This is a genomic window from Catellatospora sp. TT07R-123 (assembly GCF_018327705.1).
In the GTDB taxonomy this organism is placed as follows: Bacteria; Actinomycetota; Actinomycetes; order Mycobacteriales; family Micromonosporaceae; genus Catellatospora.
Genome location: NZ_BNEM01000001.1, coordinates 2,977,095 through 3,033,738, shown reverse-complemented (window position 1 = coordinate 3,033,738; position 56,644 = coordinate 2,977,095). Strand labels below are relative to the sequence as shown.

Annotated in this window: 51 protein-coding genes, 2 tRNA genes and 1 pseudogene (2 of these 54 only partly in view); 28 read left to right on the top strand and 26 right to left on the bottom strand. The window is 71.5% G+C overall.

Annotated features, from left to right (window positions below; translation table 11 throughout):
- The 7 genes from Cs7R123_RS12910 to Cs7R123_RS12880 all read left to right on the top strand — a co-directional run.
- A protein-coding gene (locus Cs7R123_RS12910) for a deoxyguanosinetriphosphate triphosphohydrolase (protein ID WP_212826384.1) crosses the window boundary here: on the top strand, positions 1-197 show its 3' portion. The gene continues 1,021 nt to the left of window position 1, outside the view; 197 of the gene's 1,218 nt are visible here — the last part of the coding sequence; its start codon lies beyond the left edge, outside the window; the stop codon is at positions 195-197.
- A gap of 78 nt (positions 198-275) precedes the next feature.
- The gene (gene dnaG / locus Cs7R123_RS12905; RefSeq protein WP_212826382.1) at positions 276-2,123 is read left to right on the top strand and encodes a DNA primase; all 1,848 of its coding nucleotides are present in this window, start codon (positions 276-278) and stop codon (positions 2,121-2,123) included.
- On the top strand, positions 2,123-2,632 hold the full coding sequence (locus Cs7R123_RS12900) for a hypothetical protein (RefSeq protein ID WP_212826379.1): 510 nt from the start codon (positions 2,123-2,125) through the stop codon (positions 2,630-2,632). Before dnaG ends, Cs7R123_RS12900 begins: the two co-directional genes overlap by 1 nt.
- 78 nt (positions 2,633-2,710) lie before the next feature.
- The gene (locus Cs7R123_RS12895) at positions 2,711-3,625 is read left to right on the top strand and encodes an ABC transporter ATP-binding protein (protein ID WP_212829124.1); all 915 of its coding nucleotides are present in this window, start codon (positions 2,711-2,713) and stop codon (positions 3,623-3,625) included.
- On the top strand, positions 3,625-4,380 hold the full coding sequence (locus Cs7R123_RS12890; RefSeq protein WP_212826377.1) for an ABC transporter permease: 756 nt from the start codon (positions 3,625-3,627) through the stop codon (positions 4,378-4,380). Before Cs7R123_RS12895 ends, Cs7R123_RS12890 begins: the two co-directional genes overlap by 1 nt.
- Positions 4,381-4,389: 9 nt before the next feature.
- On the top strand, positions 4,390-5,211 hold the full coding sequence (locus Cs7R123_RS12885) for an ABC transporter permease (protein WP_212826375.1): 822 nt from the start codon (positions 4,390-4,392) through the stop codon (positions 5,209-5,211).
- A 167-nt stretch (positions 5,212-5,378) separates the two neighbouring features.
- Complete coding sequence (locus Cs7R123_RS12880) at positions 5,379-6,275, top strand: hypothetical protein (RefSeq protein ID WP_212826373.1); 897 nt, start codon at positions 5,379-5,381, stop codon at positions 6,273-6,275.
- Here the strand turns inward: Cs7R123_RS12880 and Cs7R123_RS41085 are convergent.
- Positions 6,158-6,558 (bottom strand): annotated as a pseudogene (locus tag Cs7R123_RS41085) (hypothetical protein). The gene Cs7R123_RS12880 and the pseudogene Cs7R123_RS41085 overlap by 118 nt on opposite strands.
- Before the next feature lie 167 nt (positions 6,559-6,725).
- On the opposite strand from Cs7R123_RS41085, the gene Cs7R123_RS12870 reads away from it, so the two are divergent.
- A tRNA-Asn gene (locus Cs7R123_RS12870) sits at positions 6,726-6,801 on the top strand.
- A 288-nt stretch (positions 6,802-7,089) separates the two neighbouring features.
- Positions 7,090-7,163: transfer RNA gene (locus Cs7R123_RS12865), tRNA-Ile, on the top strand.
- Between the two features lie 485 nt (positions 7,164-7,648).
- Here Cs7R123_RS12865 and Cs7R123_RS40150 read toward each other — a convergent pair.
- Positions 7,649-7,933 (bottom strand): hypothetical protein, encoded by a 285-nt coding sequence (locus Cs7R123_RS40150; RefSeq protein WP_244871791.1) that lies wholly within the window; start codon positions 7,931-7,933, stop codon positions 7,649-7,651.
- 12 nt (positions 7,934-7,945) lie between these two features.
- On the opposite strand from Cs7R123_RS40150, the gene Cs7R123_RS40145 reads away from it, so the two are divergent.
- The 5 genes from Cs7R123_RS40145 to Cs7R123_RS12840 all read left to right on the top strand — a co-directional run bounded on the left by Cs7R123_RS40145 (position 7,946) and on the right by Cs7R123_RS12840 (position 17,647).
- On the top strand, positions 7,946-8,155 hold the full coding sequence (locus tag Cs7R123_RS40145) for a hypothetical protein (protein ID WP_244871790.1): 210 nt from the start codon (positions 7,946-7,948) through the stop codon (positions 8,153-8,155).
- A 249-nt stretch (positions 8,156-8,404) separates the two neighbouring features.
- On the top strand, positions 8,405-9,943 hold the full coding sequence (locus Cs7R123_RS12855) for a class I SAM-dependent DNA methyltransferase (RefSeq protein WP_212826369.1): 1,539 nt from the start codon (positions 8,405-8,407) through the stop codon (positions 9,941-9,943).
- Positions 9,940-11,103 (top strand): restriction endonuclease subunit S, encoded by a 1,164-nt coding sequence (locus Cs7R123_RS12850; RefSeq protein ID WP_212826367.1) that lies wholly within the window; start codon positions 9,940-9,942, stop codon positions 11,101-11,103. The genes Cs7R123_RS12855 and Cs7R123_RS12850 overlap by 4 nt, the downstream gene beginning before the upstream one ends.
- A gap of 43 nt (positions 11,104-11,146) precedes the next feature.
- The gene (locus Cs7R123_RS12845) at positions 11,147-14,560 is read left to right on the top strand and encodes a DEAD/DEAH box helicase family protein (protein ID WP_212826365.1); all 3,414 of its coding nucleotides are present in this window, start codon (positions 11,147-11,149) and stop codon (positions 14,558-14,560) included.
- A 930-nt stretch (positions 14,561-15,490) separates the two neighbouring features.
- Entirely contained in the window at positions 15,491-17,647 is a 2,157-nt protein-coding gene (locus tag Cs7R123_RS12840; protein WP_244871789.1) for a ricin-type beta-trefoil lectin domain protein, read from the top strand.
- Between the two features lie 167 nt (positions 17,648-17,814).
- Here Cs7R123_RS12840 and Cs7R123_RS12835 read toward each other — a convergent pair whose 3' ends face one another.
- From Cs7R123_RS12835 to Cs7R123_RS12775, 13 genes are read right to left on the bottom strand one after another with little or no spacing between them, the layout of a single operon-like run.
- Entirely contained in the window at positions 17,815-18,903 is a 1,089-nt protein-coding gene (locus Cs7R123_RS12835) for a discoidin domain-containing protein (protein WP_212826362.1), read from the bottom strand.
- A gap of 2 nt (positions 18,904-18,905) precedes the next feature.
- A complete protein-coding gene (locus tag Cs7R123_RS12830; protein WP_212826360.1) occupies positions 18,906-19,457 on the bottom strand; it encodes a phage tail protein in 552 nt (183 codons plus the stop codon).
- Positions 19,458-19,460: 3 nt separating this feature from the next.
- Positions 19,461-21,413: a putative baseplate assembly protein gene (locus Cs7R123_RS12825; RefSeq protein ID WP_212826358.1), complete on the bottom strand. Its 1,953-nt coding sequence runs from the start codon at positions 21,411-21,413 to the stop codon at positions 19,461-19,463.
- A 3-nt stretch (positions 21,414-21,416) separates the two neighbouring features.
- On the bottom strand, positions 21,417-21,818 hold the full coding sequence (locus Cs7R123_RS12820) for a GPW/gp25 family protein (protein ID WP_212826356.1): 402 nt from the start codon (positions 21,816-21,818) through the stop codon (positions 21,417-21,419).
- Positions 21,818-22,210, bottom strand: a complete 393-nt coding sequence (locus tag Cs7R123_RS12815; protein WP_212826354.1) for a PAAR domain-containing protein — start codon at positions 22,208-22,210, stop codon at positions 21,818-21,820. Before Cs7R123_RS12815 ends, Cs7R123_RS12820 begins: the two co-directional genes overlap by 1 nt.
- 9 nt (positions 22,211-22,219) lie before the next feature.
- Entirely contained in the window at positions 22,220-23,935 is a 1,716-nt protein-coding gene (locus tag Cs7R123_RS12810) for a VgrG-related protein (RefSeq protein WP_212826352.1), read from the bottom strand.
- Positions 23,936-23,938: 3 nt separating this feature from the next.
- A complete protein-coding gene (locus Cs7R123_RS12805) occupies positions 23,939-24,625 on the bottom strand; it encodes a LysM peptidoglycan-binding domain-containing protein (RefSeq protein ID WP_212826350.1) in 687 nt (228 codons plus the stop codon).
- Complete coding sequence (locus Cs7R123_RS12800; protein WP_212826348.1) at positions 24,622-25,074, bottom strand: phage tail protein; 453 nt, start codon at positions 25,072-25,074, stop codon at positions 24,622-24,624. The genes Cs7R123_RS12805 and Cs7R123_RS12800 overlap by 4 nt, the downstream gene beginning before the upstream one ends.
- An 8-nt stretch (positions 25,075-25,082) precedes the next feature.
- Complete coding sequence (locus Cs7R123_RS12795) at positions 25,083-28,061, bottom strand: hypothetical protein (protein ID WP_212826346.1); 2,979 nt, start codon at positions 28,059-28,061, stop codon at positions 25,083-25,085.
- 3 nt (positions 28,062-28,064) lie between these two features.
- Entirely contained in the window at positions 28,065-28,211 is a 147-nt protein-coding gene (locus Cs7R123_RS12790) for a DUF6760 family protein (RefSeq protein ID WP_212826344.1), read from the bottom strand.
- Positions 28,208-28,633, bottom strand: coding sequence for a hypothetical protein (locus tag Cs7R123_RS12785; RefSeq protein ID WP_212826342.1), 426 nt, complete (start codon positions 28,631-28,633; stop codon positions 28,208-28,210). Before Cs7R123_RS12785 ends, Cs7R123_RS12790 begins: the two co-directional genes overlap by 4 nt.
- A complete protein-coding gene (locus tag Cs7R123_RS12780; protein WP_212826341.1) occupies positions 28,633-29,076 on the bottom strand; it encodes a phage tail protein in 444 nt (147 codons plus the stop codon). Before Cs7R123_RS12780 ends, Cs7R123_RS12785 begins: the two co-directional genes overlap by 1 nt.
- A gap of 13 nt (positions 29,077-29,089) precedes the next feature.
- Positions 29,090-30,748, bottom strand: a complete 1,659-nt coding sequence (locus Cs7R123_RS12775; protein ID WP_212826339.1) for a phage tail sheath subtilisin-like domain-containing protein — start codon at positions 30,746-30,748, stop codon at positions 29,090-29,092.
- A 172-nt stretch (positions 30,749-30,920) separates the two neighbouring features.
- On the opposite strand from Cs7R123_RS12775, the gene Cs7R123_RS12770 reads away from it, so the two are divergent.
- Complete coding sequence (locus Cs7R123_RS12770; RefSeq protein WP_212826337.1) at positions 30,921-31,559, top strand: DUF4157 domain-containing protein; 639 nt, start codon at positions 30,921-30,923, stop codon at positions 31,557-31,559.
- A gap of 14 nt (positions 31,560-31,573) precedes the next feature.
- On the opposite strand, the gene Cs7R123_RS12765 is transcribed toward Cs7R123_RS12770, so the two are convergent.
- Complete coding sequence (locus tag Cs7R123_RS12765) at positions 31,574-33,550, bottom strand: ATP-binding protein (RefSeq protein ID WP_212826335.1); 1,977 nt, start codon at positions 33,548-33,550, stop codon at positions 31,574-31,576.
- Positions 33,547-34,119 carry a DUF4255 domain-containing protein gene (locus tag Cs7R123_RS12760; protein WP_212826333.1) on the bottom strand — a complete coding sequence of 191 codons (573 nt, stop codon included), beginning with the start codon at positions 34,117-34,119 and terminating at the stop codon, positions 33,547-33,549. Before Cs7R123_RS12760 ends, Cs7R123_RS12765 begins: the two co-directional genes overlap by 4 nt.
- 152 nt (positions 34,120-34,271) lie before the next feature.
- Between Cs7R123_RS12760 and Cs7R123_RS12755 the strand changes: the two genes are divergently transcribed.
- The gene (locus Cs7R123_RS12755; RefSeq protein ID WP_212826331.1) at positions 34,272-35,717 is read left to right on the top strand and encodes a hypothetical protein; all 1,446 of its coding nucleotides are present in this window, start codon (positions 34,272-34,274) and stop codon (positions 35,715-35,717) included.
- 11 nt (positions 35,718-35,728) lie between these two features.
- On the opposite strand, the gene Cs7R123_RS12750 is transcribed toward Cs7R123_RS12755, so the two are convergent.
- The 3 genes from Cs7R123_RS12750 to Cs7R123_RS12740 all read right to left on the bottom strand — a co-directional run bounded on the left by Cs7R123_RS12750 (position 35,729) and on the right by Cs7R123_RS12740 (position 38,168).
- The gene (locus Cs7R123_RS12750) at positions 35,729-36,586 is read right to left on the bottom strand and encodes a hypothetical protein (protein ID WP_212826329.1); all 858 of its coding nucleotides are present in this window, start codon (positions 36,584-36,586) and stop codon (positions 35,729-35,731) included.
- A gap of 175 nt (positions 36,587-36,761) precedes the next feature.
- Entirely contained in the window at positions 36,762-37,412 is a 651-nt protein-coding gene (locus Cs7R123_RS12745) for a hemerythrin domain-containing protein (protein WP_212826327.1), read from the bottom strand.
- An 81-nt stretch (positions 37,413-37,493) separates the two neighbouring features.
- A complete protein-coding gene (locus Cs7R123_RS12740) occupies positions 37,494-38,168 on the bottom strand; it encodes a macro domain-containing protein (RefSeq protein ID WP_212826325.1) in 675 nt (224 codons plus the stop codon).
- Between the two features lie 182 nt (positions 38,169-38,350).
- Between Cs7R123_RS12740 and Cs7R123_RS12735 the strand changes: the two genes are divergently transcribed.
- Positions 38,351-39,964, top strand: a complete 1,614-nt coding sequence (locus tag Cs7R123_RS12735) for an ADP-ribosyltransferase domain-containing protein (protein WP_212826323.1) — start codon at positions 38,351-38,353, stop codon at positions 39,962-39,964.
- Positions 39,965-40,027: 63 nt separating this feature from the next.
- Here the strand turns inward: Cs7R123_RS12735 and Cs7R123_RS12730 are convergent, their stop codons facing one another.
- The 3 genes from Cs7R123_RS12730 to Cs7R123_RS12720 form a co-directional block, all read right to left on the bottom strand.
- Positions 40,028-40,642 (bottom strand): tetratricopeptide repeat protein, encoded by a 615-nt coding sequence (locus tag Cs7R123_RS12730; RefSeq protein ID WP_212826321.1) that lies wholly within the window; start codon positions 40,640-40,642, stop codon positions 40,028-40,030.
- Positions 40,643-40,790: 148 nt separating this feature from the next.
- Entirely contained in the window at positions 40,791-41,444 is a 654-nt protein-coding gene (locus Cs7R123_RS12725; protein WP_212826319.1) for a hypothetical protein, read from the bottom strand.
- The gene (locus tag Cs7R123_RS12720; RefSeq protein WP_212826317.1) at positions 41,441-42,004 is read right to left on the bottom strand and encodes an RNA polymerase sigma factor; all 564 of its coding nucleotides are present in this window, start codon (positions 42,002-42,004) and stop codon (positions 41,441-41,443) included. The genes Cs7R123_RS12725 and Cs7R123_RS12720 overlap by 4 nt, the downstream gene beginning before the upstream one ends.
- Before the next feature lie 201 nt (positions 42,005-42,205).
- Here Cs7R123_RS12720 and Cs7R123_RS12715 point away from each other — a divergent pair, with 201 nt between their 5' ends.
- The 5 genes from Cs7R123_RS12715 (at position 42,206) to Cs7R123_RS12700 (ending at position 47,494) form a co-directional block, all read left to right on the top strand.
- Complete coding sequence (locus Cs7R123_RS12715) at positions 42,206-42,931, top strand: dihydrofolate reductase family protein (protein WP_212826315.1); 726 nt, start codon at positions 42,206-42,208, stop codon at positions 42,929-42,931.
- Positions 42,928-43,377 (top strand): deaminase, encoded by a 450-nt coding sequence (locus tag Cs7R123_RS12710; protein WP_212826313.1) that lies wholly within the window; start codon positions 42,928-42,930, stop codon positions 43,375-43,377. The genes Cs7R123_RS12715 and Cs7R123_RS12710 overlap by 4 nt, the downstream gene beginning before the upstream one ends.
- Before the next feature lie 98 nt (positions 43,378-43,475).
- Entirely contained in the window at positions 43,476-44,735 is a 1,260-nt protein-coding gene (locus Cs7R123_RS40140) for a phosphodiester glycosidase family protein (RefSeq protein WP_244871788.1), read from the top strand.
- Between the two features lie 107 nt (positions 44,736-44,842).
- On the top strand, positions 44,843-46,762 hold the full coding sequence (locus Cs7R123_RS40135; RefSeq protein WP_244871787.1) for a metallophosphoesterase: 1,920 nt from the start codon (positions 44,843-44,845) through the stop codon (positions 46,760-46,762).
- A gap of 102 nt (positions 46,763-46,864) precedes the next feature.
- Positions 46,865-47,494, top strand: coding sequence for a DUF899 family protein (locus tag Cs7R123_RS12700; protein ID WP_212826311.1), 630 nt, complete (start codon positions 46,865-46,867; stop codon positions 47,492-47,494).
- Positions 47,495-47,536: 42 nt separating this feature from the next.
- Here Cs7R123_RS12700 and Cs7R123_RS12695 read toward each other — a convergent pair whose 3' ends face one another.
- Positions 47,537-48,739 carry a glycoside hydrolase family 3 N-terminal domain-containing protein gene (locus tag Cs7R123_RS12695; protein WP_244871786.1) on the bottom strand — a complete coding sequence of 401 codons (1,203 nt, stop codon included), beginning with the start codon at positions 48,737-48,739 and terminating at the stop codon, positions 47,537-47,539.
- 683 nt (positions 48,740-49,422) lie between these two features.
- Between Cs7R123_RS12695 and Cs7R123_RS12690 the strand changes: the two genes are divergently transcribed.
- From Cs7R123_RS12690 to Cs7R123_RS12670, 5 genes are all read left to right on the top strand, one after another.
- On the top strand, positions 49,423-51,864 hold the full coding sequence (locus tag Cs7R123_RS12690; protein WP_212826309.1) for a glycosyl hydrolase family 28-related protein: 2,442 nt from the start codon (positions 49,423-49,425) through the stop codon (positions 51,862-51,864).
- A 288-nt stretch (positions 51,865-52,152) separates the two neighbouring features.
- Entirely contained in the window at positions 52,153-52,530 is a 378-nt protein-coding gene (locus Cs7R123_RS12685) for a hypothetical protein (RefSeq protein WP_212826307.1), read from the top strand.
- Complete coding sequence (locus tag Cs7R123_RS12680; protein WP_212826305.1) at positions 52,530-53,564, top strand: hypothetical protein; 1,035 nt, start codon at positions 52,530-52,532, stop codon at positions 53,562-53,564. The genes Cs7R123_RS12685 and Cs7R123_RS12680 overlap by 1 nt, the downstream gene beginning before the upstream one ends.
- The gene (locus Cs7R123_RS12675; protein ID WP_244871785.1) at positions 53,561-54,082 is read left to right on the top strand and encodes a roadblock/LC7 domain-containing protein; all 522 of its coding nucleotides are present in this window, start codon (positions 53,561-53,563) and stop codon (positions 54,080-54,082) included. Before Cs7R123_RS12680 ends, Cs7R123_RS12675 begins: the two co-directional genes overlap by 4 nt.
- Before the next feature lie 55 nt (positions 54,083-54,137).
- Positions 54,138-54,509 (top strand): hypothetical protein, encoded by a 372-nt coding sequence (locus tag Cs7R123_RS12670; RefSeq protein WP_212826303.1) that lies wholly within the window; start codon positions 54,138-54,140, stop codon positions 54,507-54,509.
- 25 nt (positions 54,510-54,534) lie between these two features.
- Here Cs7R123_RS12670 and Cs7R123_RS12665 read toward each other — a convergent pair whose 3' ends face one another.
- Positions 54,535-55,179, bottom strand: coding sequence for a CGNR zinc finger domain-containing protein (locus Cs7R123_RS12665; protein WP_212826301.1), 645 nt, complete (start codon positions 55,177-55,179; stop codon positions 54,535-54,537).
- 39 nt (positions 55,180-55,218) lie between these two features.
- Between Cs7R123_RS12665 and Cs7R123_RS12660 the strand changes: the two genes are divergently transcribed.
- A complete protein-coding gene (locus Cs7R123_RS12660) occupies positions 55,219-55,635 on the top strand; it encodes a hypothetical protein (protein WP_212826299.1) in 417 nt (138 codons plus the stop codon).
- A gap of 108 nt (positions 55,636-55,743) precedes the next feature.
- Here the strand turns inward: Cs7R123_RS12660 and Cs7R123_RS12655 are convergent, their stop codons facing one another.
- Positions 55,744-56,644, bottom strand: partial view of a multicopper oxidase family protein gene (locus Cs7R123_RS12655; protein ID WP_212826297.1) — the 3' portion only. Its footprint extends 1,031 nt past the window's final position; 901 of the gene's 1,932 nt are visible here — the last part of the coding sequence; its start codon lies beyond the right edge, outside the window; it ends in the stop codon at positions 55,744-55,746.

The window sequence follows — 56,644 nt, the reverse complement described above, 5'->3', positions numbered from 1 at the left end:
AGCGGGAGATCCTGACCGAGCTGGTGGCGGTGCTGGCGGACCGGGCGCCGGACGAGCTGGACCCGGTGTTCGCGCCGCTGTGGCACGAGGCGCCCGACGACGCCGCCCGCTGGCGCGTGATCATCGACCAGGTCGCCTCCCTCACCGACCCCGCCGCCCAGTCCTGGCACGCGCGCCTGGCCGGCGGCGGTTCCTGACGCGCTGAGGTGGGATGGGCCACGTCTGGGCGGGATCGGTCGTGCGGGGCGTCGGCGGGGGCTGGCAGGATGTAGCGCATGGCTGGGGGACGCATCCGCGACGAGGACATCGCGCTCGTACGCGAGCGCAGCTCGATCGTGGACGTCGCCGGTGAACAGGTCACCCTCAAGAACGCCGGGGGCGGCAACCTGAAGGGCCTGTGCCCGTTCCACGACGAGAAGACGCCGTCGTTCACCGTGTCCCAGGGCCGCAACGTGTGGTTCTGCCACGGCTGCGGCGAAGGCGGCGACGTGATCAACTTCATCCAGAAGATCGATCACCTGACCTTCATCGAGGCGGTCGAGCGGCTGGCCGACCGCGCGGGCATCCAGCTGCGCCGGATCGAGGGCGGCCCGGCCGCGCCGCGCCCGCAGCAGGGGCAGCGCCAGCGCCTGGTCGCCGCGCACGCCGCCGCCGCCGAGTTCTACGCCGAACAGCTGCTCACCCCCGGTGCGCGGGCGGCGCGGGAGTTTTTGGCCCAGCGCGGCTTCGACCGCGACGCGGCGCAGCGCTACGGCTGCGGGTTCGCCCCGGCCGACTGGGACCTGCTCACGAAGCACCTGCGCGGGCGTGGTTTCAGCAATGCGGAGATGGAGACGGCCGGGCTGGCCCGGCTGGCTCGCTCGGGCAGCATGGTGGACCGGTTCCGGCGGCGGCTGCTGTGGCCGATCCGGGACGTATCGGGCGACGTGATCGGGTTCGGCGCGCGCAAGCTGTTCGACGACGACGACGGCCCGAAATACCTGAACACCCCCGAGACGCCGCTGTACAAGAAGTCGCACGTGCTCTACGGCATCGACCAGGCCAAGCGGGAGATCGCGCGGCAGGGCCGGGCGGTGATCGTCGAGGGGTACACCGATGTGATGGCCTGCCACCTCGCGGGCGTGACCACCGCCGTGGCCACCTGCGGCACCTCGTTCGGCTCCGACCACATCGGGGTGCTGCGGCGGCTGCTGCTGGACACCGACACCTTCGCCGGGGAGATCATCTTCACCTTCGACGGCGACGCCGCCGGGCAGAAGGCGGCGCTGCGGGCGTTCGGCGACGACCAGCGGTTCGTCGGGCAGACGTTCATCGCGGTCAGCCCGGACGGCATGGACCCGTGCGAGCTGCGCCTGGCAAAGGGTGAGCTGGCGGTGCGCGACCTGGTCGCCCGGCGCGAGCCGCTGATCGCGTTCGCGCTGCGCTCGACGCTGGCCCGGTTCGACCTGGACACGGTCGAGGGCCGGGTCGGGGCGCTGCGGGCCACCGCCCCGATGGTCGCCAAGATCAAAGACAGATCACTGCTCACCGGGTATGCCCAGAAGCTCGCCGGGGACATCGGCGTCGACGTCGACCAGGTCCGTACGGCCGTGCGCAACGCGAGCAGCGACACCCCCGCGCCCGCCCAGCGCCCGGCCGCCACCGCCCCGGACAACCCGCGGCTGGTGGTCGAGCGGGAGGCGCTCAAGCTCGCCGTGCAGAGCCCGGTGCTGGCCGGTCCGGTCTTCGACGCCGTGGACGAGACGTTCTACTCCCACCCGCCGCACCAGGCCGTGCGGGCCGCGATCGCGGCGGCGGGCGGGGCCAGCGTGGGCGTGGCCGGGGCGGGCTGGGTCAACGCCGTCCGCGATGCCTGTGCCGATCTCGCCGCGCAGATGCTGGTGCTGGAGCTGGCGGTGGAGCCGGTGCGCTACGACGGCGAGCCCGACTCGGCGTACCTGCACGTGGTGCTGGCCCGGTTGCAGCTGGCGATGCTCAACCAGCGCATCGGCGAGGTCAAGTCGAAGTTGCAGCGGATCAACCCGGTGACCGAGGCTGAGGCCTACCGCGCCCGGTTCACCGAGCTCGTCGCCCTGGAACAGCATTCCCGGGCTCTGAAGGAGAAGGCCGCAGGAGGGCTGTGATGGCGTTTCAACTGTTCAAGGGCCGCCGGGTGCTGCCCCCGGCGCTGCGGCCGCAGTTCGACCGCAGCGAGCGCGTGCTGGCCTGGGCGCCGTGCGGCGACGGCGTCGTCGTGGCCACGAACCTCGGCCTGTGGTGGGACGGGGCGCGCACCGGCTGGCACCGCATCGACAAGGCGGCCTGGGACGGCACCGTAATGGTGATCACCACGGCCGCGGTGGCGGCCGAGCGCGCCGGGTACGAGGTCGTCGCCGACGCCGCGCCCGTACGCCTGCCGCTGACCGACCCCGACCACCTGCCGCACCAGGTCCACCTGCGGGTGACGAGCTCGGTGCGCCATCCGGTGCACCACGAGGTGCCCGGCGGCGGCCTGTGGGTCTTCGCGCGGCGGGTCCCCGGCATGGACGGCCTGGCCTGGACGGTCCGCTACGACGAGGGCACCGACCCCGACAGCCCGGCGGTCGCCGCCGCCACCGACCAGCTGGTCGCGGCCGCTCAGAACGATCTATGAACTGGTAAAACGGTTGCGGTTCTGTCGGCGGGTGCGGATAGGGTCGCCGACGTGACCACGCAAGCCGGCAGGCCCCCCATGATCTACGCCCGCAACCTGGTGAAACGCTTCGGCGACTTCACCGCCGTCGACGGCATCGACCTGGAGGTGGCGCCGGGGGAGGCGTTCGGCTTCCTCGGCCCCAACGGGGCGGGCAAGTCGTCGACCATGCGCATGATCGGCTGCGTCTCGCACCCGACCGGCGGTGAGCTGCGCATCCTCGGCATGGACCCGGTCGGGGAGGGTTCGAAGGTCCGGGCGCGCCTGGGCGTGTGCCCGCAGACCGACAACCTCGACCCGGACCTCACCGTCTTCGAGAACCTGACGACGTACGCGCGCTATTTCGGCATCCCGCGCACGGAGGGCCGCCGCCGCGCCGCCGAACTGCTGGAGTTCGTGCAGCTCACGGAGAAGGCGGCCAGCACCGTCGAGCCGCTGTCGGGCGGCATGAAGCGCCGCCTGTCCATCGCCCGCGCGATGATCAACGAGCCCGACCTGGTGCTGCTCGACGAGCCCACCACCGGGCTGGACCCGCAGGCGCGGCACCTGCTGTGGGAGCGGCTGTTCCGGCTCAAGCAGCGCGGCGTCACCCTCGTGCTGACCACGCACTACATGGACGAGGCCGAGCAGCTGTGCGACCGGCTCGTCGTCATGGACGGCGGGAAGATCGTCGCCGAGGGCTCGCCCCGGCACCTGATCGAGACCCACTCCACCCGCGAGGTCGTCGAGCTGCGCTTCGGCGACGAGACCCCCGCGTCATACGTCGAGAAGCTCGCCGGGATCGGCGACCGGCTCGATCCGCTGCCCGACCGGCTGCTGCTCTACAGCACCGACGGCGACGCCGCGGTCAGCGAGGTGCACCGGCGCGGGTTCACCCCGTCCAGCGTGCTGGTGCGCCGGTCGACGCTGGAAGACGTGTTCCTGATCCTCACCGGCCGGACGCTGGTCGACTGATGGGCGGCACGTTCGCGGTGCTGGAACGGCACCTGACCCTCTACCGGCGGCTCTGGCAGGCCTCGATCTTCTCGTCGTTCGTGCTGCCGATCCTGTTCGTGATCAGCATCGGCATCGGCGTCGGCGGGTACGTCCACGACATCGGCGGGGTGAGCTACCTGGACTGGATCGTCCCGGGCGTGCTGGCCTCGACCGCCTTCCAGCAGGCGGTCGGCGAGTCGACCTTCTCCGTGCTGGGCGACTTCAAGTGGGTGCGCGGCTACCACGCGATGCGGGCCACGCCGGTGCGCATCGCGGACATGGTCGCGGGCTGGCTGCTCTACATCGTGTTCCGGGTGCTGCTCGGCGCGATCGCGTTCCTGGCCGTCAGCGCGGCGTTCGGGGCGATCCACTCGGCCTGGGTCGTGGTCACGCCGCTGGTGTGCGCGCTGCTCGGGGTGGCCGTGGCCGCGCCGACGATCGCGTTCTCGGCCCGGATCGAGAACGACAGCTACTTCGCGATGCTGTTCCGGTTCGTGGTGATCCCGTCGACGCTGTTCGCCGGGGTGTTCTTCCCGGTGTCGCAGCTGCCCGAGGCGGTGCGGGCGCTGGCGTACGCGTCGCCGCTGTGGCACGCGGTGGAGCTGTGCCGGTCGGCCACGCTGGGCGTCGCGCCGCCCTGGCCGATCTGGGCGCACCTGGGCTACCTGCTGCTGTGGGCGGCCGGCGGCAGCCTGCTGGCGTACGCGTCCTACCGGCGCCGGCTGAAGGACTGAGGGGAACACATGGTCACCACGTACGCCGTGACCCGGGCCGCCCGCGAGGGGCTGGTCTCGCCGTCGCGGATCTTCTCGGTCATCAACCGCAACGTCGGGGCGCTGCGCTCCGGCCCCGCCTACTGGGTGGTGCTGGCGTCGGGCTTCTTCGAGCCGGTGCTCTACCTGCTGTCGATCGGCATCGGCGTCGGGGCGCTCGTCGGCGACCTGACGCTCAAGAACGGCGACGTCATCCCGTACGCCACCTTCGTCGCACCGGCGATGCTGGCCGTGGCGGCGATGTCGGGCGCGATGTCGGAGACGACCTTCAACTTCTTCTTCAAGTTCAAGTACGCCAAGACGTACGACGGCATGCTGGCCACCCCGCTGCGCCCGATGGAGATCGCGCTCGGCGAGCTGATCTGGGCCATCGTGCGCGGGTCGGTCTACACCGGGGCGTTCCTGATCCTCATGGTGGTCATGGGGCTGACCACGGCGCCGCTGGCGCTGCTGGCGTTCCCGGCCACGATGCTGATCGGGCTGGCCTTCGGCGGGGTCGGCATGGCCGTCAGCACGTTCGTACGCGGCTGGCAGGACTTCGACCTGATCAACGCGGGGCAGTTCTCGCTGTTCCTGTTCTCGGGCACCTTCTCGCCGGTGCAGGACTACCCGCCGCCGGTCGAGGTGCTGATCGCCCTCACCCCGCTCTACCACGCGGTGGAGCTGGTCCGGGGCATCACGACGGCCACCTTCGCGTGGTCGATGCTGATCCACGTGGCGTACCTGGCGGTGATGTTCGCGATCGGACTCTGGGTCGCCGGACGGCGGATGACCTCGGTGCTGTGCCGCTGACCCCGAACCGGTGAAGGGCCGCTCCCGCGCACGCGGGGGCGGCCCTCTTGACGTGAATGAGACGATGAGCGAGATCAAGTTCACCACCTCATTAGCTACCCTCTATTTGTCTGATGTGGATCAGGCGAGTACCTTCTCGGCAACATGAGGCCGTGCGGAGGTGACCGATGCGCCTACGACACCCCGACGGGCAGACCGTGCATGTGGCCACGGTGGTCTCCGTCGAGAACGTCAAGGACGTGCGCGGCCTCCTGCGGCGCCTGGACACCGCCGTCGTGCCCCAGCGGCAACGCCTGCTCGCCGACGTGCTCAGCATCAGCCTGCGGCTCGGCCCCATCCTCGCCACCACGCTCGCCTCGTCCATCGGGCTGCGCCGCCGCCTGCGCACCGAACTGGCCAGCCGCAGCCTCGAAGTCGTTACCCTCGACGCCGGAGCCGAGGCCACCCCGGCCGACGGCACCTGGCGCAGCTGGTGGCTATACACCCTCGACCTGGCCCGGGTGCTGGTCGACCTCATGCCCGAGGACAGCAACCACGGGTCCGTCTCCACCACGCTGCCCCGGTTCGGCACCGACCAGGCCGAGACCCACCGCGAGATAGCCGCCCGGCTGCTCAGCGACCTCAGCGCCGGGCTCACCGAGGTCGCCTGGCACACCGGCCGCCTCGTCCGCGTCGCCGTCGAAGCCGCCCCGCAGACCCTGGTCTCCGGCTCCCAGGACATCGTCGCCCTGCTCGACCGCGCCGACCCGTCCCGCATCGGCGCCTGCCTCAGCCCGGCCCACCTCATGCTCTCCGCCGAGAGCGCCACCCAGGCCGTCACCCGGCTGCGCCGCGCCCGGCTCTCCGTCGTCAAGGTCCGGCTCGGCCGCCACGACGACCCGGAGCAGGCCGAACTGGCCCGCACGATGCTCGCGGCCGTGCTCGGCGGCCCGCACGCCGACTGCGATCACCTCGAAGTCGACGACGTGGCCGAACTCGACGCCGCTCGCGACGAGCTGGGCGTGGTCGGGCTCGACGGAGCTGCTGACCCGCCGCTGCCGGGCATCGGCCGCGCCGCCGCCTGACCCACTTCGCGCAAGTTGCCGGGCAGTCGGGCGTTTCCGGCACCGCCATACGCCCGACTGCCCGGCAACTTGGCTGCTAGACGTGCTGGTTGAGTTTGCGCAGGCCCTCGTCGTAGAGGCGCGCGGCTTGCGCCTGGACCACCCCGGCCGCCTCCTGCACCGTCGGGTGATCCATCACCTTCCGGGCGGTGACGACCAGTTCGTCGTACTTCTCGCGACCGGCACGAGTGCCGACCACGTACCCGACCGCCGCACCGGCGGCGAACCACCACAGCTTGCTCATCGTGGCTCCTGTCCTCGATCGCGTATTGTGTCCCATCCTGCCTGGTGTGCGCGTTCCGCGACACCGGACGGGCCGGGGTTACCCGTTTGCCATACCCGGGGTGGTGTCCTGTAGTCTTGTCGAGGCACGCCGCCGCGGAGAGATCCGAAGCGACGTGACAGGCACATTCCCCTGTAGCTCAATTGGCAGAGCAGCCGGCTGTTAACCGGCAGGTTCTTGGTTCGAGTCCAAGTGGGGGAGCCAGTCAGTCGAGGCCCGGACCGTATGGTCCGGGCCTCGACTCGTTCCCACCCGCCCCCGGCCCCGCTCCCCGTCCCCTCGCGCGTCGCGTCGCGTCGGCTGGGGCAGTTTCGGGGAAAGTGCTGGAATCATGAGGCGAATTCGTGCAGTTTCCCCGAAACTGCACGAACGATCGCGTCCCCGGCGGCACCCGGCGGGCACCGGCAAGGCGTTGGCGCGGTGCAGGTTGATCGGGTATGAAGACAGCGGGCCGTAGCGGTTACGCTAGTGCCCGCCGGCCGTGGCCGGCTCGGGGCGGTAGCTCAGCAGGTTAGAGCAGGGGACTCATAATCCCTCGGTCGCGGGTTCGAGTCCCGCCCGCCCCACCGTTGATTAGCGGCGGAAATGCGGGTCACCGGAACCTCAGGCGATCTTGTGTGACATGTTCGAGCAGCGGACGCGGTCGCCGTCGAGCGGTTCACCGGTGCCGTTGCGAGGTTGGTATTGGCCGGTTCGAGCCGGACCGGGTTGCGGCGTTGTGTGCCCGCCAGCGGGCTAATCGCCGAGTCATGCACCTGGCGCCATTTGGGCTGTCAGCCGCTCAAACCCGGTAGCCTGGTAGGCGAACCGCACTTCGGAAACTTCAGCACAAGCGCGCTGGTCAGCCGGTGCGATGAGCTGCCCGAGTGCGAACGCAACGGCCTGGCGCTCCTGGGCGGTGAGTACGGCCTGGTGGCGTCAAGGCTCAGTCGCCAGGCGAACGAGCGTGACGCCAAACGTGACGCGAAATGGTGTGGTCGGAGTGGAACCCAGAGGTCAACGTGTCACGATGCGAAACCATAGTGGCTGCTAGGTGGTGTAGTCGTCGCGTTCAAGATGACTCATAATCCCTCGGTCGCGCGGGTTCGAGTCCCGCCCGCCCCACAACCCGCACCATTGTGCGAAACGATGGGTCGGTCGAGAAATCGACCGGCCCATCGTTGTCTTGATCGAGTTGTTCGAGTGGGATCTTGTAGACCGGGGTGAGGGTGCTGCCCTGGATCTTGATCTCGGCGACGTGGGTTTCGATGACGGCTTTGCGCTGACCTGGGGTGCCGTGGTGCAGCACGTCGGCGAGTTCCTGACGTAAGCGCTCGATCGCCTTCGGGCTAGGCATTGCTGGCAGGGCGTGGCGGAGCTGGTGGAGTTCGTCGTGGCGGGCTCGGAGCTGGTCGAGCTTGAGGGTCAGGTCTTGGATGCGGTGGCCGCAGGTCCGTTCGTCGAGGGTGCCGTTCTCGAACGCGGTGAGGTAGCGGTCGACGGCCGCTTCGGCGGTGCGGATATGTCCGGTGATGGTGTCGAGTTCGGCTTGGTGCCGGTCGGTGCCGTCGGCGCGTAGCGTCCGCTCGGCCGTGACTGCGTCGATGATCGGGTCCGGTTTGCGGAAGAAGTCGATCAGTCCTTCGGCGATGGTGCCGTCGAGCAGGTCGGCGCGGCACTCGCCGGAAGATCGTCTGACAGGCAGAAGTGAGACAACCTATGGCATCGGGACAGAACTCCTGCGAGGGGCACCATCAGCCGATCCCGTGACGGGAGCGACCCGGTAACGTGTGGGTCCAAGCATGCACTGAGGTGGGGAAGACGCTACGTGATCACTGGTGAACTGAAGAGCAAGATCGACCGAGTCTGGGACGCCTTCTGGTCGGGTGGCATCTCCAACCCGCTTGAGGTCATCGAGCAGATCACATACCTGCTCTTCATCCGGCGCCTGGACGATTTGCATACCCTTGAGGAGAACAAGGCCAACCGGCTGGGCATGCCGATGGAGCGCCGGATCTTCCCGGAGGGCAGTGATGACCAGGGACGCAAGTACGACGACCTGCGCTGGTCGCGCTTCAAAAGCGCCGCGCCGAGGGAGATGTTCGAGATCATCGGCGAGCGGGTCTTTCCGTTGCTGCGGACCCTCGGCGGCGACGGGTCGACGTACTCGCAGCATATGAAGGACGCCCGGTTCACCATCCCCAACCCGGCGTTGCTGTCCCGTGTGGTCGACATGCTCGACGGCGTCCCAATGGACGACCGGGACACCAAAGGTGACCTGTACGAGTACATGCTCAGTAAGATCGCCACGGCCGGACACAACGGCCAGTTCCGCACCTCGCGCCACGTCATCCAGCTGATGGTCGAGATGATGGCCCCAGGCCCGCGCGACGAGATCTGCGACCCGGCCTGCGGCACCGCGGGCTTCCTGGTCGAGGCCGGAGAGTACGTCCGTCGCACACACAGCAGCGTCCTGGTCGACGCAGAGCAGCGGAAGCACTTCCACGAAAGCATGTTCCACGGCTTTGACTTCGACGGCACGATGCTACGAATCGGCAGCATGAACATGTTGCTACACGGCGTGGAAAACCCAGACATTCGGTACCGCGACTCGCTCGCCGAGAACGTGAGCAGCGAGGCGGAGAAATACTCGCTCATCTTGGCCAACCCGCCGTTCGCTGGCAGCCTTGATTACGAGAGCACGTCGAAGGACCTCCAGCGGGTCGTCAAGACCAAGAAGACCGAACTGCTGTTCCTGGCGTTGTTTTTGCGGCTGTTGAAGCCGGGCGGCCGGGCGGCGGTAATCGTGCCAGAGGGTGTGCTCTTCGGATCGAGCACGGCAAATAGGGAGTTGCGTCGTATATTGGTCGAGGACCAGAAGCTCGACGGCGTAATCAAGCTCCCCAGCGGCACCTTTAAGCCCTACTCCGGTGTCTCCACGGCAATCCTACTCTTCACCAAGACCAACAGCGGCGGCACCGACCACGTCTGGTTTTACGAAGTCACCGCAGACGGCTGGAGCCTGGACGATAAGCGGACCGCGCTACTGCCCGATGGCAAGCTTGGCCCAGTGCCCACCGTGGACTTCGGCGAGGAGGACCACGCGAAGAACAACCTGCCCGATGCGCTGGTCCGCTGGGCGCAGCGTGACAGCGACGAGCTAAAGCGGGCGCGCACCGAGCAGAGCTTCTGCGTGCCGAGGGCCGACATTGTCGAGCAGGGCTACGACCTTAGCCTCAACCGCTACAAGAAGGTCGTCCACGAAGAGGTCGAGCATCGGTCTCCGCTCGAAGTTTTGGCGGACCTGGAACGCCTTGAGTCCGAGATCCAGCAGGGCATGTCCGACCTCAAGGCGATGCTCGGATGAGCGGCTGGGAAGTGGTATCCCTTGGTGAGGTCGCCACAATCGCGAGAAAAACCGTTGAGCCGAGTGACGTAGGGGATGTCACCGCCTACGTGGGACTTGAGAATATCAAGCGCGGCGGCGCTTTGGTTAATGTCAAGACGGTTGGCGATGCCGACCTTATGAGCACAAAGTTCCGGTTCACCAACGAGCAAGTCCTTTTCGGAAAACTCCGCCCTTATCTTGCCAAAATTGCTCGCCCCAATTTCAGCGGCGTGTGCAGTACAGATATTCTTCCTATCTCTCCGGGTAGCCGACTCGATCGCGATTATTTCGCCCACTTTCTTGCTCATCCCCGCATAGTCGCGCTGGCCGCATCGAGGGCAACCGGGGCGAATCTTCCACGGCTGAGTCCTACAGAACTAGCGAAGTTTCCATTGCCTCTCCCGCCGTTGCCCGAGCAGCGGAGGATTGCGGAGGTGCTGGACCAGGTGGATGCGCTGCGTACCAAGCGCCGGGAAGCCTTCGCCCACATCGACGACCTTACCCAGTCCATCTTCCTCAGCATGTTCGGAGACCCACGAACGAACCCGAGGACTTGGACATCTTGCGAACTTTCGGCACTGGTGGCGCCGTCTGACCGCATCAACTATGGCGTGGTTCAACCAGGCGATCAAGACGATGCTGGAGTTCCGATCGTAAGAGTGGGCGACCTCATGGGGGGGCGCGTTAACCGCTCATCGCTGAAACGCATTAGCCACTCTGTCGAGAGTCAGTACAGTCGGTCGCGACTTCGAGGCAACGAGATCCTAATTAGCTGCGTTGGCTCTATCGGAAATGTCGCCGTAGTTGGTCCTGAAGATATCGGCTCCAACATCGCGCGAGCGATCGCTCGGGTACCTGTGGAGAACGAGACTACACGGAAGTACGTTGCTGCTTATCTGAGAACATCGGCGGTACAAGACTACTTCACTAGCGAACTTCGCACAGTTAGCCAACCGACGCTCAACATAAAGCAAATCGCAGAGACGCGAGTACTACTACCGCCCATCGAACTACAAGGGGAGTTCGCTAGCCGCGTGACCGCCGTGAGCCTACTAAAGGCGAGGCAACAAGGGCACCTCGACGACTTGGACGCATTGTTCGCGTCGTTGCAGGATCGGGCCTTCCGGGGTTTGCTCTGACGTGAGATGATCGAGCGCTGTTAACTTTGGGGGCTGGCGCTCGATGAGCAACTTCGCGTTCCTGCGGGCCGAGTGGCCTGAGCTGTTCAATGAAGCCCTGCGGGCCGAGAGCCATACTGTCGCCGACCCGCGGGCTTCGTGCTTCTATGCCCGGCGCACCCTCGAACTCACCCTCACCTGGCTTTACCAGGCCGACAGCAGCCTCAATCAGCCGTACAAGAGCGACCTTTCGGGGATGATCTACGAGTCGTCCCTGCGTAGCCTGGTCGGGTCGACCCTTCAGGCCAAGATGGACATCATTCGCAAGCAGGGCAACGCGGCAGTTCACAAGACCACGCCGATCAAGTCCACCGATGCGCTGCCGGTGGTCCGGGAGCTGTTCCACGTCCTCTACTGGGTGGCTCGGCATTACACCCGTGACCCGGCGGCCGTTCCGGGCAGCGCGATTGCCTTCGACCCGAATCTGATCCCCCGACCCGTTCCCGCCTCCGTCCGGCAGCAGACCCAGGCCGAGTTGAAGGAACTGGCGGCGAAGCTCGCGGCCCAAGATGCTGCCCTCGCCGCCGAGCGGGAGAAGAACGCCAGCCTCGATGCGGAACTGGCGAAGCTGCGGGCCGAGATTGCCGCCGCCAAGGCCGCCAACGAATCCCGGCCTGACGACCACGACTACGGCGAGGCACAGACCCGGGACCTCTTCATCGACTTGCTGCTTGGCGAGGCCGGCTGGCCGCTTGACCAGCCGCGCGACCGGGAGTTTCAGGTAGCCGGGATGCCCAACAACCAGGGCGTCGGCTACGTCGACTATGTCCTTTGGGGTGACGACGGCAAGCCGCTGGCCGTGGTCGAGGCCAAGCGCACCCGCCGGAACGCGACCGTGGGTCAGCAGCAGGCCAAGCTCTACGCCGACTGCCTCGAAACGGTGTACGGCCAGCGGCCTGTCATCTTCTACACCAACGGCTACGAGACCTGGTTCTGGGACGACACCGGCTATCCTCCGCGTGAGGTGCAGGGCTTTTACACCAAGTCGGAGCTGCAGCTGCTTATCCAGCGGCGCAGCACCCGCCGGCCGCTGGCGGAGGTGCCGATCAACACCGGCATCGTCGAGCGGTACTACCAGCAGCGCGCCATCCGCGCCATCGGTGAGGCGTTCGAGGTGCGCCGGCAACGTCAGGCGCTCGTCGTCATGGCGACCGGCGCTGGCAAGACTCGGACCGTTATCGCGTTGGTCGACCTGCTGATGCGGGGCAATTGGGCCAAGCGGGTGCTCTTCCTCGCCGACCGTAAAGCGCTGGTCAACCAGGCGGTCAACGCCTTCAAGGCCCACCTCCCCGAAGTCGCCACGGTCAATTTGGTTACCGAGAAGGACACCGAGGGGCGAGTCTACGTTTCGACGTACCCGACGATGATGGGTCTCATCAACGAAACCGCGAGCGGCGTGCGGCGGTTCGGGACCGGCCACTTCGATCTGATCATCATCGACGAGGCTCACCGGTCGGTCTACCAGAAGTACCGCGCCATCTTCTCGTACTTTGACGCCCTGCTCGTCGGGCTCACCGCCACACCACGCAACGAGATCGACCGCAACACCTACAGCCTCTTCAATCTGGAAGACGGCGTGCCTACCGACAACTACGACCTCGAAGAGGCAGTCGCGGAGGACTTCCTCGTCCCGCCCCGGGCCGTATCGGTGCCGCTCAAATTTCAGCGGGACGGGATCCGCTACGACGAACTGACCGAGGAGGAGAAGGACTACTGGGACTCTATCGACTGGGGCGACGACGGTCCGCCGGACAACGTCGACCGCGATGCGGTCAACAAGTGGCTCTTCAACGCCGACACCGTCGACAAGGTACTGGAGACGCTGATGACCCACGGTCACCGCGTTGCCAGCGGGGACCGGATCGGCAAGACGATTATCTTCGCCAAGAACAACGACCATGCGGACTTCATCGCGAAGCGCTTTGACGCCAACTACCCCGAACACGCCGGCCACCTTGCCCGGGTCATCACCCACAAGACTGAGTACGCGCAGAACCTGATCGACGACTTCTCGGTCAAGGACAAGGCCCCGCACATCGCCATCTCGGTCGACATGCTCGACACCGGCATCGACGTACCAGAGGTCGTCAACCTGGTCTTCTTCAAGATCGTGAGGTCGAAGACCAAGTTCTGGCAGATGATCGGCCGAGGCACCAGGCTCTGCAAGGACCTCTATGCCCCGGGGCAGGACAAGCAGGACTTCTTCATCTTCGACTTCTGCCAGAACTTCGAGTACTTCAACCACAGTCCCAAAATGGTTGAAGGCTCTCTCAGTGAGTCGCTCACCGAGCGCCTGTTCAAAGCGCAACTCGAACTGATCTACCGACTCGACCAACGGCTTCCCGAGGGCGCGGAGCCGGAGTCGGACGGCACCAAGAGCGAGGCCGGGCTGCGCTTGGACATCGCCCACCAGCTCCACAGCCGGGTCGCCGCCATCCACCTGGACAACTTCGTCGTACGCCCGCAGCGGCGCACGGTCGAGTACTACGCCGACTTCATTCACTGGAACCGGCTGAGCGCGGAAGCGATCGACGAGATCGGCAGCAAGCTCGCTGGGTTGCCGACTGCGGTCCGAGACGAGGACGAGGCCGCCAAGCGCTTCGACCTGATCATGCTGCGGCTTCAACTCGGACAGCTCGACGTGGAGCCCGCCTACGAGCGGCTGCGCAAGCAAGTGCAGGAGATCGCGTCGGCGCTGCTAGAGCAGACCAGCATCCCGGCCATCCACGAGCAGCAGCAGCTCCTGGACGAGGTGGCTGGCGACGAGTGGTGGCAGGATGTGACCCTGCCGATGCTGGAACTGCTGCGCCGCCGGATGCGCTCGCTGGTCAAGCTGATCGAGCGCTCCAAGCGGACCATCGTTTACACCGACTTTGAAGACCAGCTCGGAGAGCTCACCGAGGTGACCCTCACAGGGGTCAGGGTCGGCACCGACTTCGACCGGTTCCGCGCCAAGGCCCGGGTCTACCTGCGCGATCACGAGGACCACCTGGCGTTACACAAGCTGCGCCGCAACAAGCAGCTCTCCGTCACGGACCTAGCCGAGCTGGAACGGATGCTGGCTGAGAGCGGCGTGGGCGCGGCCGAAGACATCGATCAGGCGCGCCGCTCGGCGGACGGCCTCGGCCTGTTCATCAGGTCACTTGTCGGGCTGGACAGGGCAGCCGCGACGGAGGCCTTCGGGGAGTTCCTCGTCGGGCGGACGCTGAACGCAAACCAGATCCACTTCATCAACATGGTGATCAGCCACTTGACCCAGAACGGGGTCATGGAGGTGGGCAGGCTCTACGAGTCCCCGTTCACCGAGATCGCGCCACAGGGACCCGACTCGCTCTTCCCTTCGGTCGACGTGGACCGGCTGATCACCATCCTCAAGTCCGTCCGCGCCACCGCTGCACCGGTCTACGAGGCGGCGTAGTCCATCGACATGTAGCTCGGCCGAGCACTGGGCGGGTTCGAGCTGCGGCGGAGGATCTTTCCGGCGTCGGCTATGACTGATGTCGATTCGGCCAAGCGGCGTGCCGCCGCAGGCACCTGCCTCTCTCATACTCCTTGCGCCTGCCGCGATGATGAGGGACTACGGCGTCACCTGGCAGTTTCTACGGGTAGCGGATCACCGGCGATCAGTATGCGCGATTTCGCATTCTGCCGCGCCCGGCCCACCCACTCATCGGCGGGCGGAATACTGCCTGCCGTCGTGCGGCAACGTCGATGACGTTCAGGGCCTGTCGAACAACGAGCTCGGCCGGGGTAATGCGCGGCCTGAGCGTGTGACCGGGGTATCCGGCCTGACCCGCTACGCCCAGGTGGAGACGGGCGAATCATGACAACGTTGTCCATGTCGGGGAGCGCTCTCACGCAGGTGACCCGGAGCCCGGGACGGTCATGAGGATGTCGGCAGGGGTGTCCCGCAGTCGTATGTCCGTGTCTGGTGGACACCTCCGTCGAGACTCCCTGTTCGCGACCCGTGGCATCCTCCGGGGCGGTGTGGTCGTGGTGGTGATCGATCGGATTTATTGCTGGTGTTCGCGCTTCTCCTCGACCCACTGGGTGACTCGGGGAGAGATGGGAATGCTCTTCGGGCGTTGTCCGAGCTTCCTCGGGCCTCGGCGATAGATTGGCAGTCGTCGCTACTTGACACTTAAGACGGCCCGCCGTAACACTGTAGAAACTTTAAGAGAGCGCTCTCCCGCGCGGGATTGCTCGCCGTTCACCATGCCGGATTTCCGGCAGCTGACCCCACGTCGCGCCGCGACAGCGGTCGCGTCCTCCCTGCGGGGAGGAACAGAGAGCGGGTAGACATATGAGAACCGCAGCAAGATCGCTTCGAATCGGACTGCTGACGCTGATGTTGGCGGCCACGGGTGCCACGTACAGCCTCGCCGTCCCCGCCGAGTCGGCCTACGCCGCCGTGGTCGGCGACCCCATCACCGGGCCGGGTGGGAAGTGCGTCGACGTCTCCGGTGACGACACCGGCGTCAACGGGACGGCGGTCCAGCTGTGGGACTGCCAGAGCGCGGCCGCCGACCAGCACTGGAGCTGGAGCGGCACCGCCCTGACGACCATCGGGCGCTGCCTCGACGTCACCAGCGGCGGCACCGCCAACAGCACCCCGCTCCAGCTCTGGGACTGCAACGGCACCGGCGCCCAGCAGTGGGTGCAGCAGGCCGACGGCTCCATGCGCAACCCTCAGTCCGGCCGCTGCATGGACTCTCCAGGCGGCGCCACCGCCAACGGCACCCGCCTGACGATCTGGGACTGCAACGGCACCGGCGCCCAGAAGTTCTCGCTCGGGGTGGCCACCGGCTCCTGCCCGACCTACTCCGACACGCCTGACTTCGGGCCCAACGTGCACATCTACGACCACAGCATGAGCGATGCCACCATCCAGGCTTCGCTGAACAGCATCTTCGAGGCGCAGAAGAGCACCGCGACGGCGCAGTTCGCCACCCGCCGCGACGCGGAGCTGTTCAAGCCCAGTGCCACGCCGTACACGGTCGGGGCGAACATCGGGTTCAACACCTCGATCCACGGCCTCGGCCTGAACCCTGACGACACCCGCATCAACGGTGCGGTGACCGTCGACGCGTTCAACGCCAGCGATGCCGGCAACGCCACCCAGAACTTCTGGCGGGCCGCCGAGAACCTGTCGGTCAACACCCTCGGCGGCACCAACCGCTGGGCGGTCGCGCAGGCTGCGCCGTTCCGGCGGATGCACGTCATCGGCGGCCTCAACCTCTTCCCGGCCAGCTACGGCTGGGCCAGCGGCGGCTACATCGCCGACTCGAAGATCGACGGCAATGCCGAGTCGGCCTCGCAGCAGCAGTGGTACACCAGGGACAGCACGCTGGGCAGCTGGAGCGGCTCCAACTGGAACATGGTCTTCTCCGGGGTCAACGGGGCACCCGCGAACAACTTCAACACCGACCCGGCGGCCGGCCCCCGCTACACGACGCTGGGCACCACGCCGGTCTCCCGCGACGTCCCGTACCTGTACCTCGACGGCGCCGGCAAGTACCGGGTGTTCCTGCCGTCCCTGCGGACGAACGCGTCCGGACCGAGCTGGGCGGGCGGCTCGACACCGGGCAGCTCGCTGCCGATGAGCACCTTCTTCGTCGCCCGCCCCAGCGACTCGGCGGCGACGATCAACACGGCGTTCGCCAACGGCTGCAACGTCTTCTTCACCCCGGGCGTCTACCACGTCAACCAGACGCTGCACGTCACCAAGGCGAACACGGTCGTCCTCGGCATCGGCTATGCCACGATCATCCCCGACGGCGGGGTCAACGCGATGGACGTCGCCGACGTCGACGGCGTACGGATCAAGGGCCTGCTCTTCGACGCCGGGACCACCAACACCGACACCCTGCTCAAGGTCGGTCTGGCGAAGACGTCCGTGTCGCACGCGGCCAACCCGACCACGATCCAGGATGTGTTCTTCCGCATCGGCGGCATGGTCGCGGGCAAGGCGACGAACAGCCTGGTGGTCAACACCAACAACACCATCGTCGACCACACCTGGGCCTGGCGTGCCGATCACGGCAGCGGCGTCGGCTGGGCGGTGAACACCGCGGACAACGGACTGACCGTCAACGGTGACAACGTCCTCGCGACGGGTCTGTTCGTCGAGCACTACCAGAAGAACGAGGTGGTCTGGAACGGCGCCAACGGCCGGATCATCTTCTTCCAGAACGAGATGCCGTACGACCCGCCGAACCAGGCGGCCTGGATGAACGGCTCGCAGAACGGCTACCCGGCCATCAAGGTTGGCTCCGGCGTCACCACGTTCGAGGCCTGGGGTCTGGGCAGCTACTGCTACTTCAACGTCAACCCGGCGGTGGCCTCGGCCCGTGCGTTCGAGGTGCCCGCGGTCGCCGGGGTGAAGTTCCACAACATGGCGGTCGTCTCCCTCGGCGGCGTCGGCACCATTTCCCGCGTCATCAACAACACCGGGGCGGCGGCGAACTCCACCACCAACAACGTCTACCTGGTGAACTTCCCCTGACCGGGCAGACGGTGACCTGATCACCGTAAGGGCGGCCGGCTCGATTCCCCGAGCCGGCCGCCCGCGGGTGTCGCGCAGCCGGGTTTCCGGACGATGAGCAGAAACCGGCCACAGCGCGATCCACGGCTCGCGCCGGGTGCGCTTCTTTCGTCGAGGTCTGAGCCGTCCTACGGGGCGATGTAGAACACGACCTCCCGCATCGCGACGGCCTGGTCGTGCGGGCCAGACTCGGTGGCGTCGTAGGTGGACAGGATGTCCAGCCTGATCCGGTGCGCGGGCTGCGGCGCGTCGATCCGAACCTGCTGCAGGGCGGGCGTGTCCTCCAGGGTGTGCTCGGCGCAGGGCCCGTCGTCGACGCTGACGCAGATGAGCCTCGGCCGGGGCCGCTGGTTGAATTCGCTGGTGGTGCCGCCGGATTCCACCGTCATCCGGACCACCCGCACGCCCTCTGGGGCGTCCAGATTGAAGGTGAGCGAAGGCCGGCTGTCGTTGTCGGCCGCCGACCAGTACGACCCGGAGTCCCTGTCGAGCAGGTACTCCGGCCCCGCGTCCGGCCCGGACGAACTGGCGCCGGGAGTGATCGCGCTGCTCGACAGCGCGATACCGGGCTCATCCGGCGGCAGGTTGGGTTCCGGACTGGGCGACACCCTGGGCGGCGGATGGAGCGCGGAGGGGGCGGCGGCGCGGGTGGTGGCGACGACCGGGGTTCCCGGCTTGTGGAGCTTCGTCGAGGCCCAGACCGCCAGGGCCGCGCCGCAGGCCAGCACCATGACGCTCAGGATGATGACACCCGCCACGATCGGCCAGCGCCGCCGCCGGCGCGGCCCGGTGACGGGCGGCATCGGCGCGGTCGGCGTGAGCGGCGGCGCGGCCCCGTTGAGCTCGTTGCCGCAGTGCCGGCAGAACGTACGGCTGTGCTCGTTGCCCCAGCCGCACCTGGCGCAGACGCGATCGCCGGGGCGCACCTGCGGCCCGGTCGGCTCGGGCGGCGGTTCCGGCCGGACGGTCTGCTGGGCGACCGGCGGCTGCGGCTGGTACGGCTGCGGTGTCACGGGCTGCGGCGTGACGGCCTGCGGCGCCGTCGGCGTCGGCGGCGGTGGGATCGGTGCCGGTGGTGGCGGTGGGGTCGGTGCCGGTTCGGGCACCGGCTGCTCCTGCACCGCTCCGTCGAAGGCCAGGTACGCCCCACAGCCGGGGTTGGTGCACCACTGGTCGGCGTCGGTGTTGTGATGGCCGCACTTCTTACAAATGATCATCTCTACGCCACCGTCAACGTGCAGGGCAGATGGGCGGGTTTGGCGGCGGCCAGCGCGACCGCCACGACGTGCTGGTCCACCAGCGCCGGATCGGGTGCCCGGATCCGTACGGCCAGCTTCGGCACGTCCTGTCCGGGCAGCGGTGCCGCCGGATCGGTGGACCAGGACACGCCGCCGGAGTCGGCGACGTCGACGTCCTCGACCGGCACCCCGGCCGCGACGGCGACCTCGGCCGCGATCGCCGCAGCCGTACCGATCCGGCGCAGGGTGCCGCCCGCGGCGGCGATCGCGCCGCGCCAGCGCTCGTCGACGGCACCGCTGGGCAGGGTGCTCGGATGGGTGGACACCCACGAGCCCAGCCAGCGCAAGAAGTCCGGCGGGGCCAGCAGCGGATCGAAGTAGGCGGGCAGGTTGTCCAGCACGCTGAGCACCGGTGCCAGCACCTCGTCGCAGGCCGCGGTGAGGCCCTGCGCCATCTCGTCGACGAGGTAGACCGAGGGCAGCCGCTCGCCCATCGGATAGGGGCTGAGCAGCCCGGAGACGGTCCCGCGCATCGGCTACTCCTCCACTTTCAGCACATGCTGGTATCCGAACGCCAGCGCGTTGCCGGCCACCTCGATACGCCGCACCGCCTCGCCCCGGCGGCCGGTGACCGCGTCGGCGGGGAACAGCTTCACGTCCTCGACCAGGTCCACGCCCGGCACCTGCTGAAGCACCGCGAAGATCTCGCCGATGTGCACCGAGCGCCCGTACGGCCAGCCGGTCCCGGCCGGGCCGCCGACCAGCGGATGCAGGTGGCGGTGCAGCGCGCGCAGCGCGGCGGGCTCGATGTCGGCGGCCCGGCGGCCGGGCCGGGCGTGCAGCGTCGCCACCACGGTGACGGCCTGGTAGACCGGCGGCGCCACCAGCACCCGGGTGCCGACGATCCGGCGCGGTTCGAGGTAGGCCGCGATCGAGGACAGCAGCTCGGCGTCGGGCACCAGGTCCGCGAAGGACATCGGCCCGTCGGCGCCGACGTTCGGCACGACCAGCACCCGGACCGCCTCGTCGCCCGGCGACACCGGCACGCACGTGACCCGGCCGACCTCGGGCGCGGCCTGCCGGGCCAGCTGCTCGTAGTCGGCGGCGGTGACCGCCCGGTCCCGCGCCCGCAGCGCCAGCGGCGCCCGCTCGCGCATCTCGTCGATGGTCTCGCCGTCGACCCCGCCGACCGCGGCGCGCCGGTTGTCCACCTCGCCCCGCAGGTACGGCAGCGACGTCTTCAGGACCGTGATCAGGTGCGCCGCCACGTTGCCCGCGGCGCCGCCCCCGGCACGGTAGCCGCGCACGCGCAGCCGGGCGCCCTTGGCGGGCACCGCGCCGAACCCGCGCAGCGAGCCGTCGGACTGGCGCACCGCCGGACCGAACTGCACCTCGCCCGCCAGCGCATCGATGCGGAACACGGGATCGTCCGGCCCGGCGGAGGCGAAGTCGTCGACGAGCTGCCAGGCACGCCAGCCGCCGTCCCCGCCGGTGTCGTCGCGGCCGACCTCCAGCACCGGCGCGGGCTCGTCGGGGATGACCGGATGGCGGGTCAGGGGGAACCGCTGCCCCGCCACGCCGGTCGAGACGCCCAGGTCCTCGGCGTCGACGACGGTGGCGTGCACGGCGTGCGCCGTACCCCCGATGGTGTGTGCCCGCGCCGAGGTGAGCCGCGGCGAGTCGCTGTATGCCTTCTGGCCCTCGACGGTCGGGACGACCCGGCAGCGCAGCCAGCCGGCCTGCCGCCCGGCCAGCATGGTCGAGGCGTGCCCGGCCGGCACGTGCAGCAGCACGTCCCCGGCGATGTTCAGGCCACCGGTGTCGTCGCGCTCGACGTCGCAGGGCCGCCAGCCGTCCGCCGTCCACGCCTCCCAGGCCAGCGGGGGCCAGCGCGGGTCGACGCCGTGCCCCTGGATCTCGCAGTCCAGCCGCAGCGCCGCCAGGCAGCGCGGCACCGCCGCGGACAGGCCGATCAGGACGCACTCGTCCGGCACCGGCGGGGTGGAGAAGCACAGGAACGGCATGGCCCGGTCCAGGTCGGAGGTGCGGTCCACGGCCTGGCCGGCGCCGTCGACGGTGGCCAGCGCCGACAGCTCGCACGGCACGATGTCCAGCGCCTCCACGGTGGTGAAGACGGCCGGGTCGGCGTCGTCGACGCGGCGGGTCGAGGCCTGGGTGCCCGCGGGCACGGTGACCGTCGCGGGGCGCGGCGCGGTCAGGCGGAACGTGATGTCGGCCCGCGCCGCGGTCGGCGGGAACGGAACTATCCCCATCAGGTCGAGGAACCGCAGGTAGAGACGGTCGGGGACGCGGTTCAGCCGGTACAGCACGATGTCGGTCATCCAGGCGAACAGCTCCAGCAGGGTCACCCCGGGGTCGCTGACGTTGTGGTCGGTCCAGCCCGGACAGCGCTGCTGCACCAGCCGTTTCGCGTCGTCGACCAGGTCCTGGAAGCTGCGGTCGTCCAGCCGCGGCGTGGGTGTCGTCACCGGTCACCGCCCTTCGGCGGAGATCGCGTAGAAGGGGAACACCAGGTTGCGCGGGTCGTTGCGCCCGTGCGCGGTGTACCGGACGTCGATCAGGACGGTCCCGGCCGCACCGGGATCGTCGCTGATGCGTACGTCGTGCACGTCGATGCGGGGCTCCCAGCGCCCCAGCGCCGTGCGCACCGCGTCGGCCAGCCCGCCCGCGGTGGTCGCGTCGACGGTGTCGAACACCATGTCGTGGATGCGGCAGCCGAACTCCGGCCGCATCGGGCGCTCGCCGAGCGCGGTGCCCAGGATCAGCCGGATCGACTGCTCCAGGCGGCGGTCGCCGCCGCTGAGGCGTACCCGCCCGGCGGCGTCGGCGGCAAGCGGGAAGTGCCAGCCCCGGCCGATGAAGTCGCCGGTCATCACGGTCCCACCAGGACCGTGGCGGCCGAGGCGACCAGCGTGCCGGGAGTGCCCGTGCACAGCGTCACCGGACTGGAGGCGGTGGCCACCGGGCGGCCGCCCGCGAGCACGGTCGCCGACCCGGAGACGATGACGCCGCGCTGCATCGGCGGGACCATGAACGGGTCGCTGACGTGCAGGCCGACGTGCGGCGGGGTGTTGATCCCGCTCGCCCCGGCGACCAGCACCGGCTTGCCTCCCACCAGCACCGACGGCACCGCCCCGGTGATGACCGGCGCGGAGAACGGCATCGGCGGTCCGGGCTGGGGGATGCCGCTGGCCGGATTCGGGATCTGGTGCAGCGGACAGGTCCCGGTGATCCGATCGCCGAGCACCGCGGCCGGTGCGCCCATCGCTCCTCCTCAGTTCAACTTGATCGGTGTACCGGTGACCTCGACCGGCCCGGACGCCTCGACCTTGACCGTGGCGCCCTTGAGCCGCAGCTGGCCGCCCGCCTGGATGGTGGCGTTGCCGCTGGCCTTGACCGTCACCTCGGTGCCGCTGATCTCGACGGCCCCGTCGGCGGTGATCCGGATGCGCCGCTGCGTGCCGTGCAGCGAGATCCGCAGCTTGCCCTGCTCGGCCAGCAGCGCCACCCCGGAGTCGGCGGCGTCGTCGAGGAAGACCAGCGAGTGCCCGCGCCGGGACACGAAGCCCCGGCGGCGCACCGCGCCCGTGGTCGCGTCGATCAGCTTCTCGCCCAGCTGCGGGGTGTCGACGCCGTTGTAGAGGCCGCCCAGCACATACCCGTGGCGCAGGTCGCCCTGCTCGAACGCGACGAGCACCTCGTCGTCGACCTCCGGCAGCATCACCATGCCGCGGCGGGCGCCCGCGCCCGCGGAGACGACCCGCAGCCAGTCGGAGGTGTAGTCCTCGGCCAGCCACGGGAAGCGCACCTTCACCCGGCCCTGGTCCAGCGGATCGGCCACGTCGGTGACCATCCCGGGCACCACGCCGCCGGTGCGCGGCTGCGGTTCGGCGGAGCCGCCCGCCAGCGCCAGCAGCGAGCGGTCCTGGCGCCCGCTGGCGTTGAAGGACACCGCGTACCCGTCGCGCGCGTCGTAGCGGTGCCGGGTGCGGGTGAGCGTGTACCGGCCGTCGAACGGCGACCCGGCCAGGCCGATGCTGACCGGGGTGCCCGCGCGCAGCCGCGCGTTGCCGCGGGCCAGCCCGGCCAGCTCCGCGAAGGCGCCGGCGACGTGGTCCGCCGCGGCCTTCGCGGCGGTGTCCACTTCGGCCTGCGTACGGTACGGCGGGTCGGTGAGCACCAGCCGGTGGCCGCCGAACTTCGCCGCGACCGCGGCCGGGTCCGCCCCGTTCACGACCGAGGCCGTCTTCGCGGGTGCGACCGCGACCAGGGGCTTCTTCGTGCCGGGGTCCCAGCCGCGCACCTCCACCTCGGCGACCTGCTCGGCGGCGGAGACCCGGGCGTTGATCCGCAGCAGCTCGTCGCCCAGGCGCAGTTGCAGCGCCCCGGCGGAGTCGAGCGTGCCCGGTTCGGGAGCCTTCGCGGCGGCGGCGGGCGGCCGGAAGTGCAGGCTGCCGTCGACGACGCTGACCTCGTACCCGACCTCGCGGGCCAGGCGCTGGAGGAACTGCCAGTCCGTGGTGTTGTCCTGCGCGACCCGCTGGTGGATCGGCCTGGTCGGCTGGATGTCGCCCTCTTTGAGTTTGTTGCGCCTGGCCACGGCGCGGGCGCAGTCCGCGTAGCTGACGTCGCTGTGGATCTCGCAGCGGCGCCCCAGGAACAGGCGGTGCGACAGGTCGTACCCGGTGGCCACGGTGCGGGTGCCGGCGCCGTCGATCTCCAGTGCCACGGCGGTGATCTCGCCGGTGAGCAGCAGCACCGGGCCGGACTCGCCCGACGGCTGCACGCTGATCTTCACGGTGGCCCCGAAGGTGAGGCCCGCCTCGGCCAGCAGGGTGCGGCCCGGGTCGCGGAAGGACAGCTCGAAGCTGTCCGGCACGTGCAGGTTGTCCTCCACCACGACACTGTTCATCGCGGTGCTGACCTCGGGGGCCAGCTCCTTGCCGTCGATCTCGACGAGGAACTGCTGGGAGTTGTGCTGCTCGGCCATGCCTCACCCCGCCGGGAGCAGGAGCCGGGTGCCGGGCGCCAGCCGCAGCGGGTCGTCGACGCCGTTGGCCTCGGCGATCTCCCGCCAGCGGGTCGGGTCGCCGTAGGCGGCGTACGCGATCGACGGCAGGCTGTCCCCGGCGATCACCGTGTGCGCGTGGGTGGCCCGGGTGCTGCCGGAGGTGGGGTTCTGCCGGGAACCGGGCAGCGGGATCTCCTCCAGCGTCAGCTGGCAGACCGCCCGCAGCGGGGCGCCGCTGGGCATGAACAGCGTGTACTTGGCGCTGACCTGCTTGACGAAGGCCACGAAGGTGATCGTCTCGCCCCAGCCGAGCTGCACGAACGGCGGCAGCGGCTTCATGCCCGCGGCCAGCGTCGACGGCAGCGGCTCGGCGCACGCCAGCAGCGTCTCCACCGACTTGGCCACGTCGATCACCAGGTCCGGGTCGGTGGCGTCGAAGAACATCTCCACCGAGATCGAGCGCGGGCCCGACCCGTTGAACTCCGGCGCCGCGGCCGACTTGGCGTTCTTGGACGATTCGCGGCTCCAGTTGGCGCTCTTGGTGACCGTGTACTCCTTGGGATTGAAGGAGAACGTGAGCTTGTCGACGCCCTTGACCGTGGTGGGGCCGCCGGGCCCCTTCACCGTCGGCTCCAGGAACTTCAGGTACGCCTTGGCCGGGCCGGTCATGCGCCCGCCCCCTGCATGAACCCGTGGTGCGCCAGCTCCAGGGTCTCGGTCGCCACCTTCGCGCTGTCCACCGACAGCGACGGACCGGTCCAGCGCACCGGGATGACACCCGTCAGATGCCAGGCGTAGACGATGGTGCCGTCGGCGGTCATCGCCTGGATGGTCGCGGTGGTCCGCTGCACCACGCCGCCGAATCCGGCGAACCATACGGCGATCTTCTTGGTGTCGGCGTCGACGGGCCGGGTCAGCTTGATGTTGGTGTACTTGATCCGCCCCGGGAGCTGGTGCACGAAGCTGTTGTTGCCGCCCTCCTCCCGCTGCTCGATGACGACCTCGCAGCCGATGCCGTCGCAGGCGGTGAACGCGCCCAGGTCACGGCCGTCGACCTTGACCCAGAAGCAGACCGCGACGGCGGGATCGGGGGTGGACGGAGCGGATGGCTTGGTCATGTTCCTCCTCAGCGCAGGCCGGTGGCCAGACCGGACCGCTCGCGGTCGCGGCGCAGCTCGTCGCCGAGCCGCTCGCGGATGCGGTCGTAGAGCCGCGCGGCCAGGTCGTCCAGGCCGGCGGGGGTCAGTGCGCCCGGCGGCAGCCCGCCCGGCTGCGGTCCGCCCGGCGTGGCCGATCCCGCGCCGGGCGCGCCAGCCGCAGCCGGTGCGCCGGTCAGTCGCTGCACCGCGGTGGGCGGCGGTGCGTCGGTGGGCGCGTCCGCGGGCGTGTCTGCGGGCGCGTCGGCGGGCTCGTCGGCCCAGGTGAACCGGACCCCGTCACCGTCGGCGACCGCCAGGCCTGTGCCGAGCGCCGCCGCGCCGGGATCGGCCGCTAGCTCGGCGAACCGCTGCACGGCGGGCACCACCGGGTCGGCTGCGGTCGCCGTCGCGCGCCGCCACGGCAGCGTCGCGGGTATCGCTGGCACCGGCTCGACCGGGGCCGCGGCGGCGGGGCCAGACCGGGCGGACATGGCAGAGTGGGCGAGCACGGTGTGCAGCGGCTGGCGGGCCAGCACCGGCCGATCGGGCGGCGGCAGCGGCGTCCGGTTCTGTACCAGTTCCCGGCTCTGTGCCAGTTCCCGGCTCTGTGCCAGTTCCCAGCTCTGTGCCAGGTGCCGGTTCTCCGGCAGTGACCGGTTCTCTTGCAGTGACCGGCTCTGTTGCAGTGACTGGTTCTCTGGCAGTGACTGGTTCTCTGGCAGTGGTCGCGCCTTCCCTGGCAGTGGTCGCGCTGAGGGTCGTGGGCCGGGCGGTGGTGCCAAGATCGAGGAGACCGGCAGGTCGCTCGGCGCGGAGTCGGCCGTCCGCTGCACGGTCGCCGGCCGCGGCGCCGGGCCTGCTGAGATAGGGCTGAGCGCGGTCGTGGCATCGGCGCTGGTGTGCGCCGTCGCCGTACGCGACCCCGCCGAGTGGGTGTCGGCGGATGCCGTCGGGCCGGGTGGCGTCACGATGGCGGGCAGGTCGGAACCGCGTATCGCGCCTGGTCCGGCTGTCTGAGGGCCGGTCTCGGCATCGCGGTGGGCGCTCAGGGCCGCGTCGGGCGCCCAGGTGCCGAGCAGGGCCGTGTCTGCGGCGGTGGCCACGACGAGGGCCGTGCCAAGTCTGGTCGGGGTGTCGTCGGCGGTCGGAGCGGTGTCCGGACTGCGCAGGGAACCGCTGGGGATCGCCGGTGCATCGAGGGTGGCGCGCTGGATCCGGGAGGGACGGTCGGTGGCGGGTCTGTCGAACCGGTCGGCGTGGTCGGCCGCGAGGGTGTCGACGGGCGGGCGGGGTGTCATCGACGGCGAGAGCGTTGCGGCTGCGGGGAGCGCGGCGGCTGGGTGGTGCGATGCGGCCTCGCCGTGCGATGCGGCTTCCCAGTGCGGTGCGGCTTCCCAGTGCGGTGCGGCCGCGTGGGTCGGTGCGGCTTCGCCGTGCGGTGCGGCTTCGCCATGCGGTGCGGCCTCGCCGTGCGGTGCGCCCTCGCCGTGCGGTGCGGCTTCGCCGTGCGGTGTGGCTTCGTCATGCGGTGCGGCCGTGTGGGGCGGTGTGATCACCGTAGGTGTTCTCGCGATGTCGGTGAGCAGGCGTTGTGCCACGGGCACAGCGGCCGGTCCGGCGGTCGTCGCCAGATCTTGTGCGTTTTCTGTCGCTGGAGCGACGGAAAGTGCACAAGATCTCGAAGCGGTGAGCGCCGGTCCCAGCCGTGGACGCTGCGGTCCCCGGGTCAGATCAGGTGCCGGATGCGGTGCGGCGTCGTCGGGCTCGGTCTGCACGGGCACGTCGCCGCCTGCGACGGACCCGTCCGGCGCCGTCACCCCGGCGACCCCATCGGGTTCGGGTTCGGCTTCGGTGGAACCGGTGAGCGGGACGGCTCCGGCCGGGCCGGGGAATCCGGTGCTGCGGCTGTGTGCGGCGGTCGGCAGACCCGCGGCCGCCCGGTCACGTCCTGCCGTGGCGGGCTCCGTGCTGACGGGGGGTGTCGGAGAGCCGTCGCCGAGACCGGCCGGTGCCACGATGACGGCTGGGTCGCCGCCGGGCGCAGCCGTGGACGCGGGCCGGTCGCCGCTGCCGGTCCTCGAAGTGATGCGGGGAGCCGCGTCGCCGGGGCGCGGCCCGGTCGCGGCGGAGGCGGCGGGCTGCGATTTGGGCGCGGCGGGCTGGTCGCGGCGGAGGGTCTGCGCCGTGGTCACGGGTACGACGTCGGGCAGGGGCGTGGTGGGCAGATCCCGCTGGTAGGCGGCGGGCATGTCACCGCTGGCGAGCGGCGCGACCGAGCTCACGGCGTGATCGGACCGGCCCGCCACCGGCGTCGCGACATCGCGGGCAGCGGTGGGGAGCGGTGGCGCCGGGATCAGCCCGGCGTGCCCGGACGTGTCGGCTGTCCAGACCGCGGCCGCGGGTTCGGAGCCTGCCGCACCGGACGGTGGGAGTGGGGTGGGCAGGTGTTCGTGGAGCGAGGTCGGTGGCGGTGCCTGGGGTGGGAGTGGGGTGGGCAGGTGTTCGTGGAGCGAGGTCGGTGGCAGCGACTGGGGTGGGAGTGGGGTGGGCAGGTGTTCGCGGAGCACGGTCGGTGACGGCGACTGGGGTGGGAGCGGGGCGGACAGGTGTTCGCGGAGGACGGTCGGTGGCAGCGCCGCCTGCGGTGGCAGTGGGCGGGCCGGGACGGGCCGGTCCGCAGCCGCCTCCCGGCGCTGCACCGGTCCCGGTGTGCCGGTGGGCGGTGCGCCGGTGGCCGGTGCGGGCGGCTGCTGGGCGGGTGGCAGGCCGACGGCGTGGCCGAGCGTGCCGGTCAGCATGGTCGGCCGGCGGGTGACCAGGCCGTCGGCGAAGGCGGGGCCGAGCGCGGCCAGCGGCATGGGCCCGGTGACGGGCGCCAGCGCGGGCAGTTCGGCCCACGCGCGGGGCGTGGGCCGTGCCGTCGGCTCCTCCGGCGCCGGCCGCCGGAACCTGCTCCACCAGCCCACCGCCTACCTCCCGGTGTCCCAGTCGCCGATGATGCCGACGAGGCGGCGCCGGTCGGCGTGTTCGAGGTCGAGGATGTCCTGCAGCGACCAGCCGAAGCGGCACGCCACCGTTGCGATCTCCTGCCAGAGCTGCTCAGGCGGGTGCCTCACGATTCCCCCAGGCGGCTGCCGGCCGTGTCGACGGTGAAGCCGTGCCCGCAGCCGGGGCAGTTGACGTCGGCGCGGGTGTGGCCCTCGGCGTTGACCCGGCGGTAGAGGTCCTGAAGGAACGCCAGGTCGGCGGCGAACAGGTTCTCGACCACCCCGGCGTGGATGTCGGTGACGGCACCGAGCCGGGTGACGACGCGGGCCAGCAGGACGACCGACAGGTAGCCGGGGTTCTCCCGTACGCGGTCGTCGCGCAGCGGGACCAGCTCGTCGCGGGCCGTCGCCAGCCGCATCACCCCGTCGCGGTGGACCGCGCCGCCGCTGTCCACATAGCCCAGCGGGAGGGTGAAGCCGAATTCGGTGACGAGCTGGTCGCGCGGGGTGTCGGCCTGCCTGGTGAGCACCGCGCCGATCACCCGGCGCATCAGCCGACCTCGATGCGCTCGTACGTGATGGCGAGCTTCTCGGTGAGCAGGGACGTGTCGCCCGCCTTCAGGCTGCCGATCTCCAGGCTCTTGGGCCAGGCGTTCACCAGCTTGTATCGCTTGATCTCCGCGCCCTCGAAGTCGTAGATGATGATCGAGCCGCCCTTGCGGGCGTCCTGCATCTTGCCGAACTGGCTGTCCTTGACCCACTTCGAGAAGCTCTGGTCGGCGGTGAGGCCTCGCGTCAGCGTGACCTCACCCGCCTTGGGGCGGCCGGGCAGCCGTTTGATCTCGTACTTGCCGTCGTTGGTGTTCTGCTTGAGGTCGATGACGTCCTGCTCGATCTTGAGCCCGGTGACCTCGGTGATGGCCTTGATGGTGATGCCGTCGAACTCGAGCCCGAAGGAGTGCCCGACGGCGGTGTCGCGTTCCGGAAGTCCCATGACCTCTCCTCACTCACTCGCTGACCAGGCTGGCGCCGCCGGAGAACTGGGCCAGCCGGAAGACCACGAATTCGGCCGGTTTGACCGGGGCGACGCCGATCTCGCAGATGACCTGGCCGAGGTCGATGCTCTCCGCGAGGTTGGTCTCCTCGTCGCACTTGACGTAGAACGCCTCGTCCGGCGTCAGCCCGAACAGCGCGCCGCGGCGCCACTCGTTGACCAGGAACGCGCTGATGGTGCGGCGCAGCTTGGCCCAGAGCGCCACGTCGTTGGGCTCGAACACGGCCCACTGCGTACCGCCGAGGATGCTCTCCTCCAGGTAGTTGAACAGCCGCCGGACGTTCAGGTAGCGCCACGCGGGGTCGCTGGACAGGGTGCGCGCGCCCCACACCCGGATGCCGCGCCCGGGGAACGACCGGATGCAGTTGATGCCCACCGGGTTGAGCAGGTCCTGCTCGGCCCGGGTGAGCTGGAGCTCGGGTGCGAGCGCGCCGCGTACGACCTCGTTGGCCGGTGCCTTGTGCACGCCCCGGGTGTCGTCGTTGCGGCCCCAGACGCCGGCGACGTGCCCGCTGGGCGGCACCATGATCGGCTGGCCGCGTACCGGGTCGAGCACCTTGATCCAGGGCCAGTACAGGGCGGCCTGCTTGGAGTCGTAGTTGGCCTCGCCCATCCGCCACTGCTTGATCTGCTGGGCGTTGAGGCCGGGCGGCGGGTCGATGATGGCCACCCGGTCGCCCATCAGCTCGCAGTGGGTGAGCATCGCCTGATGTACCGCCTGGACGCCCTGCAGGTCGATCTGCCCCTGCTGGTACGACGCCATCAGGTCCGGCACGGCGAGGATGGTGACCTCTTCCACGGCCTCCAGCCCGGCGAACCCGGTGCGGTCGGCGGAGTCGCCGACGTAGTGCTCCGGCCGGGGCGTGCCGCCGTTCGTGGCGACGACGGGGGCCGGCGCGGACGCGGCCGCGGCCACCACCACCGCGGCCGAGCCGCCGGACAGCGCCACGGTGCCCGCCTGCGGGCGGGTGACGGCGCCGACCGGCTCTTCGAGCGCGATCAGCTTGGACTGCGCGTTGACGACGGTCGCCACATTGGTGCGGCCGGGCCGGGTCGACACGGTGAACTGCTCGCGCTGCTGCTCGCGGCGTACGGTGATCTTGAAGTCCTCATCGGTACCGCCGCCGCCCTTGCCGCCCTTGTCCGGCGCGCCCTCGCCGCCCTCGGGCGACTCGGCCGCCTCGACGTCGATCTCGATCGCGTTGCCGCCGGGACCGGGTTTGAGCGCGCGCACCGGGTACGCCCCGAGCATGCCCGTCGCCGCCTGCGGCGGCGCGTCGGCTGCCGGGCCGTCACCGTCGGCACCGTTCGTGCCGCTCGCGCCGTTCGTGCGGTTCGCGGCGGCGCCGTCGCCGCCGATGCGCACGATGTAGCAGCTGCCGCCACCGTTGGCGAAGTAGCCGTACACCGCGTGGGCCAGGTACGAGCCCTCGGCGAAGTCGCCGAACGCGTTGGTGAACTGGTTCCAGTTGGTCACCAGCGTCGGCGCGTTCACCGGTCCCTGCGTGGCCAGGCCGACGAACGCGGCCACGGCGGTGCCGACGCCTTCGATCGGCCGGGAGGACGCCTCCAGTTCCTCGACGTACACACCGGGTGACAGATAGGGAGCCATGACCCTGCCCTTTCTCGGCCGACGGTGACCCGCTCACCGGTCTGGTGTGCTCACCGCGGCGGTGGCGGATGACGGAAGCCCGGGGCCCGAAGGGGAAATGTCCGGAAGCTACCCGCCACCAAGGCTAGCTGCGGAAACATAGGGGTGTGAGGCAATTCTCTAAGGAGCCGTCATGCATGAGCAGGAGATGTCGCCGCAGCACGCGACCCGCCCCGCGAAGGTGCGGGCCGACGGCGCCGGCACCGCGCCGCCGCACCGCGAACTGCTGACACTGCAACGTTCTGCGGGCAACGCCGCGGTCGCCGCGGCCCTTGAGGACACCGAGCAGCAGCGCTCGCCGGTGCTCGACGTGATCGGCCACGGCGGCGGGTCACCGATGCCCGCCGGGCTGCGGACCGACATGGAGTCCCGGTTCGGCGGCGCTGACTTCTCCTCGGTACGGCTGCACACCGGCGGTCCGGCCGCGGACAGCGCCGCCAGCGTGCAGGCGCAGGCGTACACGGTCGGCGACGAGATCGTCCTCGGCGCCGGGCGCGAGGACGTGCACAGCGACGCGGGCCGGCACACCGTCGCCCACGAGCTGACCCACGTGCTCCAGCAGCGAGGCGGGGCCGTGGACGGCACCGAGCAGGGCGGGGGCGTGCGCGTCTCCGACCCGGGTGACCGGTTCGAGCGCGCCGCCGAGGCCAACGCCGCGGCGGTGCTGGCCGGTCCGGGCGCCGTGCAGCGCCATGAGGAGGACGCGGCCCCGGCCGCACCGGACGTGCAGCGCCAGGGCCCCGAGGAGCCGGAGGAGGAGGTCCCGGCCTGACCGGCGGACCGTGCTCAAACTGCCCAGGCGCCGAACCAGGGGCCGAATTCGGCGGCGGTGGCCAGGCGGCCGAGCTTGCGGTACTCCCGGTGCACCGCCGTGACCAGGTCGGTCATCGACAGCGGCCGCCCTGCCTCGGCTGACAGGTACGCCGCCGTCACCGCGATCGACCGGATGTTGCCCCCGGACAGGTCGAACGAGTCGGCCAGGAACTCCAGCTCCAGATCCTCGTCCTGCGGCAGGTGCGGGTGCAGGCAGGCCTGCCACAGCCGCTGCCGCGCGGCCGCGTCGGGTTTCGGGAAGTCGACGAGCACGTCGAGCCGCCGCAGGAACGCGTCGTCGAGGTTGGCGCGCAGGTTCGTGGTCAGCACCGCGACGCCGTCGAAGGACTCCATCCGCTGGAGCAGGAACGCGGTCTCCACATTGGCGTAGCGGTCGTGCGCGTCGGACACCTCGCTGCGTTTGCCGAACAGCGCGTCGGCCTCGTCGAACAGCAGCACGCTGCTGCAGTTCTCCGCCTGCGCGAAGATCCGGTCGAGGTTCTTCTCGGTCTCGCCGACGTACTTGTCGACGACCGTGGACAGGTCCACCACGTACATGTCCAGGCCCAGAGCACCGGCGACGACCTCGGCCGACATGGTCTTGCCGGTGCCGGAGTCCCCGGCGAACAGGCTGGTCACCCCGATGCCGCGACCGCCGCCAGGGCGCATCGCCCACGCGCCCAGCACCGTGTCGCGGTGCCGGACCCGGGCGACCAGCTCGCGCAGCAGCGTCAGCACCGGTCCGGGCAGCACCAGGTCGGCCCAGCCGACCCCCGGCGTCACCCGCCGGGCCAGCCGCTCCAGCCCGGACACGGTGCGGTCGCGGGCGGCCCGGCGCAGCAGCGGCTCCGTCACCACGCCGCCGTCGAGCGCGGCGGCCTGGCGGGCGGCCTGCGCGGCCTGGGCGATCTGGCCTGGGGAGAAGCGGTACGGCGCGGTCAGCGCGGCCAGCTCCGGCGCCGCCGGTTCGCCGAGCTCGCGCTGCCACAGCGCGGCGCGTTCGGGGCCGGTCGGGGCCGCGATCTCGGTGACGGCCGGGATGCGCCGGGACCAGGCGGGCTCCCACGGGCAGGAGCCGGTGAGCAGCACCGGGGCGTCGAGGTCGGCGAAGACCCGCACCGCGCCCGCGCCCCGCTCGGCCAGTGCCTCCACCGGCCCGGCGATCAGGGCGACCGCGCGGAGCAGGGCCTCCCGCCCGGCAGCGGCCGCGACGGCGGCCGGGTCGGCGTCGGCGGGCAGCCGGGACAGGTCGAGCACGACGGCGTCGGGCCGGGCAGCCGTCGCGGCGGCCATGGCGCAGCCGCTGACCTGGTCGCGCAGGTAGCTGAGCGCCGGGCCGCCCGGCAGCGCCGGCGCGGCCAGCGCGGGCACCGGGTCGGCCAGCAGGGGCCGCAGCGCCGGGTCGGGCGCGTCCCCGCCGAGCAGGTGCAGGCACACCCGGTCCGGCACCCGCAGGCCCCGTCCGAGCACCGGCCGCTCGGTGTCCTCGACGACGACCAGGCCGCCCCGGACCAGCGGCCCCGGCTCGGCCAGCCGGTGCCGGTCGGCGGCCGACCGCGCCGACAGCCCGGCCAAATCCAGGGCCAGTCCGACGCAGGCGCGGCGGCGGCTGACGTCGTCGTTGAGATATCCGTACAGCCGCTCGAAGCGCGGGTCGAGGTCTGGTGCCAGTGCGATCGCCAGCAGGGTCACGTCCGGGTCGTCGAGCCCGAACCGCTCGGCCAGCCGCGCCAGCCGGTCGCCGTCCGCGCGGGCGGACCCGGCGCCGGGTGCCGCGGTCACCGGCCCGACCGGCGGGCGCCGGTCGGCCAGCACCGCCTCGGCCTGCTCGTCGGACAGGTACAGCCCGCGGAACGCGTCGTCGGGCTGCGGGTCGACCGCCCGGCGGGCCGCCACGGCGGACCGTACCGCCGCCTCGACGGCGCGCAGCCGCTCGCCCAGCAGGCTCACCGCTCCGACATCCGTACGATCGGCGGCTCCTGCACGGGCGGCCCGGCGGGCAGGCGCACCCCGGGCCGGATCGGCGCGACCACCCGCACGTCCAGGGACGGGTGCAGCTCGCCGCCGAGCGCCGTCCACACGTCGGCGAAGGCGCGATCCTGCGGCGGCGGCAGCGCGACGGTGAGCGGCACGGGGCGGCCCAGCTCGGCGAGGCTGCCGGTGAGCAGGTCGGCGGGCAGCGCGTCGTGGGCCAGCATGCAGGCCAGCGCGGCCGACAGCAGCCGGTGCTCGTCCTCCGGCCGGGCGGTCCACGCGGTGACCAGATAGGACAGGACGAAGAAGCGCGGGTTGAGCAGCCGGCCGACCACCCGGCCGGACTCGTCGCGCTGGTCGATGTGCCCCTGGGCGCGCTGGCGCAGCTCCTCGCGGATGTCGTAGAGGAAGACGTTGATGGTGGGCGCGTTGCGGCGGGCGGTCCACTCCCGGTTCGGCGCCTCCAGCACGATCTCGACGGTCACGTCCTCGACCGCCTCACGCCGCAGGAGGGCGGTCAGCGCCTCGTCGACTTCGGAGATCATCGGCGGTCCCGGCGGCGGTCGGGTGCGTGGACGGCGGACACGCCTCATGGTCGCAGCCGGTGCCGGGGCCGTATCGGTGAATTGGATTAATTCGGACAGCTGGTTCCCGGAAGATGCCCGGCCCTCGCCGAACAGCCCCTTATCGTCGGGACATGGGTGCGGTCGCGAACCTTGAGAACCACGAGCTGGCGGTCGGGACCGGAGAATCGGTCAGCACGACGATGACCGTACGCAACACCGGCACGGTCGTGGACCAGTTCCGCATCTCGGTCATCGGCGACCCCGGCGCGTGGTGCACGGTCGAGCCGCCGGTGCTGTCGCTGCTGCCGGGGCACGAGGCGACGGTGACGCTGCGCTTCGCCCCGCCGCACGAGGCCGCGACCCCGTTCGGGCAGCTGCCGTTCGGCGTACGGGTCGAGCCCCAGGAGGACGTGGCCGGGACGACGGTCGAGGAGGGCGTGCTCACCGTCGCCCCGTACGCCGACCTCCAGGTCGACGTGGTCCCGTTCACCACCAAGGGCTGGCGGCGCGGCCGCCACGAGGTGACCATGGTCAACCGGGGCAACGCGCCGGTCACGGTCCACTCCGGCGCCACCGACCCCAACGCCGCCCTCGACCTCGTGGTCGTCCCGGCCGAGCAGCAGATCGCCCCCGGCACGGCGGCGCGGGCGCAGATCCAGGCCCGCGCCCGCGGCATCCTGTGGCGCGGTGCATCGCAGACCATGCCGTTCACGCTGCGTACGCAGATCGGCGCGCCGCCCGGCACCACCCCGCCGCAGCCGGTCGACTCCCAGGCCAACTTCCTCCAGAACCCGATCATGCCGCCCTGGCTGCCGCGAACCGCCGCGACCGTCGCCGCGCTGGCCATCGGCGCGATCGCGCTGTGGGCGCTGCTGCTGCGGCCGGCCGTGCGGGACGCCGCCCGCAGCGAGGTCGCCGGGCCGATCGCGCAGACCGACGAGAACCTGCGCAAGGTGGCCGACAAGGTGGGCGTCGACCTGCCGCCGGCCAGCGGCGCGCCCGCCCCGGCGCCGGGCGCGTCCGCCAGCGCCGCCGCCGCGGGCGAGAACCCGCTGGGGCTCCCCGTCACGGCCCGGCTGCCCGTGGCGGCGCCGCCCGGGTCTGCGGTGACCGGCGTCGCGGTCCCGCTGCCCACGGCCCGTGCACTGACGGTGGCGCGGCTGCTGCCGCAGAACCCGTACCGCGCCACCGGCATCCTGACCATCGGCACCGTCGCGGCGACCGCCGACGGCACGCTGACCGCCCCGATCCCCGCCGCCGACCGCCTGGTGGTCGTGTCGCTGGAGGACCTGTCGCTGCAACCGCTCGTCTTCGACCCGCCCCTGGTGCTCGACCCGGGCCGCACCCTCGGCATGACCGTCCAGTGCGGCAAGCCCGGCACCGGCCCCAACGGCGCGGAGCGCGGTTCCTGCGAGGTCGCGACGCTGGTCAGCGGATACACCCGCAAGGCGCCCGTGGTGTCGCCGTCCCCGCCGCGCCCGGCCGAGCAGGAGACGCCCGCGCCGCCGCCGCCCCCGCCCACGAGCCCGCCCCCCTCGGGGGAGGAGAGCCCCACGCCCAGTCCGGGGGCCAGCTGAGGCCGCCGGGATCAGCCGAGACCGAGGCGGCGCAGCGCCAGCATCACGAAGCCGCGCGGCGCGCGGTCCCACCCGGTGACCTCTGCGGGCAGGTCCCGCGCGGACGCGTCGACCAGGACCGACAGCGCCTGCTCCGGCAGCGCGTCGCCGTGCCGGTAGGCCAGCGCGACGGCCGCGGTGACCGGCACCAGGTCGCCGCCGGACCCGAGCAGGTCCCGTAGCCGCCGGTCGGCGGCTGGGTCCGCACCGGGCGAGTGCGCCAGCGCCAGGTTGGCGCTGGCTCGCGCCCGCTCGCGCTCAGCCGGTACGGCGGCCAGCGCCGCGACGCCCGCGGGCGTCGGCGGGAACCACGGCAGCAGGGCGGCGGCCAGCGCGGCGACGTCCTGCTCCGGGTCGGACACCCAGCCGGTCATCGCGGGTGTGAACCGGGCCGCGCACCGGTGGCAGTCGGCCTCCCACCGCACCACCGCCAGCTCCAGCAGCGCCGTCTCCTCGCCGGTCAGCTCGTCGCCGCTGTAGAAGCGGCCGAGGGTCTCCGTCAGGTCCACCCCGTCAAGGGCGTCGGCGGGGGCGAACGCCCGGTCGGCGTCGAACGGCAGCCGGTCGTCGCGGCGGGGGCCGATCGCGACGGCGGTCAGCAGCGCGAGGACACCGGCCCGGTCGGGGGTGGCAGGATCGTCCACCAGCGCCACCAGGAACGGCACCGCCGCCTGGCTGGCCTGCCAGCGGGTGCCCTGATGGCAGATGCTCGCCCACAGGTGCCGCCGGGCCTCGCCGCGCCGGGCCGGATCGGGGCTGAGCAGCGCGCGCAGGCGCTCGGGCACGTCGGCCGCCGGCCCGTACGCGTGATGCAGCCTCTGCCACGGCACCGCGTCGACCCCACCGAGCGCATCCCCTGCCGCGCCGCCCATCCCGCCCCCTGTCCGACCTCGCCCCGTCCTGCCCTGCCCCGCCCCGCCGAAGATCACGCGAGTTGCCGGGCAATCGGGCGAATGAACCCGCAAGATACGCCCGATTGCCCGGCAACTCGGCGAGCGGGCGTGCTCACCCGAAGATGAGCCGTTCCCGTCGCCGGTAGCCGGGCCGCAGCAGCGCCAGGAGCAGCCGGGACACCGGGCCGGTCGCCGCGCGCAGGGCGGCCAGCTCGGCGGGTTCGGCCACGCGCTCCCGTCGGCACAGGTCGAACAGCGGGTCGGCGCCCCGCCGGGCGGCCTGCTCGACGGCGCGCCACTGTGCCACGGTGACATACCGGTCGATGACCGGGAGGATGGTGCGCTCCTCCTCGTCGACGTGCTCGTCCAGCAGGTCCCGTACGGCCCGCAGCGCGTACGCGCAGCGCTGCGCCGCCGCCGGGTCGCCGGGCTCGTGCGCGAACGCGGCCACCGCCGCACACGCCCGGTCGAGCAGCGGGTCGAGGGCGGCGTGGTCGTCGACCAGCTCGCAGAGGTCGATCTCGGCGCCCGCCACCCGTGCCAGCACCGGCCACAGGTGCCGGTTCTCGGCGTCGTGATGGTGGCGGACGCCGTCGCAGACCCGCCCCGCGTACGCCGCCAGCGCCGCCGCCCGGCGGCGGGAGCAGGTGACGCCGCCCGAGCCGATGAGCTCCGCCAGGTGCGTGAGCCGGTGCAGGTCTGCCCGCATCGCCCGATGGGCCAGGCGCATGCCCAGCACGTCGGGCCGTCCGGTGTCCGGCATGGATGATCCTCCTCCTGTACGGGTGGAGGATCATCCTGCGGCGGCCCGCTTGGCGTCCGGTTGGTGTGCCGTTCCCCGGGTTCAGCGGCGGGCGCGGTGAGCGGGCGGCGTGATCCGCACACGCTGGGCCGCCGGCCGCTGCTCGATGTCGGCCAGCTGCTCGGACACGGTCGCCCGCAGCTCGTCGTAGTCGTCGAAGGCACAGTCCTGGAACAGGGTGTAGCCCGCCCACATCAGGTTGGCGCAGATCTGGGCCGGGACCTTGCCGGTCGCGGCGCCGAGGCCGACCAGGGCGACCGAGGTGATGCTGCCGGGCTCGCGCGCGTTCTGCAGGTGGATCGCCTGGAACGCGGCCGCGCAGGCCAGCGCCACGTTCAGCGTCTCGCGCACGTTCTGCGCGGACTCCGTCATGGTCGGCGTCGAGATGAGGAACTTCGGGTTGGCTGCCCCGGACGGCACGCACACCGCGCTGCCGATCGGCAGCGACCCGCCGAACCCGTCCCGGATGGCCCGCTGGACGCGCAGCTGGATGCCCGCGCCGAGGTGGTGCTTGACGACCGCGTCGACGCCGCCGTTCATCAGGCCGCGCGAGTTGGTCGGGCTGACCCAGGCGTCGACCCGCTTGTCCAGGATCGAACCCTGGGAGATCGTCACCTCGGGGGTGTCGGCGAACGCCGACCGCCACGCCTGCACCACCTTCGTGTTGATGTCGGTCAGCACCACGTCGAGCAGCGGCTTCGTACGGTCGGCGGTCATGGCTCACTCCGTCTGATGAGGGGTCCTCTTCGGCGGTGACGAACATAGCGGGGCCGACCGACAAACCCGTCCGTCGCGATCCGACGGTCGCGACGATGTCGCAGCCGGGTTCTAGGCTCCAGACCTCACCTCGCCCGCCGGCGTCAGCGCGGGCTCAGCCTGCCATTTCCCGGGAGTCCACGATGAGCGACACCGCCGTCCCCACGCCGTCCGATCCGGACGACCCGCTGGCCCTCGCCGAGCTGTTCACCGGCGGCGGCGAGTCGTGGCTGCCGCTGCTCAAGCCGGTCATCGAGGGGCAGGGCAACGCCGCCGCGTTCATCGGACCGGGCCGCGGCCCGAAGGTGGTGCCGGTCCGCGAGCTGACGTTCCAGGCGCTCAAGCCGAACCCGCCGCACAAGTGGAAGGTCGTCGTCTTCGGGCAGAACCCGTTCCCGCGCCCCGAGAGCGCCACCGGCATCGCCATGTTCGACAACACCTTCCACGACTGGGCCGACAGCCAGTTCGGCAAGGTGATCACGATCCGCTGCATCATCAAGGCGGCGGCGATGTGGAAGCACGGCATCCCGAAGAAGACGCCGATCGCCGACATCCGGGCGCTGCTGCGCAAGCACGACACGGTGCAGCCGCCGGAGTGGTTCCAGGCGATGCTCACCCAGGGCGTGCTGCTGCTGAACGCCTCCCTGACCGCGAGCAGCGACGGCACGATGGGCACCGACCAGCACACCGCGTTCTGGCGGCCGTCGGTCGAGAAGATCGTCGAGGAGATCCTGCGGGCCAAGCAGCACGCCGAGGAGCAGGACCGGGGCGTGGTCTTCGCGTGGTGGGGCGCGCACGCGCGCAACCTCAAGAGCGTCGTGCAGCGGTTGCAGAAGAAGTACCCGGACGTCGACGTGCGCCACATCGACCACGCCAACCCCGCCGCGCAGGGCGACATCTTCTGCGACGGCAACCACTTCGGCGACGTCAACGCGGCGCTGCGGACGCTGGGTGCCGACGAGATCGACTGGCTGCCCGCCAAGGGCTGGGACCGCGACGCCGCCCAGGGCGGGGCGCGGACCGGCGACTCCGACCGGATGGGCGCGTTCATCACCTCGACGATGGAGCTGCACAAGCTCTACCTGGAGCGGCTCGCCAGCGTCAAGGACGAGGGCCTGGCGCTGCCCGCGATCACGGGCGTCTTCGACACCCCGCTGATGGACTTCCGCGACGCGGTCGCCCCGGCGGCCCGGGTGCTGCCCGGCCTGACCGGGACCGTGGCGCGGTCGCACGAGTTCGGTGCCAAGCAGGCCGCCGACCTGGCCGCGCCGCTGACCGCCGACGAGGCCGCCGCGATCTTCCTGTACACCTGCGAGTCGGCCTTCTACCGGCAGATCAACGCCGCGCTGCGCAACCCGGACCGGGCCGCGATCGTGCCGTACCTGCCGTACCTGCGGCTGCTGTTCTCCGCCGTGTCCCGGCTGCCGGTGCGCACCGAGCCGCTGTGGCGCGGCGTGTCGCTGGACCTGCGCGCCCAGTACCCGGTCGGGCAGACGGTGACCTGGTGGGGCGTGTCCTCGTGCACCTCGAAGCTCGGCATCGCGCAGGCGTTCATGGGCGGCCGTGGCAAGCGGACCCTGTTCGAGGTGCGTCCGGCGCGGGCGGTCGGCATCCGCAGCTTCTCGGCGTTCACCGGGGAGGAGGAGTTCATCCTCGCCCCGGGCACGCAGCTCACCGTGACCGAGGTCGTCGCCGAGCGCAGCGGCCTGTGCACGGTACGGCTCAGCGAGCTCGCCGACCAGCGCATGGTCTCCTGAGCCGCGCACAGGATCGGTCCGCCGCACGCCGCGGCCGCCCGTCGTGACGACGGACGGCCGCGGCTACAGGTTCGGCGGCTTCGCTGCGCGCAGGCGGCGCAGGTTGTCGGCGGCCAGCTCGCTGCCCGCGGCGGCCGCGGCCTCGTACCGTGTGATCGCCTGCCCGCGCTCGCCGCGATCCTCGTGCAGCATGCCCAGGGCGTTCACCGCGCTCGGCAGCCCCGCCTCGGCGGCGCGCGCCCACCACCGGTCGGCACCGCCGAGGTCGCCGTTCAGGTAGGCGGCGTAGCCGAGGCGGTACTGCGCGTCGGCGGAGCCGCAGTCGGCCGCCCAGCGCCAGGCCGCCTCGGCTTCGCCGGGCCTGCCCTGCTCGTGCAGCAGGTCGCCGAGCGCGTTCATGGCGCGGGAGTCGCCGCGTTCGGCGCCGTGCCGGTAGGCCTGCTCCGCCTGTTCGAGCTCGCCGCGCAGGCACAGCACCCGGGCGAGGTTGAACTGCGCCCCCGGCGCTTCGGCGGCGACGGCCCGGTCGAGCCAGTGCAGCGCGCCGTCGAGGTCGCCGCGCTGTGCCAGCAGCGCACCCAGCGCGTTCATGGCCGGCGGCACGCCGTCCTCAGCCTCGGCCTGCCACTGCTGGGCCGCTCGGTCCAGGTCCGCCTCCGACGGGCGCGGCTCTGCCATGAACGGCAGTCTCGCACGCGGCGCGGTGGGCCGCCTGCCCGAGCGGAGCGGTCGCGCCGCCCGCGTCGGGGACTGCGGGTGGCGTGGTGGTTCCCGGGCTCACACCTGTGGAGGTGTACGTACACCTCCACAGGTGTGAGCCGCTCGGTCAGCGGTGCGGCGGGGTGGGGATGGCCAGGCAGGCGGGCAGCGACCGGACCACTACCGGGCGTACGTACGTAGTCCGGTCCCCGCGGCCGTCCACGACGGCGTATCCGAGCACCAGGGTCTCGGCGGCGGGGATCAGCCACGGCCGGATGGTGATCAGAACCGTCCCGTCGCCCTGCCGGTAGTCGACGGGGAACCGGGCCAGCGAGGCGGCCAGCTCCTCCGGCGTCGGGTCGACCAGCATCGGGAAGGCGGGGTCGGCGTCGGGCGGGGTGGGGCAGCGGTCGGCCGGGACCATCTCCAGCGCCACGGTACGGGCCCCGGCGCGGGCCAGCGCCCGGTTGAGCCGGGCCGGGTCGTCCAGCTGGGAGGCGCGGATGACGACCGCGACCGACCCGTCGGCCCGCTGGTCCACCGTGTACGCCGACGCGGGCAGGACGACGGCGAAGGTCGCCGTCACCGCGGCGGCCGCGGCCGCCGCGAAGCCGAGTGCGAACCGGCGGCGGCGCCGGGACGTGGCGGGCGGCGGGGTGTCGGCGGTGGCCAGCACCTGCTCCAGCAGGGCACGGGCCTGCGGGGTACGGGGGTCGGGGGTGTCGGTCGCGGGGTCGGCGGCCCGCAACCGGGCCAGCGCTTCGGCTCTGGAGTCGTTCATGAGGTGGTGCTCCCTCCGGCGATGATGGACGGACGGCGGACCGGGCCGGTCTCGCGGTCCTCGGTGGCCAGCAGCCGCTGCGCGAACCGCCGCCTGGCCCGGTGCAGCCGCACCTTGAGCGCGGTGCGACTGCACCCCAGGACCAGCGCGGCCTCGGCCACGTCGAGCCCGTCCCACTCGATCAGGCGCAGGACCTCCTGGTCGGCGGGGGAGAGGCGGTCGAGCACGGCCCGTACGCGCAGCTGCTCGTCGACCTGTCCCGCGTGGTCGGCGACCGGGGTTCCGGCGTCGGCGGCCGCGCGGGCGGCGAGCCGGTCGCGGCGGGTGCGCCCGCGCACCTCGTTGGCGATGACCTGCCGGGCCGTGGCGTAGAGCCAGGCGCGGGCGTGGTCGGCGGGCAGTTCGGCGAACCGGCGCCAGGCGACGAGGAACGTGGCGGCGACGACGTCACCGGCCGTGTCGGCGCCCGCCCGGCGGGTAGCGAAACGGGTCAGCTCCGCGTAGTGGGCGTCGAACAGCTCCTCGAACCGTCGTCTGGCCGCGGCTTGTTCTGGTTGCATGTCAGGGGATGTCCACCTGCCGGGTCGGGGTTACCGGTGACTTCGGGCACCAGGTCAGGTGCGGGATGCATCACAAGATCATCGGGTACGTGGTGCGGCTGGGGTAGCATCCGTACGTACGACGCCGGCAAAAGTGCTGGCCATCGCGGCTGCGGCCCCCTTCCGACCGGCCCGGCCGTCCACCGCCCCCTGGAGCGTCCCGTGGCCGACCGCCCGTACGTCCTGCTCGAAGCGGCGATGTCGCTCGACGGATACCTCGACGACACCAGTGGCGAGCGGCTGCTCCTGTCCAGCCCGGAGGACTTCGACCGGGTCGACCGGCAGCGGGCCGGGGTGGACGCGATCCTGGTCGGCGCGGCGACGATCCGGGCCGACAACCCGCGTCTGATGGTGCGCTCGCCGCAGTGGCGGCAGTGGCGGCTCGACCAGGGCAGGCCGGAGACCCCGGCGAAGGTGACCGTCAGCGGCAGCGGTGACCTGGACCCGGCGCTGCCGTTCTTCACGACCGGCGCCTGCGACAAGATCGTGTACGTGCCCGGCGCCGCCGCCGACCGGGCCCGCGCCACGCTCGGCGCGGTCGCCGACGTCGTCGCCGCGGGCGATCCCGTGTCGCTGCCGCTGCTGCTGGCCGACCTGCACCGCCGCGGCGTGCGGCGGCTCATGGTCGAGGGCGGCGGCACGATCCACACCCAGTTCCTGGCGCAGGGGCTCGTCGACGAGATCGAGCTGTCCGTCGCGCCGTTCTTCGTCGGCGACAGCGGGGCGCCGCGCTTCGTCGGCGACGCGGCCTTCCCGTTCGGCCCCGGCCGCCGGATGGTCCTGGCCGACACCGGTCGCCACGGCGACTGCGCGTACCTGCGCTACCTGCTCCCGAACGACGACCGGCCCCTGACCGACGACCGACTCACGAACGAAGACCAGGCATGATCGCGACGATCGAGGACCTCGCCCACATGCGACAGGCGATCAACTGGTCGCGGCACTGCCCGCCCAGCCCCGGCGCGTACAACGTCGGGGCGGTGGTGGTCGGCGCGCACGGCGAGCAGCTGGCCTACGGATACTCGCGCGAGATCGACCAGCACGTGCACGCCGAGGAGTCGGCGCTGGCGAAGCTGGCCGGGGTGGATCTGCGCGACGCGACGATCTACTCCACGCTGGAGCCGTGCTCGGTGCGCGCCTCGCGGCCGCTGTCCTGCACGCGGCTGATCCTGCGCGCGGGCATCCGGCGGGTCTGCTTCTCGCTGCACGAGCCGCTGCTGCTGGCCGACTGCGAGGGGGTCGAGCTGCTGGCGGAGGCGGGAGTGCAGGTCGTGGAGGTGCCCCAGTTCGCCGCCGACGTGGTCGAGATCAACGCGCACCTGCTGCGTCGGTGAGCGGTCACCGGGAGACCATGAAGGGTCATCAAGAAGATTCCCTTCATACACGAAGAAGAACTTGAAAATGTTCGCCGAAGGCGGGTGTACTGCCTTCTATGTCTCGTCCCCTTCGCACCGCGCTGCGCGGCGCGCTGACCGCCGCGCTGCTCGCAACCTCGCTGGTGCCGCTCGCGCCCCCGGCGTCCGCCGCGGAACCGCTGCCCGCGCTGGAGACCGCGCGCACGACCCGCCCGGTCGCGCCCGGCCTCACCCTGACCTCGATCGACACCGTCGACGGCGCCGCCTGGCTGCGCACCGATGCGCTCACCGCTGACCTGGGCGGCGGCACCACCGTCGACTACCTCAGCCCCGGCACCGTGGCCGCCGACGCCACCGTGCGCGACATGGCCGCCGGTGCCACGTCGCACGGCACCCGGCCGGTCGCCGCGGTCAACGGCGACTTCTTCGACATCAACAACTCCGGCGCCGCCCTCGGCGCCGGCGTCGCGGGCGGCGAGCTGGTGCAGTCGCCGACCAGCGGCTGGAACAACGCCGTCGGGTTCAGCACCGAGGGCCTCGGCCGCATCCTCCAGGTGTACTTCGAGGGCTCGGCGGCCTGGTCCGGCGGTTCGGTGCCGCTGACCCAGTTCAACAACCGGGTCGCCACCGGCGGGGTCGGCCTGTTCACCGGCCGCTGGGGCGCCTACCCGCGCCAGCGGGCCGTCGACGGCGCCGCCGACGTGACCGAGGTGCTGCTCACCGACGGGGTCGTCACCGCGGTCTCGGCCGGCGCCGGGGCCGGGACGCTGCCGCCGGGCAGCACGGTGCTGCTCGGCCGCGAGGACGGGGCCGCCGCGCTGCGCGGGCTCGCCGTCGGCGACCGGGTGGCCGTGTCGTACCGGCCGCGCACCTCCGACGGCGGGCCGCTGCACGCGGCGATCGGCGGCAACTTCCTGCTGGTCAAGGACGGGGTGCCGCAGGCGTTCGACGACAACGCCCCGGCGGCGCGCACCGCGATCGGGTTCGACCGTGCGGGCACGAGGATGTTCCTGCTCACCGTGGACGGCAAGCAGGTCAACAGTGCCGGGGTGGGGCTGACCCAGTGGGCGCGGACGGTGGCCGACTTCGGGGCGTACACGGCGCTGAACATCGACGGCGGCGGCTCGGCGACGCTGCTGGCGCGCAAGCCCGGCGAGACCGCCCTGACCCTGGAGAACAGCCCGTCCGACGGGTCGGAGCGCGCCGTCGCCAACGGCCTGGCGCTGTACGCCCCGCAGGGCTCGGGCAAGCTGCGCGGCTACTGGGTCGCGCCCGACGCCGACCCGGCGCCACCCAGGTCACCCTGGCCCGTCCGGACCGGGTCTTCCCCGGCCTGACCCGCAGGCTCACCGCACACGGCTACGACGAGACCTACGGCCCCGCCGACGGCGCCCCGGTATGGCTGTCCGACCACCCGCTGGTCGGCTGGCCCGGCGCCGACGGCGTGTTCCACGCGTTCACCCCCGGCACCGCGCAGGTCAGCGCCCGCCGGGGTGCCGTATCCGGCAGAACCGAGCTCACCGTGCTCCAGCCGCTGGACCGGATCACCGCGACCACGGCCCGGCTCGGCCTGTCCGGCTCGGCGGCGACCGGCGCCTTCGGCGTCGTCGGGGCCGACCGGCAGGGCTTCACCGCCGCGATCGAGCCCGCCGACGTCAAGCTCGACTACGACGCCGCGCTGTTCGCGGTGACGGCCGGGCCGTCGGGCACGTTCACGGTGACGCCGCGGGTGGCGACCGGGGCCGGGCTCATCACCGCCCGGGTGTCCGGGCACAGCACCACCGTCGCGGTCACCGTCGGGCTCACCGACGTGCCGGTCGCGGCCTTCGACGACGCGGCGCAGTGGACGTTCAGCCAGGCCCGCGCGTCGGGCTCGCTGGCGGCGGTGCCCGGTCGCACCGGGACGGGGCTCCAGCTCAGCTACGACTTCACCCAGTCGACGGCCACCCGGGCCGCGTACGCCAACCCGCCGGTGCAGTTCACCGTCGACGGCCAGCCGCAGGCGTTCGGAATGTGGATCAACGGCACCGGCAAGGGGGAGTGGCCCGCGCTGGAGTTCTACGACGGACTCGGCCAGTCCAAGGTGCTGCGCGGCGACTTCGTCACCTGGACCGGCTGGCGTTACGTCGAGATGCCCGTCCCGGCGGGGATCGCGTATCCGCTGAAGCTGCGCCGCCTCTACGTCGTCGAGACCAAGGCGGCCGCCCAGTACACCGGTCAGGTGATCGTCGACGACCTGGTGGCGAAGGTGCCGCCGACCGTCGTCGCGCCGCCGGTGCCCGGTGTCCAGGACCCGGTGATCGCCGCGTACGGCGAGGTCGGCGCCGCGGACTGGCGGTTCGCGGTCATGTCCGACTCGCAGTTCGTGGCGCGCGCGCCGGACAGCGACATCGTCGCCAACGCCCGGCGCACCCTGCGCGAGATCAAGGCCGCCCACCCGGACTTCTTCCTCATCGACGGCGACTTCGTCGACGAGGCGTCCCCGGCCGACATCGCCTTCGCCGAGCAGCTGCTCGACGAGGAGATCGGCGACGCGGTGCCGTACTACTACGTGCCCGGCAACCACGAGGTCATGGGCGGGCCGATCGGCAACTTCTCGGCCGTCTTCGGCGCCACCCGGCGGGTCTTCGACCACCGGGGCACCCGCTTCGTCACGCTCGACACCTCGCCGCTGACGATCCGGGGGGCGGGCTTCGACCAGTACGCCATGCTCAAGTCCGCGCTGGACTCGGCCGCCGCCGACCCGGCGGTCACCTCGGTCGTGGTGGTGCAGCACGTGCCGCCGCGCGACCCGACCCCGGCGCGCGCCAGCGAGCTCAACGACCGCAAGGAGGCCGCGCTGCTGGAGCAGTGGCTGGCGGGCTTCCGGGCCGCCTCCGGCAAGGGCGCGGCGTTCATCGGGGCGCACGTCGGCACCTTCCACGCCGCCCGGGTGGACGGGGTGCCGTACTTCGTCAACGGCAACTCGGGCAAGAACCCGTCCACGGCGGCCGACGACGGCGGCTTCACCGGCTGGTCCCTGTGGGGCGTCACCGGCAGGCAGCTGTCGGTGCAGGTGAACCCGCATGTGGACGCGCTGGCGGTCACCGCGCCGGCGTCACTGGCGCGGGGCGCCGCGGCCGAGGTGACCGCGTCGCTGGTGCAGCCGGGCGGGCGCACGGTGCCGGTGGCGTACCCGGTGTCGCTGCGCTGGTCGGGCGGGCCGGGCCTGTACGTCGGCCCGCGCCTGTTCGCGCCGCCGTGGGCGGTGGCCGCGTTCGACCCGGCCACCGGTGAGCTGACCGCGCTGCGGCCGGGCACCGTGTCGCTGTCGGTCACCGTCAACGGCACGACCGCCTCGGCGGCCGTCGCCGTCACGGCCTGACCTGCGCCGGGTGCCGCCCAGACCCTGGGCGGCACCCGGCACCCCCGGGCGATTGGTGATCGACAGACCGTTTTGTCGGACCCGCCGGGTAAGAATCGGGGCATGGAGAAACCACCGGTCGTAACGGCCGAGCAATGGCAGCAGGAGCGCGACGAGCTGCTCAAGGCCGAGAAGGAAGCCACCCGGGCACTGGACGCGATCGCGGCGCGCCGCCGTCGCCTGCCCATGGTCGCGTTCAGCAGCGAGTACGTCTTCGACACGCCCGACGGCCCGAAGACCCTGCTCGAACTGTTCGACGGCCGCACCCAGCTCGCCGTCTACCAGTTCATGGACCGGGGTCCGCAGCACTACTGCCCCGGCTGCACCTGGTTCACCGGCAACGTCCCGGCGACCGGCCTGGCCGGGCTGAACCGCAACGACGTCACCTGGGTGACCGTGTCGGACATGCCGCTGTCGCAGATCGAGGCGTACAAGGCCGAGCAGGGCTGGACGCTGCCGTTCGTGTCGTCGCACGGCACCTCGTTCGGGCAGGACTGCGGGTCGGGCGGCGGGTTCATGCTGAGCGTGTTCCTGCGCGACGGCGACGACGTCTACCTCACGTACAACACCACCCAGCGCGGTGTCGACCGGCTGGTGTTCACCAACAGCATCCTCGACCTGATGCCGTACGGCCGCCAGCAGGCCTGGGAGGACTCCCCGGCCGGCTGGCCCCAGCACCCGACGTACGGCTGAGCGGCGCGGCCGCGGCGCGGGGGGTCCCGGCTCCCCGCGCCGTCAGCGCGGCCAGAGCGCGTCGATGCGCGCGACCGAGCGGTCGAGCTGCGCCTCGGTGACCTTCCCGGCACGGACCAGGCCGAGCACGCCGCTGACGACGTGCTCGACGACGTCCGGGTCGTACACGGCCTGGTTGCCGAAGACGAGCTGGTCGACGCCCGCGGCCAGGGCCAGCTCGACGGACTCGTCGCGGCCGTACGTGTTGGTGACGGCGGCGGCCTGCATGTCGTCGCTGACCACGACCCCGTCCCAGCCGAGCTGCTCGCGCAGCAGCCCGGTGACGACCTTGTGCGACAGCGACATCGGCAGGACCGGGTCGAGCTGCCGGTTGTGGAAGTGCGTCACCATCACCGTGTCCAGCGTCCCGGCCTTGATGAGCTCCTGGTACGGCACCAGCTCGGTCCTGGTCCAGGTGTCGGTGACGTCGACGGACTCGAAGTCGGTGTTGCCGCTCGCGCTGCCCAGCCCCGGGAAGTGCTTGACCGAGGTGCGCACCTTCGCCGCCCGGTACGCCTCGATCGCGATCCGGGCGTTGGCCGCGACCACGGCCGGGTCGGCGGAGAACGCCCGATCGAGCTGGGCGATGGCCGGGTTGTCGGGGTTGACCGCGAGGTCGACCACGGGCGCGAAGTTGTAGTCGACGCCGATGTCCACCAGCGTCTTCGCGATGCCGGCGGCCCACTGCCGGGTGACCTTGGGCGAGTTGCGGGCGCCGATCGCGGCCTGCGAGGCGGTGGCGGGGAACCCGTTGGCGGGCTTCAGCCGGGCGATCTTGCCGCCCTCCTGGTCGATCGAGACGACCAGGTGGGGCGCGGCCGCGCGCAGGCTGCGGATCAGGGCGGTGACCTGCGGCGGCGAGTCGATGTTGCGGCTGCCGCCGGTGAGCTGGTCGCGGTCGAACAGGATGACGCCGCCGAGGCCCTGCTCGGCGATGGCGCGCATGATCCAGTCGCCGGGTTTGACCGTCGCCCCGCGGAAGCCCACGACCAGCATCCGCGCGATCTTCTTGCGCAGCGCGGCCTCGTCGGCGGGGCTCGGACTGGGGCTCGGGGAGAGGCTCGGCGCGATCGGCGCCGAGGAGGTCGGTGCCGCGGTGGCGGCCCCCGGCGCACTGTCTGCGCGGCAGCCGCCCAGGCCTGCGGCGACGGCGCTCGCACCGACCCCGGCGAGCAGCGAACGGCGGGTGATACGGGCACCGGTCACCCGCCCACGTTACCGCCGCCCACCCCGGGCGGCGGCGGTGTCGCCCGCACCGGTCCGCCCGCCCGCGGCCGCGCGCGGGGCCGATGATCGCTGTTTGCGGTCAAAGCCTGGCCCTAAGCAGCACTTTTCGACCGCAAACATCGATCTTCCGCACTCTCGCCACCAAGATCGCGCTTTCGGGACCCCAGGCGGTACGGCCAGACGACGCGCTCGTCGATCGCCGCCCCCGCCGTCGAGATCTTGTGCATTTTCCGTCGCCCCAGCAGCAGAAAACGCACAAGATCTCCCGGCGGCGTTGCGCCCCACCTACTCGCGAGGGTGGCACAGGCCGCGATGCGCCCTTGCATTGCCTTGCACGGCGGTGCGTGATATTTGCGTAAACTCTGTCGCCCAAAACTGGCCCGAACGGTTGCTTTAGCTGGGTCGCGCACACGCCCCGGCGGCGCAGGCCGCGTTCCCTCACCGACGTCAAGCATTCTTCACCAGCCACTTTGCAAGGTTCGCAGCCGCAACCGCCGTGCAATTTGGTGCAGTCGTGCTGTCGGGAAGTTGCGTGATCCTCTGGACTAATTCCGGTGGGGCTGCCTACGCTGCTGAGCGCGGATCACGGCGGCGACGCGCCTGAAACACGATCGGCGCTCCGCCCGACCCGCTCCCCACCCCGTCCTCCGAAGGAGCCATTCATGCTGCTCCGTACCGCCATGGTGGTGGCGACGGCCGCCGCCTCCGGGATGCTCGCGGCGGTGCCCGCCGCCGCGGCGCCCGCAAGCCCCACCGTGCCGTCCCTGCCCGGCACCGCGCTGCCGCTGCCCGCCCTGCCGGGCGGCCCCGGCGCCACCGTCCCGTTCACCGAGTACGAGGCCGAGCACGCCCGGACCAGCGGCACCGTGCTCGCCGCCGACCGGGCGTTCACGCACCTGGCCGCCGAGGCGTCCGGCCGCCGCGCGGTCAGCCTCGCCGCGGGCGAGTGGGTCGAGTTCACGCTGGCCCGGCCCGCCAACGCCGTCGACGTGCGCTACTCGGTCGCCGACGGCACCAGCACGGCGCTGGCGGTCACCGCCGACGGCGCCGCACTCGCGACCGCCCCGCTGACCTCGAAGTACGCCCACGTGTACGGCAACTACCCGTACACGAACAATCCGGCCGACCGCGGGCAGCACCACTACTTCGACGACGTGCGCGCCCGGTTCGGCCGGACGCTGGCGGCGGGCACGAAGGTCCGCCTGCGCGCCGCAGCCGCGGCCGTGGTCGACCTGGCCGACTTCGAGGTCGTCGCCCCCGCCCCGGCCGCTCCGGCCGGATACCTCGACGCGCTCGACTTCGGCGCCGACCCGACCGGCGCGGCCGACTCCGGCCAGGCGCTGCAGAACGCGATCGACGCCGCCCGGGACCAGCAGCGCGGCCTGTGGATCCCCGCCGGCACGTACACGGTGACCCGCCATCTGCTGGTGGACCGGGTGACCGTACGCGGTGCCGGGCCGTGGCACACCGTGCTGCGCGGCGCCGGGGTCGGCGTCTTCGGCAACGGCTCGCCCACGCCGAGCACCGGCGTGCACCTGGCCGACTTCGCGATCTTCGGGGAGACGGCGGTCCGCGACGACTCCACCATCGACAGCGGCCTGGGCGGCTCGCTCAGCGACTCCACGGTGGACAACCTGTGGATCGAGCACACCAAGGTCGGCATGTGGTTCGACGGCCCGTCGTCCGGGCTGACGATCTCCGGCGGCCGGATCAAGAACGTGTGGGCCGACGGCCTCAACCTGCACAACGGGGTCGCCGACACCACCGTGCAGAACATGTTCGTGCGCAACACCGGCGACGACGGCATGGCGATGTGGTCGGACGTCAACGCCGACCACCACAACACCTTCGCGCGCAACACCGTGTCGGTGCCGCTGCTGGCCAACGGCTTCGCGGTGTACGGCGGCCACGACAACGCCATACGCGGCAACATCGCCGCCGACACCGTCACCCAGGGCGGCGGCGTGCACGTCGGCAACCGCTTCGGCGCGGTGCCGCTGGCGGGCACCACCTCGATCTCGGGCAACCTGCTGGTGCGCACGGGCACGCTGGTGCCCAACGAGCCGACCGAGATCGGCGCGCTGTGGTTCTACGCCGCCGACGCCCCGATGGACGGGGCGGTCGAGGTGCGCGACCTGACCCTGCTGGACAGCTCGTACGCCGGAATCCAGTTCTTCGGCAAGGCCGTCACGGGCGTGTCGGTGGACCGGGTCGCCCTGGTCGGGGCGGGCACCACGGCCGTGCAGTTGCAGGCGCCCGGCGCGGCGAGCTTCGCGCACGTCGTGGCGGCCGGGCTGGGCGGAGCGGGCGTGTACGACTGCGCCAGCGGCTTCGCGCTGACCCGCGGGGCGGGCAACGTCGGCTGGTCGGGCACGAAGTGCGGCTTCGCCCCGGCCGGGCAGCTCCAGATCGCCCAGGCCACCGGGGTCGACTACGGCTTCCAGCCGATCGGCACCGCCGCCGAGCTGCCCATCGCGATCACCAACCCGGGTCCGAAGCCGGTCACCGTCGACGCGGTGGTGCCGCCGCGCGGCTACACCGTCACCGAAGGCTGCACCGTGATCGCCGTGGGGGCCACCTGCACGCTGCGGGTGCGGTTCGCGCCGGAGGCGTCGGGCAACTACGCCGGCCTGCTCACCATCCACAGCACCTCCCCGGCCGGGCCGTACGTGGTGGGGCTGAGCGGCATCGGGTTCGACCCGGACGGCAACCTCGCGCTGGGCCGTACCATCACGTCCAGCTCGCAGGCGTGCTGGTGGTGCGGGCCGGACCGGCTCGCCGACGGCGACCAGGGCTCGTACTTCGAGAGCCAGAACGGGGCGTTCCCGCAGACGGTCACGCTGGACCTGGGCCACCAGGTGACGGTGCGCCGGATCGTGCTGAAGCTGCCCGCCAACTGGGGCGGCCGCTGGCAGACCATCGCGGTCGACGCCGACGGCACGCCGCTGGTCGGGCCGGTGGAGTACCTGTTCGCGCCGGAGACCGGCAACGTCGTGGAGATCACCTTCCCGGCCGTCGCGGCCCGGACCCTCACGCTGACGTTCACCAGCAACAACGGCTGGCCGGCGGCGCAGATCTCAGAGTTCGAGGCCTACACCCACTGATCCTCGCGCACTGACCCTCGCGCACTGACCCTCGCGCAAGTTGCCGGGCAATCGGGGCATCGGCACCGCCCGATACGCCCGATTGCCCGGCAACTTGGCAGGGGAGAGCATCACGTCGTGTCCTAGCCGTGACCGGGGGACGGACACGGTGTGCGATCGCCGTGTGTGCTCGCCGCATAACCTGCCGCGGTCGGCGTCGGACGGACGGGCGCGGCCGACACCACTTCCCTGACGACGTCGGCGCCGGGGCGGGTCCGGGGGCGGCATCAGAGCGGCAGGGGAGCGGCTGTGCTCGACATCGAGAACTGTCTTGACCAGATGATGGCGCTCAACGGCGTGCTCGGCGCCAGCCTGATCGACTACCCCAGCGGCTCGACGATAGGCATGGCCGGGCGCGGCCACGGCGACCGTGACGCGTACGACGCGGGCGCCGCCGACATGGTCCACGCGACCATGCAGACCGCCGCCTTCGCCACCGTCGGCCAGCCCGCCCACGTCGAGGACATCGTCATCACCGCGGGCAACGGCTACCACCTGCTGCACCTGATCTCCAGCGAGGTGGCGGCACGGATGGTGCTCTACGTGTGGCTCGACCGGCAGGTCGGCAACCTGGCCGTGACGCAGCGGCGCCTCAACGCGATCGCCGCCCAGTTCTCGCTGAACTGATGCCGACCGAGGTCAACGCAGGGACGGGCGCCACCCCCACCGTGTCGCGCACCGTCCGGCCGTACCCGGTGCGCGAAGCGCTGGAACCGTGGTGCGCCGCCGGGGTCAGCGGCGTGATGCGGGTGATCGACGCCCCCGGCGGCGCCGTCTACGTCGTCGACGGCAAGATCGCCTATGCCGAGTGCACCGTCGCCGCCGGGATGGAACGCCTGCTGGCCGGCTCGGGCCGGCTGCCCGTCGAGGCGTGGCGCGGCGCCGTCGCGGCGGGCCGGGCCCAGCAGCGCGTCGGCGCCGAGCTGGTCGCCACCGGGCTGGTCAGCCAGGCCGAGCTGGAGGCGCTGAGCGTCATCGCCGTGTACGACGCCGCCTTCTTCCTGTTCGACCTCGTCGCCAGCGCCCAGTTCGAACCCGGTGCGCGCCACCCGTTCGGCCCGCTGCGCACCGTCGACCTGCGCCAGGTCTGCCAGGAGGTGGACCGGCGCAAGCGGCTGCTCGCCGACGCGTGGCCCGACGCGGCCATCGACACCGCGGCCGTGCTGCCGCGCCGCCGCCTGTCCACCCAGGCCGTCGCCCTGACCGCGCTCCAGTGGGAGGTGGTGGCGGGCGCCGACCGGCGGCGCAGCCCCATCGACCTGGCCCGGCTGCTCGGGCGGGACACGTTCACGGTGATGCTGGAGGTGCGCCGGATGGCGCGGTCCGGGCTGGTCGAGCCGGGTCGCCCCGGCGGGTCGGTCGCGGCCGAATCCGTCGCCACGGTACGGGCCCGTGCCGCCGCCCGCCCCGAGCTGGTGCTGCCGGTGCCGCGCGCCTCGCCGGAGCGGATACCCGAACCGGAGCCGCCGCGCCGGACCGAGCGCCGGACCGAGGCCCGCGCCCCGGCCGTGCTGGTGCCGCTGCCGCGTCGGCCCGCCCGCGAGCCCGGCGCCTTCGGCGAACCCGACGAGCCCGACGAGCCCGGCTACCGTCTCATCCCCGACGGCCGCCCGTCCGACCTGATCCTGACGCGCCTGATCGCCGGCCTGGAGGCGCTGTGATCAGAGCGCTGCTGGACCTGCTGCGCCGCCAGCCGCCTGCCGGGCCACTGCCAGAAGCACTGCCAGAAGCACTGCCCGCACTGCCCGACCGCACCGAGCGCGACATTCCCGAGATCCGGAAGAGAGGCGGTGTGGTGGACACCGAGAGTCCCCTGTTCGTGGAGCTGCGTGAGCTGCGGCTGCGCGTGCCGCACGTCACCGGCGTACTGGTGGCCAGCGTCGACGGCATGCTCATCGCCCAGGACACCCCGGGCATCGAGCCCGAGGTGTTCGCGGCGATGTCGGCGGCCCAGCTCGGCCTGGGCCAGCAGCTGGTCGCGACCCTGCGCACCGGTGACTTCCGCGAGACGGTCACCGCCGCCACCCACGGCTACGTGGCGACGTTCGCGGCGGGCCCGGCGGCGCTGCTGACCGTCGTCGCCGGACCGGAACTGAACGTGGCCCGCCTGCACCACGAGGCGCGGCCGGTGGCCGCCCGGATCGGGCAGCTCGTCGCGACCGCCTACCACCCCGCCTGACAACCGCACCACCGATCACCCCTCAACGCAGGGCAAGAGGAGAAACGAGGCACCGATGTCCGACATGGAGAGCTCGCTGCAGGAGGCGATGCAGATCGAGGGCGCGATCGGCGTCGCGCTCGTCGACTACACCAGCGGTATGGCGCTGGGCACGCTCGGCAGCTCGAAAGACTTCGACCTGACCATCGCGGCGGCCGGGAACACCGACGTGGTCCGGGCGAAGCTGCGCACGCTGGAGATGCTCAAACTCAAGGACACGATCGAGGACATCCTGATCACGCTCGGCGGGCAGTACCACGTCATCCGCCCGCTCACCAGCCGCAACACCCAGGGCCTGTTCCTATACCTGGTGCTCAGCCGGACCCGGGCCAACCTGGCCATGGCCCGGCACAAGCTCAAGAGCATCGAAGAGGAACTCCAGATGTAAGGCCGGAGCCCCTGCCACCCCGCGGTCATCCTCCCGACCGCGGGGTGTTCCTGTCCTCGTCTGCGCGCCGGGCTCGCCAGGAGGCGGCCTTGGCCCGGTTCTGGCAGGTCAGGCCGCAGAAACGGCGGGAGCCGTTGCGGGTGGCGTCGTAGAAGACGCGCTCGCAGCCGTGCGCGGCGCAGCGCCCGAGCCGGGCGGTGCGGTCGGTCCCGATGATCATCGCGAGACCGGTGGCCATGTCGGCCACGCGCGCGTCGGCCGGGCCGGAGCTGGGGGAGTGGAACGCCAGGACCAGCGCCCCGCCCGGGTGGCCGTGCAGGTTCGGCCTGGCGCGGTGCCGTTCGAGCAGCTCGTTGAGCAGCCGGGCGGCGGTCGGGACGTCGCCGTCGACACACGCGTCGACCGCCCCGCGCAGGGCGCGCACCGCGACCGCCAGTTTCTGGGCCTCGGGCTGGTCGAGCGGGGTCCAGCGCTGGTGGCGGGTGGCGGTGGCGCGTACCCCCAGGGCCTGGTTCACCGCCGCGACGTCCAGGTCGGACGCGGCGACGGCGCGGCCGAAGGCCTGGCCGAGCGCGAGCTCGTTGATGAGGTACAGCGCGAGCGCCGTGTGTTCCTCGATATAACTGTCTAATGTCTGTTGACTGGTGATGTCGGAGCGCCCTACCGTCACTGTCGTATCTTAACTAGACAGTGACGACAGGAGTACACCGTGTCTGTCCTCGAACTCGGCGACGCCAGCCGGACCATCGCCGGGGTCGTGCTGCTGACCATCGTGACCATCGAGTTCGGTGGTTACTTCATGACGAAGATCGTGCGCGGTCAGGTGCCGATGACCGATTTCCAGAAGGCGTTCGCGCGCGCCGGGCACGCCCATGCCGGGGTGCTGGTCACGCTGAGCCTGATCTGCCTGGTGCTGGCCGATGCGACCGGCCTGGGCGGGTTCTTCGGCTGGGTCGCCCGCGTGGGCGTGCCGCTGGCCGCGATCCTCATGTCGGCCGGATTCTTCGCCGCCTCGGCGGGCAGGGGCCGCACCGAGCCCAACGGCGCCATCGCCGTCCTCTGGCTCGGCGCCGCCTCCCTCGCCGCCGGCACCCTAACCCTAGGCATCGGCCTCCTAACCGCCTGACCCCCGCCCCCCGGCCCCCTGACCCCCACCGTCGATCATGAACTTATGGCGCTGACACGCCGTCGAGCCGTGCCATAAGTTCATGATCGACGGGGATGGGGGTCGGGGTTAGGGGCGGGGGGTGACGGTTAGGGGGCGCATCATCTCGTTGTCCTCGTGTTCCAGGATGTGGCAGTGCCAGACGTACTGGCCCGGGAGGTCGAAGGTGGCTTTGATGCGGGTCACCTCGCCGGGGTAGGTGAGGACCGTGTCCTTGCGGCCGGACTCGGTGGGTTCGGCGGGGCGGGGCTTCTGGAGGAAGACGTTGCGGTCCAGGACCTCGAACTGGACCTGGTGCAGGTGCACCGGGTGGGCGTGGTCGGTGAAGTTGAGGATCTCCCAGGTCTCGGTGTCGCCCGCGGTGGGAGTCTCGGTGGCGTCGTCGTGCCAGTGCAGGGGCTTCTGCTTGCGGTCGGTGCTGACCGTGCCGAGCATCGCGACGCGGCCGCCGACGCCGGTCAGGACCGCCGAGTCGAGCTCGTCCAGCATGACGCGGCGGGTGACGGTCGAGGCGGGGCTGGCCGCGACCTTTGGCAGGGACAGCTGGTCGGCGGGCACGGTGGTGTCCTTGCCCTTCAGCGACTGGACGTCGAAGCGCAGCACCTGGCCGGTGGTGGCCGGGTCGGCCGCCTGGTATGCCGTGCCGAGCTGGCCGCCCGCGAACGGGCCGTCCGGGCCCTCGTTGATCAGGAACAGCGGCGTGCCGGCGTAGACCCCGCTGAAGTCGACGATCACGTCGGCGCGCTCACCGCTGGCCAGCAGCAGCTGATCCAGCCGCACCGGCTTGGCCAGGTAGCCGCCGTCGGCGCCGATCTGCCAGAACGGCACCGCGGCGGGCGCGGGCCGGGCGCCGGTCGCGGCCGAGGCGATCTTCAGGATGAGGGTACGGGAGTTGCAGGCGTTGAGCAGCCGCAGCCGGTAGCGCCGGGGCTCGACCGGCACCCGGGGCCAGGTCGCCCCGTTGACCACC

Bases quoted from the DNA above. Each gene is read 5' to 3' on its own strand.
- Cs7R123_RS12690 (WP_212826309.1), top strand. From the start codon at position 49,423: ATGCTGCTCCGTACCGCCATGGTGGTGGCGACGGCCGCCGCCTCCGGG.
- Cs7R123_RS12740 (WP_212826325.1), bottom strand. From the start codon at position 38,168: ATGACCGCCGACCGTACGAAGCCGCTGCTCGACGTGGTGCTGACCGAC.
- Cs7R123_RS12710 (WP_212826313.1), top strand. From the start codon at position 42,928: ATGATCGCGACGATCGAGGACCTCGCCCACATGCGACAGGCGATCAAC.
- Cs7R123_RS12885 (WP_212826375.1), top strand. From the start codon at position 4,390: ATGGTCACCACGTACGCCGTGACCCGGGCCGCCCGCGAGGGGCTGGTC.
- Cs7R123_RS12835 (WP_212826362.1), bottom strand. From the start codon at position 18,903: ATGATCATTTGTAAGAAGTGCGGCCATCACAACACCGACGCCGACCAG.
- Cs7R123_RS12735 (WP_212826323.1), top strand. From the start codon at position 38,351: ATGAGCGACACCGCCGTCCCCACGCCGTCCGATCCGGACGACCCGCTG.
- Cs7R123_RS12670 (WP_212826303.1), top strand. From the start codon at position 54,138: ATGTCCGACATGGAGAGCTCGCTGCAGGAGGCGATGCAGATCGAGGGC.
- Cs7R123_RS12760 (WP_212826333.1), bottom strand. From the start codon at position 34,119: ATGATCTCCGAAGTCGACGAGGCGCTGACCGCCCTCCTGCGGCGTGAG.
- Cs7R123_RS12755 (WP_212826331.1), top strand. From the start codon at position 34,272: ATGGGTGCGGTCGCGAACCTTGAGAACCACGAGCTGGCGGTCGGGACC.
- Cs7R123_RS12820 (WP_212826356.1), bottom strand. From the start codon at position 21,818: ATGACCGGCGACTTCATCGGCCGGGGCTGGCACTTCCCGCTTGCCGCC.
- Cs7R123_RS12775 (WP_212826339.1), bottom strand. From the start codon at position 30,748: ATGGCTCCCTATCTGTCACCCGGTGTGTACGTCGAGGAACTGGAGGCG.
- Cs7R123_RS40140 (WP_244871788.1), top strand. From the start codon at position 43,476: ATGTCTCGTCCCCTTCGCACCGCGCTGCGCGGCGCGCTGACCGCCGCG.
- Cs7R123_RS12770 (WP_212826337.1), top strand. From the start codon at position 30,921: ATGCATGAGCAGGAGATGTCGCCGCAGCACGCGACCCGCCCCGCGAAG.
- Cs7R123_RS12780 (WP_212826341.1), bottom strand. From the start codon at position 29,076: ATGGGACTTCCGGAACGCGACACCGCCGTCGGGCACTCCTTCGGGCTC.
- Cs7R123_RS12700 (WP_212826311.1), top strand. From the start codon at position 46,865: ATGGAGAAACCACCGGTCGTAACGGCCGAGCAATGGCAGCAGGAGCGC.
- Cs7R123_RS12815 (WP_212826354.1), bottom strand. From the start codon at position 22,210: ATGGGCGCACCGGCCGCGGTGCTCGGCGATCGGATCACCGGGACCTGT.
- Cs7R123_RS12725 (WP_212826319.1), bottom strand. From the start codon at position 41,444: ATGAACGACTCCAGAGCCGAAGCGCTGGCCCGGTTGCGGGCCGCCGAC.
- Cs7R123_RS12895 (WP_212829124.1), top strand. From the start codon at position 2,711: ATGATCTACGCCCGCAACCTGGTGAAACGCTTCGGCGACTTCACCGCC.
- Cs7R123_RS12850 (WP_212826367.1), top strand. From the start codon at position 9,940: ATGAGCGGCTGGGAAGTGGTATCCCTTGGTGAGGTCGCCACAATCGCG.
- Cs7R123_RS12890 (WP_212826377.1), top strand. From the start codon at position 3,625: ATGGGCGGCACGTTCGCGGTGCTGGAACGGCACCTGACCCTCTACCGG.
- Cs7R123_RS12880 (WP_212826373.1), top strand. From the start codon at position 5,379: ATGCGCCTACGACACCCCGACGGGCAGACCGTGCATGTGGCCACGGTG.
- Cs7R123_RS40150 (WP_244871791.1), bottom strand. From the start codon at position 7,933: ATGCCTAGCCCGAAGGCGATCGAGCGCTTACGTCAGGAACTCGCCGAC.
- Cs7R123_RS12680 (WP_212826305.1), top strand. From the start codon at position 52,530: ATGCCGACCGAGGTCAACGCAGGGACGGGCGCCACCCCCACCGTGTCG.
- dnaG (WP_212826382.1), top strand. From the start codon at position 276: ATGGCTGGGGGACGCATCCGCGACGAGGACATCGCGCTCGTACGCGAG.
- Cs7R123_RS12720 (WP_212826317.1), bottom strand. From the start codon at position 42,004: ATGCAACCAGAACAAGCCGCGGCCAGACGACGGTTCGAGGAGCTGTTC.
- Cs7R123_RS12800 (WP_212826348.1), bottom strand. From the start codon at position 25,074: ATGACCAAGCCATCCGCTCCGTCCACCCCCGATCCCGCCGTCGCGGTC.
- Cs7R123_RS12745 (WP_212826327.1), bottom strand. From the start codon at position 37,412: ATGCCGGACACCGGACGGCCCGACGTGCTGGGCATGCGCCTGGCCCAT.
- Cs7R123_RS12830 (WP_212826360.1), bottom strand. From the start codon at position 19,457: ATGCGCGGGACCGTCTCCGGGCTGCTCAGCCCCTATCCGATGGGCGAG.
- Cs7R123_RS12845 (WP_212826365.1), top strand. From the start codon at position 11,147: ATGAGCAACTTCGCGTTCCTGCGGGCCGAGTGGCCTGAGCTGTTCAAT.
- Cs7R123_RS12785 (WP_212826342.1), bottom strand. From the start codon at position 28,633: ATGCGCCGGGTGATCGGCGCGGTGCTCACCAGGCAGGCCGACACCCCG.
- Cs7R123_RS12900 (WP_212826379.1), top strand. From the start codon at position 2,123: ATGGCGTTTCAACTGTTCAAGGGCCGCCGGGTGCTGCCCCCGGCGCTG.
- Cs7R123_RS12840 (WP_244871789.1), top strand. From the start codon at position 15,491: ATGTTGGCGGCCACGGGTGCCACGTACAGCCTCGCCGTCCCCGCCGAG.
- Cs7R123_RS12810 (WP_212826352.1), bottom strand. From the start codon at position 23,935: ATGGCCGAGCAGCACAACTCCCAGCAGTTCCTCGTCGAGATCGACGGC.
- Cs7R123_RS12805 (WP_212826350.1), bottom strand. From the start codon at position 24,625: ATGACCGGCCCGGCCAAGGCGTACCTGAAGTTCCTGGAGCCGACGGTG.
- Cs7R123_RS12730 (WP_212826321.1), bottom strand. From the start codon at position 40,642: ATGGCAGAGCCGCGCCCGTCGGAGGCGGACCTGGACCGAGCGGCCCAG.